Origin of the sequence: Gilvimarinus gilvus, assembly GCF_030518155.1 — a bacterium.
Lineage (GTDB): Bacteria > Pseudomonadota > Gammaproteobacteria > Pseudomonadales > Cellvibrionaceae > Gilvimarinus > Gilvimarinus gilvus.
This window is the reverse complement of the sequence record NZ_JAULRU010000783.1, coordinates 1-57,671: the sequence shown is the minus strand read 5'-3', so window position 1 is coordinate 57,671 and position 57,671 is coordinate 1. Positions and strand designations below refer to the sequence as shown.

Genomic DNA, 57,671 nt, shown 5'->3' with positions numbered 1-57,671 from the left:
AATGCTGGCCTGGCCGCCAGCTGTGTCGTCTGCAAATCGGGCAAACCAGGTAAGACCGTCTAAGGTTTGGGTCACCCGCTCAATGATCGCAACATGGTCCGTGCCCTCTGGCGGCATTTGAATGTGTATTTGATCGCCCACCAGAAGGCTTTCGAGTTTTAGGCGATTCAAATGCACGGGCCACTTTGACGGGGTGTGAGCACTGGGTACAACCAACGTCCACAGGCTCGGCTCGGCCAGCGCCGCCTGCACTTCATGTACCCGATAGCGCACGCCGGGGCGGCGAGCCTGCATTTGGCGAATACGCATATGTAACGGGTCTGCCGGGGCGGCTCTCAGCGCTTCTCCCAAATAGACTGAGTTGCTCTGCTTAGCTTTGCTATCGACCTGGTGACTGGGCATTAGCCACATGCACACCAATAAAATGGTTACGCCCGCCAACGGATACGCTAACTTCATTCACTCCACTCCAAAAGTCGTTACGCTTAACCGGTATCCCAACCGGCAGCGACGCGGGCACTGTAATGGTGTTAAGAGCGAAGGGCGTCCCACTTTGACCAAATGGCACCTGCATAAAAACGTGCCAGTTTTCATCGTTCAAAGTAAAAGTGCCACTTGTTGCGATTTATGGCCCAAGGGCCCGAAACATCAAAGCTGTTAGGCGTGCTACTGATCAGAAAATATGGATTCGATAGGCCGATCAAATAAGCGCGACAGCTTAAACGCTAAGGGTAGGCTCGGATCAAACTTGCCTTTTTCTATCGCATTAACGGTTTGACGGGAGACCCCGAGAGCCTGTGCGAGCTCTGCCTGTGTCCAATTGCGCTCTGCCCGCAAGGCCTTTAGATGATTATTCATCGATACTTCACCAACCCAAAGAGTACCGCGAATATGTAGCTTCCCGTCAGTAACAGGATTATGTCCTTAACTTCAGGCTCGGTAACAAAGCCCGTGGTGATGAACAGCGAATAAGCGAACGCGCCAACAAGGGTCAAGCCCAATGCAAAACCCATAGCCTGCAGCTGAATTTTTTGCTGCAGCTCATCCATATCCCGTAAATGGCGAATGTATACCACCACGGTAGCCAGCCCCAGCAAGGTATTTAAGCAGATTGCCAGCAGTGCGGGCACACCTTCGGAACCTAACCAGCCTATTAGATGGGCTTTATCGATCAGTACGAATGACCCGGCCCAAACAAATGTGCAGGCCACAAACGCCAGCGTCGACTGTTGTAATCGGCCCGCATATGAATCCTCGGACGCCTCTGACTTGACCTTGAACATAACAAACCTCCGCCATTAGCCATGTAAAGTAGACTTTACTTTAGTGAGCGCGCACCGCCATGTCAAGTATACTTTACACATAGCGACCTACCCAATAGAATTAAAAATACCAAAGTAGCGCAGGCACGAGGGGGTATAGTATTGAATTGTCGAGCGCAGCTTCGAACCATACAAGCCATGGCTCAGCGGCTGAGGAAGGGATAACAGATAACGAGCCTACCTGATCTGGCTCGCCCGGTATCACTGTAACGGTAAAAGTATTAGTATCAACGCCATCGCGGCATTGCGAGGGCGCTTAGCAAATTGATATTCACCGATTGGCGCTCATCGCAATGCTACCCTGGGTCAATATATCGGTTATTTTTAAATGCATAGCCCTGACAGTTAGGCGCGAACAAAAGCCCGATAAAACCTTGGCTTACCCAAAAATGTTGGCAACCCTCGCACAAGAGAAATAATTTATGGCCGGAACTAGCCTACTTGCTCTGCTGGATGACATAGCGACTTTACTGGATGACATATCCATCATGACTAAAGTTGCCGCCAAGAAAACGGCGGGCGTGCTCGGTGACGATCTGGCACTCAATGCGGAACAAGTCACGGGAGTGCGCGCCGAACGTGAATTACCGGTGGTTTGGGCCGTATTTAAAGGCTCTCTCATCAACAAGGTCATTCTGGTCCCTGCTGCAATGCTCATCAGCGTATTTTTGCCCTGGCTGATTATCCCCTTGCTGATGGTAGGTGGCTGCTTTTTATGTTTTGAAGGCTTCGAGAAAGTGGCTCACAAGTGGCTGCACTCAAAAACTGAAGATGACAATGAGCATAAGGCCCGCCTCCAGGCGATTGCGCAGACCGATGTAGATATGGTGGCGTTTGAAAAGCAAAAAATCAAAGGCGCCATACGAACTGATTTTATACTTTCGGCTGAAATTATTACGATCACGCTCGGCGCGGTAGCCAGTGCGGCGCTCACCAGCCAAGTCATCGTTCTTTGTATTATTGCTTTGGGAATGAGCGTGACGGTTTATGGCTTGGTCGCCGGCATTGTAAAAATCGACGATGCCGGGCTGCACTTAAGTCAAAGCAAGCAACCATTTAGCATCAAACTCGGCCAATTATTATTGGCCTTTGCACCTAAATTAATGAAATTTTTATCCATTGCAGGAACGGCCGCTATGTTTCTGGTCGGCGGCGGCATCATAGTGCACAGTTTGCCTTTTCTGCATCACTTGTCAGAGAGCCTAGGCCACAGCGCGGCGCATTATGGCTCTGTTGCCGCATTGCTCTTGTCTTCTGGATTTAATTTTGTGTTGGGCGTTGCCGCAGGAGGACTGCTAGTATTAGCCTTTACACTGATTAAACCAGTATTGCCTCAAAAAGCATAAAGCCAGGCAAACCACAGCAGCGCAGTCAGCAACGCAAGCGATACTGCGATTGCTGTCACAGGCCTGATATTTTTTGGTCGTTGACCTAAAGCCCCGTTATCGCTGAGAGTCTCTTCGCTGCGACGCAATACATCGGCAAACTCTGCAGCCTGCTTAGGTGTAAAATGTAAAGGATCAAAACTCGTTAAACCCGCTTGCTGCAACCACTGATTCACTTTTTTGTCCATCGCCGTGTATTTCATGGACCAGCGTTGGAACTCCCGTTCAACCACTTCTATCCGATGCAACACCGTCACGTCCTTGTGGCGCGCGTCTGTTTTCAGCCGGCGCAGCAATGACTCAACCTTTTGGTTTGGCCCCTCCAGCACCTGCAAGAAAGCGCCATCTCTAAAATAGAGAGCCCCCCCTATGCCTTGTTTACTATTGTTACGCTTAGAGACCTGAAGTATACGAGCGACGGTTGGCTCCACACCACCGACCGGTGCATCGGACGGAAAATTCGCCCTACTGGCATAAATAACCTGTACAAACATGGATACCCCCTTTGAATTACAAAGGAGTACGTACACACCGGCTATTTGGATGCCCTGGCAGCTGTGCCCGTTTTTTCCGTAATCAGCTGCTCGATCAATGCTCGGTTGGCGATAAACCACAGGCTCGCCGCACCAATTACCGGCAACATCAGATAGCCAAATTGATAGCACAATGCTGCGGCTTCTTTTTGCCACTGACTGACACTTAGCTGACCTGCCACTTCCGGCGCAGACTTAAACAAAATAGTCACGTAAAACTCAGCGGCTAAACCCCAGGCATGCAGAGGAAATAATGCTGCAACAGCGAGTATCACCCGAGCATTGGAAAATAATCTATCGCTAACGGCGAAACACAGGGCCAGAAGTACCGGTATGTTCCATGAATAGATCAGCGGGTTAAGTGTGATTATGACATTACCCTTGCGCTGCGAACCTTCAACGCTCGTCACAAAACGCGTTACATAATCAATCTTTCTTCCGACAGACTCCAAAGACAAAACTGCCCCGGAGTCAAAGACATTGATCAACCCCTGGCTCATTAGGCCCGGTACAATATTGAAAAAGCCGGCTAAGAAATACCACAAGACAAAAAATATCGGCAACCACAGCACAACGCGTAGAAAGTAACCAGCGGGGGAAAAGTTCGGCTCAACCTGCGGCAAGGCTCGCACCTCCGGCCGGTGGTTTTGAGTCGCCATCAGGTTTACGTGTTTTTGGAATATATCGAATCCAAAGCATCCAAACCAATAATGTGTCGAGCATGATTAGCGCTTGCCAAATATACAAATGCGCCCATTCGAACGAGGGTTTATGCCAAATACCCAGATAAAACAAGGAAACTATGCGAACAAGATTAAGGGCTTGCACCGAAACCAAACCAAAAACCAAGCCCACTAGCCGATAGCGCCAGGGCGCAGGAAAAGCGACTATGGCAGCCACCAGCAAAATCATCGCCTCAATACCGTTGCAACCTGCTGCGATTTGCACAGCAAAGCCGGTAAGCCTGTCTACCATCACAATACCCTGCACCGCCAGCTCTCGTCCAAATAATTGAATAAAAAACGCCGATGCCTGTGCCAGGCCAGATGTTAAAGGCTCAACGACATATTTTTGCCCCGGCGGTGTTAACTCTAAGACAAATAAAGCCACCATAACCAGAAAAAATTTTAGAAAAAAACGAAACACATTAGTACCTGACGCTGAAAGATTTATGATAATGATTAGCAGGCTGCTAGATAGTGCTAGCAACTTCGAAATTTGCAAAGTGTATGAGCTCTGTCTCTTCTACCTCGACGGTAACCACTTCGGCGTGTTCTGGCCCCTGCCAAAGCCATCCCTCCAACTGCTTAATCTGCTCCGACGTTGCTGTAGCGAGAACCTCTACCCGCCCATCCGTCAAATTTCTAACCCACCCCGTCACGCCAAGGTTAAAGGCTTGGCGCTGGGTACTTACACGGTATGAAACCCCCTGGACCCGGCCTTGCACAAAAAAGTGCCTGGTTATTAGCGGCATTGAAACCTCTTGTTCATCTAAAGCGACTACTATAAACGGTTATTGGAAGCTTTGTGTCTCACTATGTTTAACGCGTTCAAACCCTGGCGTTGGCACGCCCGACTTAAAAGGCACTATACCGCTCGTGCGGCCACAGTGTCACCCGCCTCGCAAATAACCGTCGCCACAGGATCAAGCATACATACGATCTCAGAGCGATATTTGTCCTTCTCAGTCGATATCTCGGTACTGGCGGGCGGCTATTGGTGGGAGGGCAGCGATCAATCCCGGCGGGGCTTGGGCTCTTTGAAGGTTCCACCTATCAACTTGCGCGGGCGTAAACTGGATGACCTGGTACAGGCACTCGGCCCCTCATACTTGCGTGTCGGCGGCTCCGAAGCGGACAAAATCCATTATTTTTCAGCTCCTAAAACGGAGCCAGATTCACTGGTACTCACCCGTAAACAGTGGGATCGACTGCATCTCTTTCTTGAACGCAATCAACTGCGCCTAATATTCACCCTAAAATATGGCCTGTTCAAACGTAGCCACCAGGGAAACTGGGGGGGTAAAGAAATTGAAGCGCTACTAAAATACAGCGTCGATAATGACTATAACATCGACGTTCTCGAACTCGGTAACGAACTCAATGCCTACTGGGCGTTCCATGGTTTACGAGCACAACCGCGCGCCGCCGACCTAGCGTTAGACTACAATACTTTTGCCACGGAAGTACGCCGTTACTACCCCAATGTTTTGATTTCAGGGCCAGGCAGCGCTTTTTGGCCTCGACTTGGGGAGACTATTAGGCCCTTTTCCAACATTACCCGACGCTTTCTAAAGGAGCTGCCGTGTTCTATCGATATCGTCAATTGGCACTACTACCCTTTTCAAAGTCACCGTTCGCCGATTCGTACCCGGGCGGCCAGTGTTCGGACCTTACTTAACCCAAAATCGTTTGCAGACTTTACCCGTTACAGTCGCACCCTCAACCTTTGGCGAGATCAGTTTCAGCCCAATGCAGCCATTTGGACCGGCGAAACAGGCTCGGCACAATGTGGCGGCCAGCCAAAATTATCCGATCGGTTTATTTCGTCGTTTTGGTGGGCAGATCAACTGGGTCAGGGGGCAATGCTGGGGCAACAGGTTATGGTGCGGCAAAGTCTCATCGGTGGTGACTATGGCTTAATCGACAGACTTACGCTCAAGCCCCGACCGGACTATTGGTTAAGTTGGTTGTGGGTGCGACTGATGGGCACACGTGTTTACAGCTGTCATCACTCGGACAAGCACTTGCGCGTGTATTGTCATGAGCACCCGAATGGTGAACTTTTGACACTTATGATTGTTAACCTAAAGCCTCAGGGCATGAAGGTGAAGACCTGCTTTGCCGAACCGCCGAAAGAAATGTATACACTAACCGCGAAAAAGCTGACAAGTCGTAAAGTCTTTATCAACGGGGTGCGGCCCAAACTCAACAATGAACTTAATGCACACAACTATCCGAACACTGCCGAGGCCAACAAGGTACCGGGCTACAGCATCAGTTTTTGGTGTTTTGCAACAACCTGCTAGTCTTCAATCATCTTCAGAAGTGACCGCGCACACTTGATTGCGACCGGAACTTTTTGCCTGGTAAAGGGCCTTATCCGCCAGTTGGCTGAGACACTTTTGACTGGTTTGTGCCGTGACCCGCTGGCTGGTAAGGCCTATCGACAAGGTCACCGAAATATCGTGCTCTGCTGCCCGGATTGGCTTGGCATCTATTGACTCCACAATTCGCTCTGCCATATTGCGAGCACTAGCTTCACTACAATTCGTCGCCAAAACCACAAATTCATCGCCACCAAAGCGGGAAACAATATCTTCCGGGCGCACAGCAGCCCTAATTCTGGCTACTATTTCTTTGAGCACCTGATCACCAACAATATGGCCATATTTGTCATTGACCTCCTTGAAACGATCAATATCAACTAACATCAGAGTCAGAGGTTGGCGACTGTGCTTGGCATAATTTATTTCTCGCCCAAATAAAACGTCTAGCCCCATTCTGTTCCAGGTTTTAGTCATTGGGTCTTGCATCGCATCGCGACGCGATTCGCCCAGCTCAGCAATCAGCTGCTTTTGCACATCCCCCATCGCAGTCACTTTAATTTCCGCCTCTACCCAGTGCGAGATCGATTCCAGCATATCAGTCTGGTCAGCGGTTAAGGCGCGCGGTTGGGTATCTATCAAGCACAGTGTTCCGATTGGATAACCGTCGTGGCGAATCGGGCAGCCAGCATAAAATCGGATATTCGGCTCACCTATTACCAGGGGGTTGTCGGCAAAATCCTCATGCTGACAAGCATTGGGCACAATTAGGATTTCATCGTTATACACCGCGTGGGCGCAGAATGAGACTTCGCGTGAGGTGCGGTCGGCAACCAGACCTTGGTTCGATTTAAACCACTGACAACTTTCGCCTACCAGTGACACCAGAACAATAGGCACGTCAAACACCTTTTTGGCCAATCTGGTTATGCGGTCAAAGCGCTCTTCGCTAGGGGTAAACAAGATATCGAGGCTGTACAGCTCCTTTAGGCGCTCTGCTTCATCTGAGCGTTCAGAAGGTTTCTTCATGCTTAACCACCTTAGACAGTTCACGTCAGTATAGGTGAGAATACCATTCACTGTTGGAACTAATAGTTGTTGGCACTGTTCGCTTACCACCGTGTACGCCACTTTGGTAGGATGTTGAATCAAACAACGAACTGAGTGTCCAATGCGGCCCCCGGCACAGCAATAACAGCGTCTGAGCTAACATTTTGGTCGCCTGTCTGTGTCGCCAATAGTCACGTTGCAGTCCAGCTACAAAGCGAGGATTTCTAACCATGAAAGCTCTATTAATCAGCTCACTGGCAATAATAAGTGCCGCCTGCTCAAATCACGTTGACGACCATTATTGGTGCAGCTATGAAACCGACCCCGAAGTGCACAAACAATGTTTAGAAGTGGGTAAAGATCTGGACGAACACACAGCCAAGTCTGCCGGGGGACAAGTCGAGTGAGCTCACCCGTCATGTGGTAGGGGTATGTGCTCTGCATCCCCCGGAACATGACCAAACTTTCCCGCACTCCAGGCTTGCTTAGCTTGTTCGATCAACGCTTTATCACTGGCGACAAAATTCCACCATAAGTGGCGCTCGCCATCCATAGGCTCACCCCCCACCGCGACAATAATTGCACCCTTTTCGCTGCTGACAGTTACATCGACTGCGGGCGCCAACACCAGCATTTGCCCTTCGCTGTAGGTCTTATTGGCCAGAGTTATCACGCCTTTAACAACGTAAACAGCTCGCTCTGTATAATCAATATCAATCTGCACTTGGCTACCGGCATCGAGCCGAATATCCACATAAAAAAGCGGTGAAACTGTCTCCAGCTTTGAGCTCATCCCAAAACATTCACCGGCAATCACTTTAATATAAACGCCAGACTCTTCACGCTCTGGCAAGCTCGAAGCGCTGAGGTGTACAAAATTTGGAGCCACTTGCTCCTGGGCTTTGGGCAAAGCCACCCAAACCTGCAAACCCATCAGCGGTTGTGGTTTGTCGATATCCTCTTCCGGCGAGCGCTCGGAATGAACAATGCCACTGCCCGCCGTCATCCAATTGACCGCCCCGGGTTTAATATCCTGACGGTAGCCGAGACTGTCGCGATGGCGAATAACACCATCGTATAAATAAGTGAGAGTTGCCAGTCCAATGTGAGGGTGCGGCCTTACCGTCAGTCCGGTACCCGGCTCGTACAGCGTCGGCCCCATATGATCAAAAAAAACAAACGGCCCAACACTGCGCACATCCGCTGAAGGCAGTACACGCCGAATCAACAAGCTACCTATATCGCGCTGTTTGGATACGATGACGGCCTGGACGGGGTCGAGATTATCACTGGGCTTTTGGCACTCTGGTGCCGGGCATGGCTGCATACTCATGGCTGCTCTCCTTTTGATTATTATGTAGAGCGATTTTGATCTGGCCGCGCTGGTGCACGGCCAGATGGCATTTACAGCTGATCAAAATGATCGGTTAACAGACAATCGAAACGGCGGGCATCATAGGCTTTTAACGGCTCGATATCAGCCTGTTGAATAATACCCTTGGCGACAGCATCATCGAGTCGCTCATCAATATTGGCTCCCGTCAGCTCACCTTTTGCTTGCGCCCGACTAAAGGACTGCCAAACGTCGCCCAGAGCGAGCAGCATTTGATAGGTGGTCTCTACCCGGCCCACGGCGTCTTCCGGATCGCGACTTACGTAAACATACTCAGACAGACGCTGGCGCACGACATTATCGTCCATGATCAGGTTACCCAACTCACGAACAGAGTTATCACTCGGGGCAGAGTAATGTGCACCCAGCGGGAAGGTAGCGGCTTTAATCGCCCAGGCGATAAAGCGCGACGGGAAATTCTGGTAAAAATCCAGCAGTGCCTGCTGCGCTTTGTGCAGCGCAAGCGTCAGGGCATACTCGGCGTGTGCATCTTCTTCTTGAGTGCGAGGATGCACGCTGTGATATTTCAACAGACTACAGGCGATAAACAACTGACTGTGAACATCACCCAAACGGGCCGACAACAACTCACGACGCTTTAAGTCGCCGCCAAGCACGCCTAAGGCGACATCCGCAGCCACCGCCAGCGCCGCACTCAAGTGATTAATGCGCTGATACCAAACTTTGGAAAAATCATCGGCATTGACGGGTACGGAGCTTAACTTGGCGCGAGTAAAGCTAAACAGCTTAAGCCGGGCAATATTGCCAAATACATGGCCTAAATGCTTCATAAAGAGGCCGTCAAATTCCACCAAAGCGGCCTCTTTATCGCTCGCCTGTAAAGTTTGCACCTCGTCAAACAGGTACGGGTGACAACGCATTGCGCCCTGCCCAAAAATCATCAGAGACCGCGTTAAGATATTGGCCCCTTCAACGGTAATGGCAACCGGCAGCGCTCGGTAGGCAAACACACAGAAGTTGCGCGGCCCCATTTGAATAGCGCGACCACTGACCACATCCATCGCGTGACCAACGGAGGTGCGCATCATTTCGGTGGCATGGTATTTGGCCATCGCCGTCATCACCGCCGGTGCGCCAAAATCCAGCCCGCGCGTAACCAGCTGGCGAAAAGCCTCTAGCGTGTAGCCATTGGCCGCAATCTCTGCGGTGGCTTCCTGCACACCTTCGAACTTGCCGATTTCCATATTGAACTGACGACGTATACGCGAGTAGGCGCCAACCGTTAAATAGCTCATTTCACCACTGGCCGTGGAGAGCGCGGGGAGTGATACACCGCGGCCTGCGCCCAGGCATTCGATCAACATGCGCCAGCCTTTACCGGCCATGGCCGCACCGCCAATAATCCAATCAACGGGAATAAAGACATCCGTACCCTTCACCGGACCATTCATAAACGGTGAGCCCGGGTTGTGGCGACGACCAATTTCCACGCCGGGGTGTGTCGCAGGCAGCAAGGCACAGGTAATACCGTAATCGATCTTATCACTATCGCCCAGTAACCCGTCCGGGTCACGCAACTTGAACGCTAAACCGACAACAGTTGCCACTGGCGCCAGGGTTATCCAGCGTTTGGAAAAACTTAGCCGAATACCGAGCACGTCTTTGCCTTCATGCTCGCCTTTACAGACGACACCAGTATCGGGAATAGAGCCAGCATCGGAACCGGCCTCTGGGCCTGTGAGGCCAAAACAGGGAATTTCGGTACCGTCTGCCAGACCCGGCAGCCAGTGCTGCTTTTGCTCCTCGGTGCCATACTTCATCAATAGCTCGCCGGGGCCGAGAGAGTTGGGCACCATGGCCGTTACCGCAGCGGTTACCGAGCGGCTAGCGATTTTGCTCATTATGCGACTTTGCGCGTAGGGACCAAAATCCTTGCCACCAAAAGCTTCGGGAATAATGAGCCCAAAAAAACCTTTGTCTTTCAGGAACTGCCAGGCTTCGGGTGAAAGATCCTGATCCTGAAATATTTGCCACTCATCAATCAGGCCGCAGAAGGTTTCCACTTCGTTATCGAGAAAACTTTGCTCTTTTTCACTCAGTTGTGGCAGCTCAATATTGACGAATTTTTTCCAGTCGGGCTTCCCGCTGAAGAGATCCTTCTCCCACCATGTGGTTCCCGCCTCCATGGCTTCACGCTCAGTGACACTCATGGGGGGCATAGCTTTTTGCAGGAACTGATAAGCCGGCTCAGTAATCAACTTACGACGCACGGGAGTGAGGTTCAGCAGCACCAATAAGGCAGCAACTGGTATCAAAATAAGCCACATAGCCCCGGAAAGATAGGTTAAGCCAAACAAGCCAACGATAAGGGCGACACTGCTGACTATCAGGCCGGGCTGATAGTAGAGCACTACTGTCAACAACGCGACAAAAAGTACCAATGACAACAAGAACATAGGTCAATCTCCAGCTACTCAATCCATTATAATAAACCCAATGTATCACCATCTGAGCCTATTGATAACAATAGTCGAGAATGCGGCATTTGGCACTCGCGCAAGCTTTCGGAGTCGCAACCTACGCCGAGCTGTCTACAGGTATATCTCGCCCTTAGAGAACACCTGGCACTTACCCGCTATCTTCACGCGCTCCCGCTCGCAAACGCACTCGATATAGCCCCCGCGTACCGAGAGCTGCCGAGCCTTGAAAGATGTTTTATCTAGCCGGCTGCGCCAGTAAGGCGCCAGCGTGGTATACGCTGATCCCGTCACTGGGTCTTCGTCAATTCCCATGTTGGGAGCGAAAAAGCGTGCCACAAAATCCTCCTGGTCGCCTGCTGCTGTGACCAGAAGGCCGATATCATTGAGCTCACTTAATCGCTTTAAATCCGGTTGAAGTGACCTAACGGCGGCTCTACTGCTGAGCTCTACCACCAGTAACTTGGCTGTGGCTGTAGCAACAATATCAGATTCATCGCACCCCAAGGCCCGGGCCACTCGCTGACAATTGATTGTCACGGCTGTCGCCGGTCGGGCCGGGAAATTCAGCTGCCACAGGTCTTGCTCTTGCGATACCGAGATCAAACCTGAAGCTGTGATGAACTCTTGGTAGCCTTGCATAAATCCCGCGTCGGTCAATGCCACGGCTGTCGCTAAGGTGGCGTGCCCACACAAATCCACCTCAACGGTCGGTGTAAACCAACGCAAGCGCATGGGGCTCTCAGCCAAAGTCACAAACGCAGTCTCGGCAAGGTTATTCTGACTGGCAATGGCCTGCATCTGCGCTTCTTGCATGCCAGGTTGGCACAGCACCACCGCTGCAGGATTACCGCTAAACGCTCCCTCGGTAAAAGCGTTGACGACATACATGGGTAACTTCATAAACTCTCCGCCGTACCAATATGACAGTCCCTATTAAAGCAAAACGCGACAGCGTCTGGCCGCTACAGATGCAACACACTTTTTAGGTACACGTCATAGGGGCGTTTTTACCGCAAATATGCACGCTGTAAAGAAATGTTGGCCGCAACGAACAGTGCCATCCGCGGTGCTAATATGAATAGAATACCTTCAATTATCACGACAATAATGCGAGTTATGCGATGAAATTTGCCTTATTTACACCGCTACTTTTAGCGGGCTTGATATCAGCCACATGTACGCAAGCCGGCACCGCTATCGAGGAGCACGGGGCACTGGCAGTGAGCGGCAATCGTATTGTCGATAAACACCAACAACCCGTCTCTTTTGCCGGCCCTAGTTTATTCTGGAGCAACACTGGGTGGAGCGCAGACCGGTACTACAACCCAGATGTCATTAACTACATTCAAGAGCAGTGGAATGCCCCCATTATTCGCACCGCGATTGGCGTAGACGGTAACGGCAGTGTCATTTCTCACCGCGAAGAAAACTACCGCAAAGCTGAAACCGTTGTTGACGCAGCCATTAAACAAGGGATGTACATTATTCTTGACTGGCATGCACATCACGCCGAAAAACATAGGGCAGAAGCCATTGCCTTCTTCGAGCACTTCGCCAAAAATTACGGCGAACACCCCAATATAATTTATGAAATCTACAACGAGCCTCTAGCCAACACCGACTGGAACGATGTTATCAAGCCCTACAGTGAAAGCTTGGTGAAAAGCATTCGCACGATTGACCCAGACAACTTAATCATTGTCGGCACCCAATCTTGGTCGCAAGACGTCGACAAAGCCGCGGACAACCCTATCACCGGCTACAACAATATAGCGTATACGCTACACTTCTACGCCGGCACCCATAAAGCGTCGCTGCGAGAAAAAGCGCAATACGCTCTAAACAAGGGCGTGGCACTGATGGTAACCGAATGGGGCACCGTCAATGCCAACGGCGACGGCGGCGTGAACCGCGATAGCACCGAGCAATGGCTGCAATTTATGCGCGAAAACCAACTCAGCCATGCTAACTGGGCATTAAATGATAAAGCAGAGGGTGCATCAATGTTAAAACCGGGCACTCCACCCGATGGCAACTGGAGCGATGACGACTTAACCGAGTCGGGCCTGTATGTAAAATCTATTATCAAAAATTGGCATGATATTGATTATAGTGGGGATGAAGATTAGGTCGGATGTCGGATGTCGGATGTCGGATGTCGGATGTCGGATGTCGGATGTCGGATGTCGGATGTCGGATGTCGGATGTCGGATTATTTAAAAAGGGGCGGGATCAAATTATCAAGCCTTTTTTAAATTCCGTATTCCGTTTCCCGTCATCCCGTCATCAGACATCCGTCGTCAGACGTCAGCCTTTTATTAGTCCCCCGTTTCTAACGCCTCTACCGCAAGCACTAAGAACATATAGTTTGTGGCGCCACCACCCATAACATATTCCGATTGCTGCCAGAAAAATGGCCACTCTTTCAGCTCTGGCAAATCTGGACGAATCAACGCGGTGCCAGAAATCACACCGCCCGGAATGTAGGACCAATCAGCGCGGTTAACGCCGTATGCAACCAATGCAGAATCGGAGCCTACTCCGGAGGCAAAGGATTCGGTATTTTGTCCGGGGTGGACACCCAATACGAAATTTAATGCGTTCGCATAAATATCTGCACTGGCAATTTCGGGCCAGGCTTTGTGGACAAAATACTGCTTTACACCAAACTCCTGAATACCCCAGCCCGCGCCCCAAATATGTGGCCTATACGGAACGCCATAAGGAGTTTCTGCCGCTTGCGCTTGTACATTTTTTTGCTGCTCAACCACAGCCGCCTCAATGGCTTTACTGAAGGCTACGTTATTAAGTTGGGGCACGGCTCGACCAATAGCCCAGGCGGTATCATCAATTTTATCGACAATGTCACCTTGCATAGCCAGAAGCTTGTCTTTATAACTTTGTTTATCGGTAGTGAGAATAAGCTCTGCTAAGGCAAAGGCTTTCACACCTATACGATCGGCCGAGACGAACGCTTTGGCAAATAAAGCTTCGGCCGCATCAATGGACTCCTGCGCAAGCTCAGGATTGTAGCTGCGCATTACCCTTGAGGCCGCAGCTAAACCCGCTACGACGTCAAGCTCACGATTTGGATTCTCCTCGGTAAAAACCCAGCGATCGTCGGCAACACCGGAGCGGCCATCCTTTACCTCGCCTTCGGCTAGAGACGCATCGTAAATAAGATTGTCCGTTTGTGCACCCGCATCACCCAACATAACGTATTGACGAACGGTGGGCACAATAATACCGCGATACAGTCTTCCCAGATTGCGGTACCCGCCAAGTACGGTTAACAACCCATGCTCGATTTGCTGCAAAGCATCATTTTTGCCATCGGCCTGATGAATCTCTACCAACTGCTTTGCCTGATCAATCATGGTGGTGTCGTAATCGAGATCAAACTCTTCGACCATCATGGCCAATAGCCAGGTGGTACCAATTTGCGACTCAACCCGTAAATCGTAATCGCCAGCGTCGTGCCAGCCGCCTTTGTTTAATCCGGGAACCGGCTGACCCGGCTGGTAGTCAGTCAGCGTAGATGCACCTGAAATATAGCCATCAATGTGATTGTAATTAACCGGAGACATCAACGCGTCATCGTGATGGCACTTGTCGTGCCACACACGATATTTTTCATTCACTCGCATATGGCACATTTGCACAGGCAAGTAATATTCAAGTGTGGGCTGCCAGGCGTGGCGGGAATACACATCTGGGCCGATTTTAAAGGGGCTTGATGTCACGCCTCGGTAGGCCACCTGATACATGCCCGGCTCTGTAACATCACTAAAATCAAACTGTAGATAGTGATACCGCAAAAAGCTGCCCCAAGGTTTAGGCGTCGCCTGTCGTACTTCTTTAGCGCCGGCAGATGTCATTCTTAATAGCGTCGCAGGACTGGCTTTGGTATCTCGACTGTCCTGCTCAATCACCGCTATTTTTTGTTGTTTAACGCCGTAACCCAACTGCGATATTTGTACAACAGGTTGATACTGCCAGCCCGCGACGGTATGCGGCGTCACGACCCACTCAATCGCATTCTTCGAGGCGCCCTGTGGCACGGTCGAACGCACGATATACCAACCATTGTTGTGATTGGTACGTCCATCCCACAACTCAAGCTCACCACCCTTACGAACTTCTATAAGCATACGCTGCATGTCACGTTCTGGCGCAACGACGAGTTTTCTTCCACGCGCCAAAGGCTCACCTAACCATTCACCGTGATGATTATGAATAGGTCCATTGGGCTGGGTGGTAAAATGTCCGGCTTGCTCATCCATAAGATACGAAGCGCCAAACAGCTCGCCTGGAAAAAGCTCAAAATTAAAACCGACTTTTCCGATCCATTGCTCCGGTAACGGCTTATCTAGATCCACACTAACTTTAAAGCTGTCACCGGTCAGTGCCTCCACATGAACCTGATAGGTAAACTCCAAATCGGGGTATTCAATAGGATTGAAACCTTTACGATTTTTACTTTCATCGGGGTAAGCTAGAGTTTGACTGATGCGTTGATTTTTAACATCCACCCGGGCATCACCCACGCCTTTAGGCACTGGTGACCACTGCCCCGGTGAGATCTCTAACCGCAGATCACCGTTGGCTGCCCTACGCACACCGTGCTGAATGACTGTTACACCGGTTTGGTGACCATCTGGGTAGATATCCGCAAACGAGGTCACATTGAGACCAGGTTTAGCAAAATAACCTTGCTCATTCAGCTCGAGGTCTTCGGCTAATGCTACGAGTGATAATGCCCAGATCAACCCACCTGTTAGCAGTGTTTTCATGGTCGTCTCCTTCTAATTGTTATTCTTTAATTATCAATGGCTATTGTTATGCAGTTGCCGGGTGAATGCAGTAAAGAGACCGAGATTGACGGTTAAATTTTGTAACGTTTCGTTACTGATAAACAACGTCACCATAGTCTTTTGCCAATTGGGCCAACAATTTGTTTTGAACCGCTGTGGGAACTCTCTGGTGGTCCATCGCGTGAATTAGATTTTCTACAATGGCATTGAATTCGGTATCGGTATAATTATGACCGGCATGTACTACCTGCATGGAATCACCCGTATAGATACAACCGCCATTACTAACGCTGCAAATATAGTGGACCAAGCCTGTACGGAACTTCTCAATATCCACACCTTTGAACCTATCAACGACTCGTTCATCGCGAGATATATTAACTATCAATTGATAGACAATATCATCAACACCCTCCTCACCACCGAGGCGTTCATACAAGCTGAGCGATGGCGCTTTGGCCGTACACGCGGTTATAAAAAACACAATCACTAGAATGACTACACGCATTAAAAACTCCCCTGCACGGACAGATACCAGCCATCCTGATTCGGCAAAGTCGCCACCTCGCCTAAATCGACATAAGCGGCAACCAAAGCCAATTTTTTATTCGGAAACCACGCGGCAAAAAGTGTTTGCCAATCATCTTCTCCGGCGAAAGAAAGATTATCGGGCTTTTGTTTGAACTCGGCGCCAAACAGCAAATGTTTGTTATAAAAAATACCTGCTGAAGCCTCTGCATACCAGCGCCGACTATCATTTTTGTCGCCACCAAAGCCGACGAGACCAATTTGATTCGCGCGGGTATAGCGGGCCACACCATTGACTAGCAGGTTATAGCCCATGGCGCCCCCCAAAAACACCTTAGATGCGGCTAAGTAAGCCTCGCTGTCGCTATCGCGTTTTGCACCCGCCGCTCCGGGTATGGTGAAATCATGGTTATGCTTATACATCACCCCTGCACTGAGCTGAGGCCACTTGCTGTAAAGTATATCCCCAAGCAGACGCACCTTAACACCTGCCACACTTTGCCGAATATCCTGTAACGGTACGCCAAGCGCTGCCGACAAAGTAGGGTGCTCCAGGCGCTGATCAGCCAGAGAAAACTCAACTCTATTGCGCCAACTCCAACTTCCCCCGACCGCCGACATCGTGTAGTCCGGCACATGAACATAACTTGCAAAGGCAACCCCACCAGACTCTTCCCGAGCGCCATAGCCGGATAAGGCGGCCATAGGCACTATGCCGCCGCCAGCACTTCCATCAATAGTCGTGGCTGCGCCAGTAGCGATAATTCTGCTCCGGTTCTCCGCCGCACTGACGAAGCCAGCCCCGAGTAGACAAATCATAACAAGCAGGTATTTTTTCACGATTCAGACCTTTGCAAATATTGCTCGAGCCAGTGATGAAAATCCCGCGCCGGCACTGGCTTGCTGTAAAAATAGCCCTGTAAGGTGTCGCAACCATTGGCGATTAACCAGTCGCGCGTCAGCTCTGTCTCTACCCCCTCTGCTGTCACCTTCAATCCCAGAGTGTGTCCCAGCTCGATAGTTGACTTAACAATTTGACGATCTTCTTCATTACTATCGAGATCCATAACAAACGATTTATCAATTTTTAACTCACCTACGGGCAACTGTTTCATCTGCGATAACGAGGAATAGCCGGTTCCATAATCATCGATTGACAACATCAAGCCAAGGTTGTGCAAACGATTTAGGTTAGCCAAACTACGCTCTGTTTCCTGCATAATCGCACTTTCGGTAATCTCTAAACACAGGGCTTCAGGCGGTAGTTCCAACTCCTGCAGTATTTTGCGTATAAAATCTGGCAAGTCATCTTCTAACAAATCAAGTGCAGATAGATTAACCGACATGCGTAGCTGGTGCCCTTGCGACCATAGTTGCTTAGCTTGCATAGACGCTGCGCGTATTACCCAGCGCGTCAACAAACTAATCTGTCCGGCGCTTTCTATTACCGCGATGAACTCTTCAGGGTTAACAAAGCCAAACGTAGGATGCATCCACCGAATCAAGGCTTCAGCACCAATTTTGGAGCCATCACTAGCACCTACTTTGGGCTGATAATGTAAACAGATTTCTTCATTGATTAGGGCCTCTTTAAAATCTGCAAAAAGCTGTAAACGACGCAAGTGGTCTTCATCCCAGCCGGCTTCGTATTGGACAATAAAAAGATGCGATTGCCTGGCCTTGTTCAAAGCAAGGTTAGCCCGGCGCAATAATAGCTCTGGACTACCTCCCTGATCCGGGTAAACGGTAAATCCAATATTGAGCTCCACCTTGATGTCGGTGGAAGCAAGCTCCAGGCTATGTTCGAACTGTGCCTCAATCTGTTCAGCAAAAGCTGTGGCGTGCTGCATACTAGCCACAGGATTGATCAATAGAAACTCATCACTACCCAGACGAATTGCCGTACCTTGAACACTGACCAGTGCCTGCAGCTTCGCCCCCACTTCACGCAGCACTTCATCACCCATTTCCGGGCTCAGCGTATCGTTGATTTGGGTAAACTTATAAATATCTACAATCATGACCACCAGCATTTTGTGATCTTCTTGACACAACTCCAGCGCCTTGCTCAAACATGGGAACACTTGCGAGCGATTGGCCAATGTCGTCAAGCTATCGTGTTCCGCCTGGTACCGGATTTCCTGTTCGCGCTCTGATATTGCGGTTTGCATACTATTAAAGGCATTGGCGAGTTCAGAAAATTCGTCGCGTCCTGATACCTGCACAGGAGAATCGTACTGGCCGCCAGCAATTTTACGCGCTACTTTTGCCAGCAACTGAACCGGCTTAGTGACGCTGCGCGCAAACACCAAAGCAATAAGCGTAGCTCCGATGAAAAACGACAAAGCCAGACTGAGCAGCTGAGTATCAAGCACAGCAAATGGTTTTAAGGCTGTCGCCAATGGCACTTGTAATACCGCCGTCACTTGGTCAGGGACCTTAGCGACACTAACACTACTGCTCAGCATATCCCCAGAGCGCCATACGTCAGTATTCAGCCAGTGCTCGCGCTCTTCGGCCTGAAGTAACCGTTGCTTTTCGTCTGTCAGCAATGTGCCGCTCAAATACTGAACTTCATTATTAGGCGTAGCTATAAATGAAACTTCCAGCCCAGTCATTGTTTTCAAATGAGCACTGAGCGCCTGATCAATTTCGAAACCTATCCCCGCTGTACCTATTTGCAGCGGTGCCCGAATGGGCGATAGAACAAACTGGTAGAGAGTGTTATTAATAATGATGGGGAAATAACGCACGCTGCCTGCACTGGCCGCCTCATCGATTTTTTCAAGGACAGCGAGCTGGTCTTCACTGATCTTTACGCTGCTCGCAACCAACCCTTTGTCGTTGTCTAGAACCAGGGCGATATCGGCCTGAACGCGGGCCGAGTGATTAATAAGAGCCGAGCGTATTGTTGCGCGGTCGGCGGTAGCGACGGCTTCTTTAAAGCCGAAATCATCCGTTAAAACGCTAACCGATTGCGATAGCTGTTGCGCGCGAGTTTGCATCAGCTGGCTAAACAGCTGGCTACCTTGCTCTAGCTTGCGATAGGCGTCTTGTAATACAGCGTCACGAATCACTATACGCGTCGCGACGTAGGAGCTGGCCTGCAGCAGCACCACCAATCCGAGTAATACCAACAGCAGTTTGGCCCGATAACTATTAATCATTATTGAAACAATGCTTCCAATTCACTTGTTGGTTGAGCGTTTTTTGGATCTGGAGCTAGATCATCCAGGGTTACAACTACTTTGCTTTGCTCTGGCATACGAACCAATGACTCATACACCTTGCCGCTGCGGTAATGTTGTACAGACAATGTGTATTCCCCGTCCGGCGCGCTAATATTAGCCACACCCGAAACGGAACTTAATGCGTAGTAAGGCGAGTCCACGACAAAAATGTAACCCAACATTGAATCGTGAATGTTACAGCCAAGCACAACCTTACCGGCCTGTTCAAACGTAACCGGCTTTGCTGTTGTACCGTGATACAAACGCAACTCAAATTTTTTGGCTGGAGAGAAGGAATAAACGTGATGCCGAATATCATCGCTATTGGGGAAAGTCACCTCTGTACCTTGCTGGACGACCAAAACTTCCGGAACAAATTGTCGGTCTTTCTGATCCATAATAGCGGTTCTATTGGCACTGACAGCTTGCACAGACTGCGCAGACAAAGATATAACAGCGTTCGCCACTGGCTGGCCATTTTTATCTTCAACATAAACAGCCATTGCCATGCCCACTAAAGGTAAATGCAAAAAAACCGCCAGTGTCACGCACTGCCAAACAGCTTTGCTTCTAGTATTGAACATAGCCTTGAACCCATTGTCTGTGTTTGTTATTCAGCGTCGGCGACCTTACACTGATTCCGCCCTGCCGCTTTGGCATCATACAAGGCCCGATCAGCCCTCTCAAACACCGACTCTAACGCTTCTTTGCCGGTAAACTGCGCAATACCAATTGATACGGTTAGCTCGACTGGCTGTTCGCGATAGTTAAAATCTGTACGCGCAATGGCGCCCCTGATTTTATCGAGGAATTCAAGAGCCTGAGCCGATGTAGTCTCGGGCATAAGTATCACAAACTCTTCGCCACCATAGCGGCCAATAAAGTCCACTTCACGCAAGCGCTTGGCAATAGCGCTGCTGAGAACTCTCAACACCCGGTCTCCGGCCTGATGCCCCAAGCTATCATTAATTCTTTTAAAATAATCTAAATCACAGATGGCAAGCGTGAGCGGATTGGAGTAGCGAAGATAGCGCTGCACTTCAAGCTCAGAGCGCTCTACAAACGCCTGACGATTAGGCAGGCCTGTAAGCGCATCGGTTAAAGCTTTGGCGCGCTGCTCTTCCAGCACTATCCGATTTTTCTCTGCCTCCGTCTCCATAGACTTCAACCGCTCCGCTAAGGCCGTTAGCTGCTCGGTGACAGGAGTGTCAGACGCTGAGCGTTGCCGGAACGAATCCAGAGCCGCACGAATATTACCGATTCGATTCTGTACTTCAGATTTGAGCTGACTTAGATCGGTTGCCTCAGATGTTTTGCTGCTTAGATGTTCAAATTCGGCCATCATGTCAGCCTGCATACTGGCCGATGCATTTTGTATGTTTGTGCTGGTGTCTGCTGCGATGCCCAGCGCTCCATAAATATCGGCAAGCTCACCATTAACGTCCTTCAAGTACACGGCAAAGGCTCGGGTCGCCTCTACATAGGCCGCCATAATCAGGTCGCGAACCTCCTCCAGCACAGGCAACAAATCTGCATTGGTAATGCCGGACTTCAAACGCTGCTGCAGAATTTGCACCCTCTCCGGAGCAACATTTTGTGCTTTTACACTCAGCAGCAACTCGGTAATAATCGAGCGCATGTTGTCTGATACGGTTGCGCTATCGCGCAAGCTGGCATTGGGATTAAGTTCAAACAGCGCCCTATCCACTTGGCCCGGATCGAGCCCGCGCTCCCCGGCCGGCATCGGCTCTGTGTCTTTAGCAGCTGTAGGCGCTTCGGTCTTGCCCAGCAAACGAGACAGCAAACCACCCGACGGCTCTTTCTCCGCAGTGCCATCTTCGTTTTCATCGGCAACTAGTACTTGCGCCTGCAACTTCGCCAGTTGCTGAAGTAACTCAGGGTAACCGTGCAGTAGATCCCGCTGCCGCGTGACCGCCTGAGCCAAGTCACGCAGCTTGCGTTTGAGTGGGCGCTCAGGCTCTTTCGCCAACAGCGGTACAATCAATGATTGCATGCTGCCTTTAAGGCTTGTCGTGGTCACCTCGCGCTGTTTATCGAATTGAATCAAAGCGTCATCAAGCAATGACATGGCGCTTTGCAACTGGCTAACCTCGTCATGGCTACGCAGAACAGAACGCAATTCTTCCAGCGCCCGGTCCAGCCCAGGTTGCTGTCCGTCAGCGGCGATACTAATGCGCAGTAAAGCTCGCTGTAAGATGCCAACGTCGTCCTTATAGCGGCGCTCTAGTGCCTCTTGCTGATCAAGTGCATCTAAGTATTTGTCGCGCCATTTATTCCCGCTATCTCCGCTCACAGGGCTTTTGCTCCACCTGAGTTCCTAGATCCTGAAACAGTCTGACTCATTATAGACTCTGGTGCCACAACCCATAGATTCTGCAGCCCCAATAAACAAAAAACCCCGCGGACTGCCTCTGCCCGCAGGGTTTTTCAATTCGCACGACATGATGCTAGCAGTTATTCGGCACGCAGCTGCTCAATCAGGTAGCTCGCGACTTCAAGCATTTCTTTGTGCCCACCAGCTCCGGTTGAGCTAATCCGGTACTGGCCTCCCACAACAAGCTCCGGCGTTGAGCTGATACCCGCAGCACGTGCTTTGGCATCGCCCTGGCGCAACTGACTGTCCACCCCAAAAGATTCAAACGTTTTAACGAATTTATCAGTATCGGCACCATATTGAGCATAAAATGCCGCGAAATCTTCAGCAGAGCCAAAGCGGGTACGCTTGAGGTGGATGGCGTTAAACAGGTCCATATGTGAATCTTCCAGCACTTTCATCGCATTGGCGGTGTAGTAAGCGCGAGCATAAGGCTCCATGGCTGCGGCCCAAACCATAGGGGTGCGCACCAAATACACATCGTCGGCTTGAGCTTCATACCAATCGTGCAGCACAGGATCAAAGCGGAAACAGTGACCACATGTGTAGGCAAACATCTCGCGCACTTCAATTTTGTCTGGGTTGTCAGTTCGAATAGGCTGCTCTATGGCAAAATAGTGTGTGCCTTCCTGATACTTTGCCGCCTCATCCGCACAGGCCACCAGGCTGAATAATATTCCAAAAAACGCTATCAATACTCGCATATACTGCTCCCCTTTGGGTTCACTTCAATTCATGGCACTGCGACTTTAGAGCACTTGCAGCCCGATAAAGTTCCGATTTTTCAGTTACATAGCGCCGCCGCCGGAAGACGGCCACAAAAAAGGCGACCGAAGTCGCCTTTTTACCTCAGCACGGATCAGTTTAGGCCGGCTATATAATTGGCTACCGCCTTAATTTCGGCGTCGCTCATATTCTTTGCCACCAGACGCATGATCATTTGTTCGCCATCGTTGATGCGCTCACCGCCACGGAAGGCTTTCAGCTGCTTCTCGACATATTCAGCGTATTGACCACCTAAACGCGGGTAACCAGCAGGGGCATTACCCAGGCCCGTTGGCGAGTGACAACCACTACAGGCGGCTACTCCCGTCTCCATATTGCCGCCCCGGTACAGGCTTTCGCCCAAGCTCAGCGCGTCAACGTCCTGACCGCTGTTTACTTTCACCGTAAACTCTTTTGAGCCCGACAACTGCATGCTCTGCGCAGCATAGTGGGCGGCGATATCCTGGAGGTCCTGATCGTCTAATGAGCTCAACATGCCAGTCATTTCTACCACAGCTCGGCCTGTTTTGGCCTTGTCATCGCCTGAAGCTTGATCCCAAGCCTGGATATCCTGCAATTGTTTGTATAGGTAAGCTTCGCCCAACCCGGCTATTTTCGGGAAAGTCGGTGCCGGGCTGTTGCCATCGGGACCGTGGCAAGCCGCGCAAACGGCGACCTTGTCAGCACCAGCAGCGGCATCACCAGCGGCGCTGGCCATTTGCGACAGAGCCGGTGCTCCGAGTGCGATAAGCAGAGGTAAAACAAGTTTTTTCATTGGCTAACCTGTGACATCGTCAATTATAGTGTTGGCTGTACTGCCTCGACGTAAGGGCCAGGCATACTTTCCCGCCTACAGTTAATACTGGTGCGGGCCGGTTGCAGCGGGCATTATATACTAATTGACCAATCACAAAAGGCCCGCAGTCTGTTAGGCTTGCGCCCTCAGCCAACCACAGCGCTAAAACTCCATGACCGAGATCCTAAATTTCCAGTGTGCCAGCTTTACCCAAAGCGCCCCTAGTATCCGTGAATGCCCGCCAGAGCAGGGCCTTGAAGTCGCTTTTGCCGGCCGCTCTAACGCCGGGAAATCGAGCGCCATCAACACACTGACCAACAATAAAAAGCTTGCCCGCACCAGTAAAACCCCAGGGCGAACTCAGTTAATTAACTTTTTCGACCTCTCGGACACGACCCGGCTGGTAGACCTACCCGGGTATGGCTTCGCAAAAGTGTCGCGACAGCTAAAAGAGCAGTGGCAAGAAAATTTGTCAGAGTATTTGCACGAACGCAAGTGTTTGGCAGGCTTAGTGGTGGTAATGGACATCCGCCACCCCATGCAAGAATACGACACCCTAGTCATAAACTGGGCGATCGAAGTGGCAATGCCCGTTCACGTACTCCTCACCAAGGCCGATAAGCTCAAAAAGGGCCCGGCGCAAGCCACCCTGCTTCAGGTGCGCAAGTCGTTCAAAGAGGCGGGGGTAAACGACCTGGTGACGGTCCAAACCTTTTCTTCGCTCAAGAACGCCGGGCTCGATCAACTGAAACAAACGCTGTCGGGCTGGCTCACGGGCAAACCCCAAAGCGCAGAGTGAGGCCGGCTCGCCCCTCCAATCGCAGCCAAAAAAAAGGCCGATAACGTGAGTTACCGGCCACAATACTGACACCCTTGGGGGATGATGCCAGTTACGGATCGCATGCTATGCAATGACTACTGTAATTTAAGACACAGCTTAGCGGGTTTAGTTCACGTGCATCTGTAAAAGTTTGTATGGCAAATGTAATGAAAGGTCGTAGCGAATATTTTTGTGACAACCCGAGCGCGGGACATGACCTGCCGCATAAAAAAAGCCCCCGATCCAGAGTGGCGGGGGCTACTGTCAGAAGTTATTCTGCCAAAGTGACCTTTCGGTCAAACGAGGAGGAGCTCATGAAAAAAAACGTCTTACGATTCAGTGTGCTGTAACTTTGAACAATTCGCCAATCGAAAGTTCAATAAAAAGTCGATTTTTTCACACTTTTTGATCGTTTTTTTAAATTTACGCTAAAAACAAAGAAATGAGCGCCAACTAGTGCGCCTCATCCCAGCTTTCGCCAACCCCCACTTCTACCAGTAGCGGCACTTTAAGTTCAGCAGCTTGCTCCATCCGCTCTTCCAGCCCCTGGCAAACAGCGTCCACATCCGCCTCGGCCACCTCCAGCACAAGCTCATCGTGAACCTGCATCACCAACTTAGCATCGAGCTTTGACTCGGCAAGCCAATTCGCCACCGACACCATGGCCATTTTAATAATATCCGCTGCCGTACCCTGCATAGGCGCATTAATAGCCGTGCGCTCAGCGGCCTGCTGCAACATTTTATTGCGGGCATTAATTTCGGGCAGGTACAAACGCCGCCCCATTAACGTCTCAACATAGCCTTTATCGTGAGCCAATGCCCTTGTGTTTTCCATATAGCGAGCGACGCCCGGATAACGCTCAAAATAGCGATCAATATAGCCCTGCGCCTCATTTCGCCCCAGCGCCAACTGCTTGCCCAAGCCAAACGCGGACATACCGTATATAAGGCCAAAGTTAATCGCTTTGGCGCGGCGGCGCATCTCATCGGTAACTTTATCGAGCTCGGTACCAAATACCTCAGCCGCCGTTGCGCGATGAACATCTAGCCCTTGCGCAAAGGCACTTAACAACCCTTCATCGTCCGACAGGTGGGCCATGATACGCAACTCAATCTGAGAGTAATCCGCAGCAACGATCTTATAACCGGCAGGCGCCACAAATGCTTTGCGAATACGGCGACCTTCCTCGGTGCGAATTGGAATGTTCTGTAGATTGGGGTCACTCGATGAAAGACGGCCCGTCGCTGTGCCTGCCTGATGATAGGACGTATGAATACGGCCTGTTGCCGGATTGATCATCTTCGGCAGCTTGTCGGTGTAGGTCGATTTCAGTTTCGCTAAACCGCGGTACTCCAGCAGCAACTTGGGTAGCGGATAGTCGAGCGCGAGTTCCTGCAACACATCTTCTGCGGTCGAAGGGGCACCGGTTTTGGTTTTCTTAACCACCGGCAACTCCAGCTCCTCGAATAAAATTACGCCTAGCTGCTTGGGCGAGCTGAGGTTAAACTCGCGCCCCGCTATATCGTAAGCCTCTCGCTCTAATTCCGTCAGGCGCGCCTGCAACTCATGACTCTGACGGCCCAATTGATTGGCATCCACTAGGGCGCCATTGCGCTCTATGTCCGCCAGCACCGGAACCAGGGGCATTTCAATATCCAGCAACACCCGGCGCAAGGTGTCGACCTGCTCCAACTGCGGCCATATGGCCTGATGTAAGCGCAGCGTTATATCGGCGTCTTCAGCCGCGTATGGCGCAGCATCCTCAACTTTAATCTGATTAAAGCTCAATTGCTTAGCGCCCTTACCGGCAATATCTTCGTAGTGAATGGTCGATGTGCCCAGAAAACGCTCGGCCAGTGAATCCATATCGTGACGCCCCGCCACAGAGTTAAACACGCAGGACTCAAGCATCGTATCCCAGGCGATGCCGCGCAGCGCAATACCGTGGTTGGCCAGCACATTGCGATCGTATTTTAAGTTTTGCCCAACTTTGGCACGCTTAGCGTCTTCCAATAAAGGCTTAAGCTCAGCCAATACAAAGTCGCGATCCAGCTGATCCGGCGCCTCTAAATAATCGTGCGCCACGGGCACATAGGCCGCCTTGCCCGCCTCAATCGCGAAAGAGACACCGACAATCTCAGCCTGCATGGCGTGCAAGCTAGTCGTTTCGGTATCAAACGCGAATACCTCGGCATCTTCGAGCTGTCGAATCCATTGCGCCAGCGCTGCTTTATCCAACACTGTGTCGTACGCAACGGCCACGGCTTGGGCCACCGCAACTGGGCTATCGCCTTCGACCTCGGCCAACTCGTCAACCCAGCTCCTAAACTCCATTCTCTCAAACAAGCTTTTTAACGCTGCCTTATCGACATCGCCTACCGCAATATCACCGACGCCAACATGTAAAGGAACATCGAGCTTAATCGTTGCCAGCTGGTACGATAGATACGCCAGATCTTTGTGCTCCAGCAGCTTCTCCGGCATTTTCTTGGCACCGCGAAATTCCAGCTGCCGAATGGCCTCCAGATTTTGGTACAGAGCATCCAAGCCACCGACGCCCTGCAACAATGCCTTGGCTGACTTCTCGCCAACGCCTGGCACACCGGGAATATTGTCAACTTTGTCCCCCATCAACGCTAAATAGTCGATCATTAGCTCGGGGCCAAAGCCATATTTTTCCCGCACGCCGGCAACATCCATTAACGTACTGGTCATGGTGTTTACAAGCGTGACCTGAGGGTTCACCAATTGCGCCATGTCTTTGTCGCCGGTAGAAATCACCACCGGGCAACCCCTCTCCTCGGCTTGCGCCGCCAGGGTGCCAATGACGTCGTCGGCTTCAACGCCCTCTTCGACCAACAGGGGTAACCCCATAGCGCGCACGATATCGAAGATTGGCTCAACCTGTGGGCGCAAGTCATCAGGCATTGGAGGGCGCTGCGCCTTGTATTGGGCGTACAGGTCATCGCGAAAGGTCTTCCCCTTGGCATCGAACACTACCGCAATGGGACTTTGTGGATAGTCTTTGATCAGACGCCGGATCATATTAATGACGCCTTTCACCGCCCCGGTTGGCTCACCGCGCGAATTGGTTAGAGGTGGCAACGCATGATAAGCGCGATAGAGGTAGGAAGATCCATCCACAAGTACGACGGGAGCCTGATCGGACATAGCAATTAAGGCCTGCTGAGAGTAATCGAAAAGCGCAAGGATACACCAATCTTGCCATCGAGGCCTGAACCAACTCCACCCGACTAAGTGTTACCAACGCCACAAAAAACAACAAGCATGCTTCACTCCAACCAAAAATAACTAAATAACAATCAGTTAGATCGAAGTCTTCTTAAAGAATCTTCACTTTTCTGCTTTTTTATTTGGACTTTCCGTTACTATTTGTTACCATACGTAACAGAAGGGTAACAGTTGCCAAAAGCATCTGATTAGCCTCTAACGCTCAGGTGGCACACCAGCATCTTGAGTATCACCAACCAACGGAGGGCATCTTATGAAGACCTATGGTGTATTACTGGCAGGGTTGTTACTGGCGAGCACAGCAGTGGCAAATGAAGCCGAAGAAAATGTTAGCGAAAGCCTTACCCTGGCAGCCGCTAAAACCTCGCAGGCAATCAGCTTCAAAACTGAAGAATCATTGAATGCAGAAAATGACGTGAAAGTTGTCGATCTCGACATTGTACAAACTTCCGACGATCTGGCTGACAAAATCAGTGCGAAGCTCGACGAACAGTTTGAAGAGGATATGAAGCGCCGTCTGGGGCTGTAAAAAGCTTTAGATTAATTGTGAGTAAGTAAAACACTGTTTGCGACCGAAGGAGTTTAAGAATTGAAGAAACGGCCGATCTTGCCGCTTTTTTCAACGCTTTATAACTTCCAGGGTGCTGTCGTTCACGGCTTATACACGGATAAGTTCACACTTCAGCTACGTGGCCTTCCAACCTAAGCCGATTTGCCTACACTTTTAGTAGGAACCAAATTTTACGACTTTGACCTGGTCAATCGCCAGAAGGAATCGATGTGAACAGCAAGATTATTTTTTCGCAGGCAGGGATCTACCGCTTACAACAACTGGCGAGCCTTATTTACCGACATACTGGCGACCGCTACCGGCTCTCCAGTATTGACGGTCAATTACAGCTGCTAAAAGCGGCGGTCACATCGCCCCATCCGGATGTCCGCACCTGCTGTATTCACCTAGCCGACGAACTGCACCCCCAGCAGCTCAGAGTGTTAGCCACTAACGGCATAACCTTAACGTCGTCATCAGTTCTGGCTGACAAGGCAGGCTGACAGACTGGCGCTTATGTGGCGCAGCAATTGTTCGTAACTGGCCAACGAGCTCGCACTGGCCAGCGGATCAAGTTCGCCGACGCCGAGGCCAAGGGTTTTCGCCAATCGCGTTGCCTCAGTAACATCGCTGTAGGGTTCTACAAACAAACATTTGGCGTCACTTCGCAATCGCTCCTGCAGCGCCACTAAATGCTTGGCGCCTGGCTTTTGCTCAGGGGTAACGGTGACGTAATCCACTTGGCGCATGCCGTAGTGTTCAACCCAGTGACGATAACCGTCGTGATAGACGGCAAATCCAGTATCGGCGAGAGGTGACATTTGCGCCCGCAGCTCTGTGTCTAAAGCCACTAGAGAACTTTTATACGACTGTGCTCGCGCAGCGTAGGCTTCTGCAGCTGCTGGATTCAATTGCGCCAAATGCCGCGCAAGGGCGTCGACCACCACCAGTGTGTTTTCAGGGTTCAACCACAGGTGCGGATCGTGTTCATGGGAGTGATCGGCGTGATGCCCGGCCGCACCATCATCCTCAGGCCACTGCAATCCCACCAGCTGCACCAGGGTCATGACACGGCCTTCAGGTAATGCGGCCAGCGGCTTTTGCAAAAATGTTTCCAGCTCCGGACCGACCCAGAGCACCAGATCTGCCGCGTGTAGCTGACGCATTTGCGATACGCGCAATGAATAGGCGTGAGGTGATACGCCGGCGGGCAATAGGTAATTGACTTGATCGGACTCCAGCGCCAACTCTTGAGCAATCAACGCTATCGGCTTGATGCTGGTTATGACATCAACCGAATTTGCCTGCTGGCACCAAAGCAATGCCGACAACAAACATGCAGTGAGCCAATTCAGGCCGCTGCCATTACTTCTTACCACCATGAAATCGCCTGAGAAGAGAACTAACAATAGTTATACTATAACATATCAGTTACAATCGACGCATGAGTAAAACACCCCTCGCCTTCAGCCAACACGACCACCAGCACTGTGTTAACGATGCACTGCAGGCCGCCATTACTCTGTGCCAAGAGCGCGGGGTTCGCCTCACCCCGCTGCGCAAGCAAGTATTAGAGCTTATTTGGCAGAGTCACAAACCTCTCGGTGCTTACGCACTGCTCGACTTGTTGTCGGCCGGGTCTCCCAAACAGGTCGCACCGCCCACGGTTTACCGAGCTCTGGATTTTTTGCTAGAACAAAAATTGATACACCGCATTGGCGCACTCAATGCTTTTATCGGTTGCCCCCACCCCGACCATCAACACGCCTCGCACTTTTTATTGTGTGACGACTGCGGCCGTGCCGAAGAAATACAGTCCCGGCAAGTTGGCGAAAGCATTAATGGGGCGGCGCACAATGCCGGTTTTACGGTGCATTCCCAATCGCTGGAAGTATTTGGACTGTGCCCGGACTGCCAGTCGCAAGGCAACAGCAATGGCTGAAGCCGACCATATTCTGGTAAAGACTCACCACCTCAGTGTTATGCGTGGTGACAAAACCCTGGTGGATAATGCCTCCCTGTCCGTTGAGGCCGGCAAAATTGTCACCTTGATTGGCCCCAATGGCGCCGGCAAAACCACTTTGGTGCGGACTATTCTCGGCCTGTCCAGGGCCACAAGCGGTGAGCTCTATCGTCGGCCCAAGCTTCGCACTGGCTATATGCCACAAAAGCTACAACTAGACCCCAGTCTGCCGATAACAGTAAAGCGGTTTCTAACACTCGCGGGCTGCAAACCCGCACAAGCCAGCCTGGCACTGGGGCGCACAGGCGCCATACATTTACTCAATCAACCCATGCAGGCACTTTCGGGCGGGGAAATGCAACGTGTATTGTTAGCGCGGGCATTACTGCAACAACCCGAACTACTGGTACTCGACGAACCGGTACAGGGTGTGGATGTAGCGGGTCAAGCCGCTCTGTACGCATTAATCAACGACATTCGCAAAGAGCTTAATTGTGGTGTCCTCCTGATATCGCATGATTTGCACCTGGTGATGGCCACCACAGATACCGTCATTTGCTTAAACGGCCACGTGTGTTGTCACGGCCACCCGGAACAGGTTACCAGCGACCCCGCGTACTTAGAGTTATTCGGGCACCGAGCCGAAGCCCAAATTGCGCTTTACACTCATCACCACGATCACGCCCACGACCCCTGTGGCGAAATCGATCAGGATCATTCGCACCATGCCTGAATTTTTACTTCTGGCCCTGGCCGCCGGGCTCGGTGTGGCGCTGGCAACGGGCCCTTTGGGTTGTTTTGCGGTATGGCGGCGTATGGCCTACTTCGGCGACACCATGGCACACTCCGCACTGCTGGGCATCACTGTGGGTTTGCTGTTGGATATTAACCTCAATCTTGCCGTGGCCTTCGGCTGCCTGGCAATCGCCCTACTGCTGGTCGCGTTACAACGCAGCCGCCAATTAGCCAGCGACACCCTGCTCGGCATCCTGTCGCACTCGACACTTGCGCTGGGGCTGGTAACCATTAGTGTCGTGGGCCCCGCCCGTATCAACCTCACCGGCTACCTATTCGGCGATATTCTCGCCACAACCTACACTGATTTAATCGCCATATGGCTCGTGGGTGCACTGGTTATCGCGACTTTAATCTGGCTTTGGCGACCGCTGCTGGCCATTACCGTGCACGAAGATTTGGCCCACGTAGAAGGCGTTAACGTAACCTTAGTGCGCACCGCACTGATGCTATTAATGGCTTTGGTCATTGCCATTGCCATGAAAGTCGTTGGGGTTTTATTGATTACCGCTCTGCTTATTATTCCCGCCGCGGCCGCGCGCAGAGTAGCTCATACACCAGAACAAATGGCCGTAATAGCCAGCCTTATTGGCGCACTGGCCGTACTTGCCGGCCTTAGCGCCTCATATTTTTGGGACTGGCCGGCCGGGCCCGCCATCGTGCTCGGCGCAACTTCAGTCTTTATTTTGTCTTTACTGAAATCGAGTAAGCTTTAGTTGTTTGCAGTGGGTGACGGCTTACGGGTCACGGTAGACGAATAGCAGACTTCCCCGTTCCCCGTTCCCCGTTCCCCGTTCCCCGCGAATTATGTAACCAAACTTTCACCTATTTGTTTTCTGACTGTCACAGAGAAATACCAGACTTTGCCTCAACAAAACACTGAGGCCGTACCGATGACGAAGATGACTGCCAGTGACCAGTCTGCCAATAATCGCCCCCCTTCATCGCCCGACAGCAATCCCCCCGCTTCGCTCATTAAAGGCCGCACCATTTGGATTTCCGATATTCATTTGGGCTATCGCGACTGCAAAGCCGAATACTTGCTCGAGTTTCTCGACAACATAAATTGTGACACGCTGTATCTAGTGGGCGACATTATTGATATGTGGGCACTAAAGCGGAAATTTCGCTGGCCGCAACAACACTATCAGGTCATGCTCAAATTGTATGAGCTTGCCAATAGTGGCACACGCGTTATTTACGTTCCGGGCAACCACGACGAACCCATGCGCCGCTTTTGCGGTAATTTTTTTGGGCCCATCGAGATCATTGAAGAACATGTCTACACCTGCGCCAACGGTAAGCGCTACCTAATAATGCATGGCGACGCCATGGATGCCTACATCAACTTGTCGCACCTAACACGCTTTTTTGGTGATATCGGTTACAACCTGTTGCTGTTCATTAACCGCTGGGCCAATCGCTGGCGCAAGTGGATGGGCCAGCCTTACTTTTCCCTGGCCCGGCTAATCAAAGAGAATATCAAAGGCGCGAAAGATGCTATCGAGACCTACCAAAATGAGGCGATGGACGAAGCGCGCCGGCGCGGTTTCGACGGTGTGATCTGCGGCCACATTCACTACCCCGCCATGTTAGAACAAGAGGGCATTCGCTACTGCAATACCGGCGACTGGATAGAAAGCTGTACCGCTATCGTGGAAGACTTTTCGGGCGAAATGCGCCTGCTGCACTACAGCGATCAGGTTGAATGGCAGCGTCAACAGGTAGCGTCGAAAGATACCGCGCAGGCTGCATAGTCAACGCGGCTATACATTCTCTCAACTCAACTGCGCCGAGCACATTGGCCGCGTATACACGACTCTCATGTTCAATGCGCGAGTCCCACTTTTTATTCTGGCACCTAAGCAAACCGCACGTCACACAGCCAGCTTATTGACAATGATTTAATCGGGTTCCACTTAAAAGTGACAAGCGTCACTATTTTGTCGAACGAACAGTCACCCTCACCATGTTCAAACACACCATCAAAGTGGGACGACGCCCCGCCTGACAATTTACAGAATGCCTCGCTGATTAAAAAAACGGGCCCCCTCCACGCCAACATGTCGCTTTTGCGCTGTGCGTTGAGGCTGTATCAGCCCACAAAAACAATAACGACATCGAGGTCATCATGAACAAACCTATCCGCCTGCCATTGGTGGTATGCATCATGGCAGTCTCACTATCGGCCTGTTTTGGCCAGAGCGATGATTCAACCTCCACCGCAAGCTCTTCGAGCACGGTGGCAAGCAGCAGCTCTAGTGTCATAAGCCAGTCCAGTGAGAGCAGTGAAAGTAGCTCCGAAAGCTCCAGTGAATCAAGCAGCAGTATTTCCAGCCTGTCGAGCAGCAGCGAGGAAAGCTCAAGCAGTAGCGAAGAGAGTTCTAGCAGCTCTGTTGCCAGTAGCTCATCAAGTGAGGCGAGCTCGACCGAGTCGTCATCGAGCAGTAGTAGCTCATCCAGCACGATTAGCTCTGTGAGTTCGAGCAGTAGCTCAGTAAGCTCAAGCAGTAGCTCCGTGAGTTCGAGCAGTAGCTCGGTAAGCTCAAGCAGTAGCTCCGTGAGTTCGAGCAGTAGCTCGGTTGCAGCAGCGCCACCACCACAATGGACCATGGTATGGGAAGATGAATTCAACGGCTCCGCCATCGACACCAGCAAGTGGGAGCACGAGGTCAACTGCTGGGGTGGCGGCAACGACGAACTGCAGTGCTATACCGATCGCGCCGACAACAGTTACGTAGACGACGGCAAACTATTAATTGTCGCTCGCCAGGAATCCTTTAGTGGTCCAGGCGTTAACCAGGAAGACCCCAGCTACGACCCAACGGATACCTCCAAAACTCTGCCTTACACATCAGCGCGACTGCGCACCCGGGGCAAGGCCGATTGGACTTACGGTCGCATGGAAGTTCGCGCCAAGTTACCGGAGGGTAAAGGCCTTTGGCCAGCGATTTGGATGCTGCCAACGGATACAAAGTATGGAGGCTGGCCACTCAGTGGTGAAATTGACATCATGGAGGCGGTCAACCCCAACGTTTCTGGCAACAACGAAATTCACGGCACCTTGCATTATGGTCGTGTTTGGCCCGGCAATTTAAATTCTGGTACCGCCTACACTCCTGAGGATAACGTTTGGGACACCTTCCACACCTACGCCATCGAATGGGAGCAAGGTGAAATTCGTTGGTTCGTGGACGACGTACATTTCGCGACCCAAACCCAGGACGGCTGGTTTACTTTTTACTGGAACGAGCAAGAAAAAAGCACAGCTCTCGGTAAACCAGACGGGCAATCCGCGGCGCAAAAAGGCTATCAGCTAGGCAGCGCCGCAGCACCCTTCGACGAGCCCTTCCACATGCTGTTGAACCTGGCCGTTGGTGGTAACTGGCCGGGCGCACCGGATGGCTCCACGACCTTTCCGCAAACCATGGAAGTAGATTTTGTTCGCGTCTATGAGTGCTCTTCCAACTCAAGCGCAGGCACCGGTTGCGGAACTTCCGACCCGGGAGCAACTCAGGTAACAGGTCATACCTCTCCGGAAACCGAAAGCTTTGACCTATACCAGCAAGGGCCAGCAAGCTTCACCTTCAATACCCCAGACGGCGAAGTAACCAACACGCTGGTTCCAGGCCTGTACGACGGCGGCAGTGGCAATGTGCTCAGCGATCCCGCCGCTATTACCGGCGAGGGAGAAACCGTATGGGATATCACCTTTAACGGTCCAGGTAATGCGTTCCTGTCTACCAGTGACATGAGTGCCTACCCCGAAGTGAACGACGGGCTTAAATTCACCAACATGGCCGACTACGGACAACTGCGCTTTAAAATACGGGTTGAATCCATAGAGCCCGCTACCGAGCTGGCGGTTAAGCTCGATAGTGGCTGGCCCAATGTTAGCTATGCGGTTATCGACGCCCCAGCGACGGGTGAGTGGACTGAGATGGTCGTCGCTATCAATCAGTTGCTGCCCAATAATATCGAAACGGGACAAGTCAACCTTGGTCAGCTGATCAATGCCTTTGTAATTGAGTCATCCGGTATCGCCCGCATTCAATTGGCCGATATTGCTGTCGATTGTATGGTGCCATGCGACATCGATCCGGTACTGGCTGCCGTGAAAGATACTCTCACCGATAGCTTCGTTGTTTTCGACGAAGGTGAACCTGGCCCCAACTGGGATTTCGGTGTCGGCACCTGGAGCAACTCCGGTGATCACGTTACCGCGAATACAGTGAATGATGTCGATCGCGGCGACGTGCTGAATATCACGTTTAGCGATAGTGGCGAGAGCGGCCTGGCGTTTGTCCAATCCACCACAAAGAAAAATGCGCGTGCTTTTGCCACCAATGGCCAACTTACCTTTGACATTAAGGTCCTCGATTACGGCAGCAACACCAGTGGACTGGTGGTCAAGGCCGAGAGCGCTCCGGGCACGGGTACCGGCAACTACACCATTAATCCCGCGCAAGGAGAGTGGACCAGCATCACGGTTAACATTGCCGATATGCTCGACGCGCCCGATAGCACGGGCTTCAACATTGATGCGATGAACACACCATTTGTGATTTTCCCCACGTGGGATGATCAGGCAGGTGTGCACATTCAGGTGGACAATGTGCATTGGGTAGGCGGCACAGGGACTACAGAACCGACCATAGAAGCCATTGTCGACAGTTTCGATGTTTACGTTGACGGCGCTCCCGGCGCAGCCCAAGGCCTAAACATAGGCACTTGGGATAACGGCACCGGTCACATTACGGTTAACACCGTAACAGACGCCGATCGCGGCGATATCTTGCAGCTCGATTTCAGCGACAGCGTCAACAATGGTGTGGCCTTTTTCCACTTCACGGATGCTAAAAACCTTAGCGCCTTTGCCAGTGAAGGACAGCTGGTGTTCGATCTCAAGGTACTCGATTTTGGCACTCAAGGCCCCGACTTTATTGTCAAAGCCGAAAGTGGCCCCAGCATGGGGTCGGGTGATTACCAAATTTCGACACCGCTGTTGGACGTTTGGACCACCTACACCATTGACATTGCAGATCTCATAACAGCTGGCCCCGAGCCGGGTTTCACCCTTGACTCAATCGGTACACCCTTTGTATTTCTGCCGACCTGGGGTAAGCAAGCAGGCGCTAGCGTACAATTGGACAGCGTTCGCTGGGTGCAACCGGGTGGCTCATCCAGCTCATCATCAAGCTCTACATCGAGCTCGTCCAGTTCCGTGGTGGTTTCAAGTAGCTCATCTTCTAGTTCGAGCAGTAGCTCATCGAGCAGCTCGTCATCAACATCCACCAGCTCAAGCAGCAGCTCATCATCGAGTACTTCAAGCTCAAGTAGCAGCTCATCAATAGCGTCGTCTATTGGCAACGGCTGGACACTGGTGTGGAACGATGAATTCGAAGGCAGCGACATAGATACCAGTAAATGGGAGCACGAGGTAAACTGCTGGGGCGGTGGCAATAACGAAGCCCAGTGTTATACCGACAGTGCCGACAACAGCTATGTCGAGGACAGCCTGCTGCACATTTCGGCCATTTACGGCGAGTCATGTGGCCCTTCGCTGAATCAGGAAGATCCGGGATACCCTGGCGCCAATACCTGTAAGGACTACTCTTCTGCTCGTCTACGCACACGAGGCAAAGCTGACTGGACTTACGGCCGCATGGAAATCCGTGCGCGGGTACCGCAAGGTGTTGGCGTATGGCCAGCCATATGGATGTTGCCAACTGATACCGCCTATGGCGACTGGCCACACAGTGGCGAGTTGGATATTTTTGAAGCTTTCCAACCCGGCGTTGCTGGCCCACAACCCACGGGAGCTGCCAACGAAATGCACGGTACCCTGCACTATGGCTTCTCCTGGCCCTGGAACCAGTACAGCGGGGCGCCCTACGAACCGCCAACCAATATCTGGGATGATTTCTACACCTATATTGTCGAGTGGGAAGAGGGTGAAATCCGTTGGTATGTAAACGATGTCTTGTTCGCGCTTAACAGCGGTAACTGGTTTATTTATTACTGGGGCGGCCAGGAAGTGGGCTATCAAGTGGGCACCGGTGCACAGCCATTTGATCAGCCTTTCCATATGATTTTGAACCTCGCCCTGGGTAATGGTCAGTATATCGATTTGCCAACCTTTACCGACACCAGAACCATGGAAGTGGACTATGTGCGCGTATACGAATGCTCAAACGACCCAACCACCGGTAAGGGCTGTGAAACGCCTACAGCCGATGCAAGCACAGATCCAACGAATATTACTGGCCACGTTCCACCGGCCGATGTTCGCGATAACGTCTGGCTTTACCGCGGCGCCGAAGACGGGATTCAAACCCTGACATTCGATGTCAACGCGACAGAAGTGAACAACACATTGCAACACGCGGTGTGGAACGACAGCGGAGCACTCGCTTCCAACCCCAGTGCGTCACCGATTGATAGTGGCTCTGGCGGTACGGTAGTGTGGGACTTGCAATTCAATAACGCCGGCCCCGCCGTTGCCTGGCTTGCCTCGGATGATATGAGCAGCTACCCGGAAGTGGATGACGGCTTTAGCTTTGGTGGCGATCCACTGAATACCCGCGCGCGCAACCTTGGCGAGTTCAAGTTTGACATGTGGGTTGAGGCAGCCGATGTAGGCACCCAGCTGAGCGTTAAGCTGGGTTCGGGGTTTCCTGATATCAGCGTCGAGGAGGTCGATATCACGGCAGATATGGTTGGGCAATGGACGCCTGTATCCGTGCGACTCTACTCTCTACAACAGGCCGCAGGCTCTTGGTCGCAGGTGGACTGGTCGTCCGTCTTGCGACCCTTCGAGGTCGAACTACTGGGCGGGGCAGCTCACATACAGCTGGATAATATTCGCATCAGCTGCCTGGAAGATTGCGATATGCAACCGAAAGTGGCGCCGGTAAGTTTTACCGAAGACTTCGACATCTTCACAGACACTGTCGACGCGCTTTGGGGCAACATCGGCCAGTGGAGTGCCAGCGGCAGCCACGTGCAAGTGAACATTGTGGATGCTGACGACTCTGCTCGCGGGCAAGTGTTTCAGGGGCAATTTAGCGAAGCTGGTGGCAACGGGCTGATGTTTATTCAAACCGAGCCAGGTACCGTGCGCGACCTCAGCGCTTTTGCCAGCGGATTCCTGGTGTTTGATGTTTTCCTGCCTGCCGTCGACGCTGGCACAACGGGCCTGGTTGTAAAGACCGACTGTGTTTACCCCTGCACCTCGGGCGATCAACCCATTGGCCTGGTTGGAACCAGCGATTGGGAAACGGTCGTGGTACCCGTCAACGATATGGTGTCAGGCGGGCTGGACTTAACCTCGGTAAACACCCCGTTTGCCATTTTGCCTAGCGGAGAGCAGGGCGGCGTCACCATTCAGGTTGATAACGTGCGTTGGGTTCTGAACGACCCGCGTTAATAACCCACACTCCCCTGCAGAGGTTTCCTATCTGCAGGGGTAAACTTCACACAGCTCTCGATGCCTCCCGCAACCTCAAAAAGTAATTAGCGCGCTTTTCTATTCCCGTTATTTAGCATAAGATTGCGCCCGCAAGACGCTTTAGCCTCATGGAGAGACCAATGGAATCTATTACAAAAAAACTCGGAACTCTGCTCTTAGTCGTTACCTTTTCCTTCAACGCATTCGCAGAAGACAGCAGCTCAATCATTACCCCGGAAAGCGGCTGGTGGTGGAACCCTGATGAAAGCGGCACCGGTTACGCCATTGAAATTCAGGACAACATCGCATTTCTCGCCACTTATACCTATGACCCAATTGAAAAAGACGGCGTGCGACGCCCCATCTGGTTTACCGCCTCGGGCGTGCTTATTGATGATGACGTCTACGAAGGTGAACTATTGCTCGTAGAAGACGGCCAATGCATCGGCTGTGCACATCAGGCACCTACAATTAGCTCCACCGAAGGTCATGATATTCGTATCGAGTTTCTGAGCCGCACTACCGCTGAAGTCACCATCGACGGTGAGGTGACACCCATACAGCGATTTGAATTTGGTTGGGGTGGAGATATAAACAAGAAGTTGTTGGGCGAATGGAGCTTAACAATTAATGCCTCTTCCAACTTTGACTTTTACGAAAGAAATCGACTCACCGCTGACATGCTCGTGTTTGATGAGCTCGTCGAAGATGATGGTGACATCCTCATCTACGGATGCCGTATTGACAACATTAACCAAGGCTATTGTACCGATGAAGACACTGAGAATAGCTTAGCCATCGCGCTTTATTACCCAGAAAGTGATGCGTTCTACATTGTTGTCGATGAATCCTCACTTGAATGGCGAGCCTATTGGATGAGCTTAGATACATCTCGCGCCAGTGGTTTGGCCGATCAGTTCAATAAAAGCGGAGGCTCATTCGATTTCGACGAAGCTGCGGGTTTCCTAGCTTATCGCTCAGCGAGCGGGTCTTTTGCCCAAACTCAAACAGGGCCAGCAAAACCACAGATTTCGGGCGTACAAGAGTTGACTAAAATGGCTCGGGCAACAGCACCACCTGCCCCCAGAGCTAACCTAACCGAATATGAAAAACAACAATTAGCTCAAGAAGCTTTTACCAAGCTGCAAGCAAAACTCCTGGAAAATAGGTAAGTAACCCATGCAGACCTCAGCTCACCAGAGCTGAGGTCTGCATTGCCAATAATTAACGTTAGTAGCTAAAGAAACGACATTTCTCATATTTTTGTTTTATTCCTGGTTTACGCGGTCGACGACCAACTGTCCTGCCGAGTTCAACACCCATTTTTGCTCGTAATCAATTTCAAATAAGTTGCCATCCGGGTCTTTGAAAAACGCATTGATCCCCCACGGGGTTCGCGTCACCGGCTTCACTAAGGTGCCACCGGCGGCCAGGGCCCGAGCCAACATTTCCGGTACCTGTTCTGCACTCTCAGCTAAATAAGCAAACGCCACACCTCGATAGGTCGCCGCACCCGGCCCGCGCTCGCCGGCATAAATATCCTCGCCAAAGACCTCCTCGGCAAAGGCTTCGCCCGACAATAGCGCCAGTGCATAACCGCCGAGATCAACCATCACAAAGCCGTCACTCGAAACCGGAGATACCGTCCACCCAAGCGCTTCAAAAAAGCGCTGGGATCGTTCCACATCGGCCACACCCAATAAAAAAAGATGCAAGCGCTGTTTAAATGGCCGGGGTTGCGCACCGGCAAAACGCTCGTAGGTATGGCCCGTGGGCTGCTCTAACATCTGGGTGGTCATAGTCGTTGCACCTTGCACTGCTGCCATGGGCAATATGCCCAAGGCGATCAATAACCGTCGCAGCATAATCTGTCTCCTTCCTATTGCTTTTAGTTGAAAAAACCAGATTACCACCCAACCCTTGATTAATAATTAGCATAGGAATAACTTCACTATTAACCACCCAATTAATAATCAACGAAACAATATGCATATCAATCAGATCAGCCTTAGCCAGTTACGTCAGTTTATTGTAGTCGCCCAAAGGGGAAGTTTTAGCCGGGCGGCGGATGAGCTGGCCATGAGCGCCCCGGCGGTCACCAACGCCATCAAAAAACTCGAAACTGAGTTAGGTGCGCGCCTGCTTGAGCGCACCACCCGCACCGTCAGGCTCACGGAGGCGGGCGAAGACTTTTATCAACACTGCCTGCAGGCAACGCTTCAACTGCAAACCGGTTTGGATAATTTACAACTTTGCCAAAACACGTTGGGCGGCAATATACGCATCAGCGCTCCGGCCGACCTCGCTCGCACTTTGCTTAGCCAGTGGCTGCAGGAATTTGTGCAAACTCACCCCAACATCCGTTTCGACCTGACCGTCACCGATACTGTCACCAACCTGTATCAAGCGCCTGTTGACTTAGCCATTCGCTACACCACACCGCAAGACTCCGGGCTGATTGCCCGCGAGCTGTTTCCGGCACGCCGAGTCGCCTGCGCCTCGCCCGCGTATATCGAGCAATTTGGCAGCCCTAAGACGCCGGACGAATTAACCCAGCACCGCTGTCTGACCTACAAAGTGAGCAACCAGCCAGACTGTCACTGGAGCTTCTCCCAAAATGGCCAGGAGCATGGCGTTAGTATTCAACCTTTTGCAGTTTTCGACGACAGTAGTCTGGCGAGGCAGTGGGCCATTGATGGTTTGGGAATTGTGTATAAGTCAGAACTGGATGTCCGCAATGATATCCAATCGGGGTTACTTCGACCCATTCTGGGCGACTTTACGGGTCAGGCCTCGCCGCTTTTTCTCGTCCACCCGAGCCGCTTGCATACGCGACGGCTAACGACTCTAGCCGAGTTTTTACAGGCACGTTTTTCGACTCTTAAATAATATTCCTCGCAGCAAGGCAAGGGCCCTGCCACACCGTCAATATTATTTGGCCCAGCGCATAAATATCTCTTGCTGAGATGGAAAATAGCGCGTATAAGCCAGCTAAATATGGGGGAGCCCAAACCGTCAGTTCCCAAAACTTCGATGCGCCCAAGCACCGCCCCCGCCCAACCAGTCTTACATGTATTAAGGCAGGAGAACTGACCCATGATTCACACTTTATTTGTGGTTGAAGATCCAAGCATTTTTGCCGGCACAGCCATTCAAGCTATAGGCTTTGACAGCTATTTGCATGACTATCCCAAGCGCAACGAACCGCGCACAAGGGTGATTAACTTATGCGATACCTTCCGCTACTTGAGCCAGGGCTACTACTGCTCCTTATTAGCCGAGGCCCGCAATCACCAGGTCGTACCCAGCGTAAAAACCATCAATGAGTTGCGCGGCGATGCAGTACAGGTTTTGGTAAGCTCAGGTTTGTTTGCCAAGGGCACCCGTATCTGTGAGCTACCCGAATCTATTCTGGTGTGCATGGGCGACGTCGCCGACGCACGCCTGCAAAAACTCGCCCACTGGATTTATCAGCGCTTTGCAGCGCCGGTATTGTCCCTCACTCTGAAAGAGAGTGAGATGGGCATTCACGTTGCCGTCAAGCGTGCGGCTCTGAATACGCTGAGCGTTGACGCGCGCGAACTGTGCCTACAAACACTGGAAAACTATTCACAGAAAAGCTGGCGCTCCAAGGCCGACGAAAAAAAATACCGCTGGGAACTGGCGCTCCTAACCAATGCCAACGAACAAGTGCCGCCCAGTAACAAGGGTGCTATTGCCCGCTTTATTAAGGCTGGGGAAAAACACGGCATTCGCACTAAGCTGATTACCGAAGCTGACTACAGTTCGCTGAGTCAGTACGACGCACTGTTTATCCGAGAAACCACGGCCATCGATCACCACACTTATCGTTTTGCTCGCGAGGCAGAACGCTTAGGGCTAGTGGTAATGGATGACCCGGATTCAATTTTGCGTTGCTGCAACAAAGTCTTTCTACACGATGCCTTTAGCTATAAGAAAGTGCCAAGTTTGCATACCGTCATCGTCTCAGACATAGGGGGCGAGAGTGTGGATTGCCTGGAGCAATCCCTTAGCTACCCAATGATTCTGAAAATGCCGGAGGGTTCATTCTCTAAAGGCGTGTTCAAAGTCAAAGATCGCGACCAACTATTGAAGGTTGGCCAAGATTTGTTGAATGAATCTGCGCTGATGATTGCGCAAGAGTACTTGTTTACCGACTACGACTGGCGCATTGGTGTTCTGAATGGCCGCGCACTTTATGCGTGCCGCTACTATATGGCCAAAAATCATTGGCAAATATACAACCACGGCTCCCAACGTAACTTTAGCGGCGGTTTTGATGCGTTACCGACTTTTGAGGTACCCACTCACGTACTGAAAGCCGCCATGAAAGCCGCCGAGGTAGTGGGCGATGGACTGTACGGTATTGACATCAAGGAAGTCGGCGGCAAGGCATTTGTGTTAGAGGTCAATGACAACCCCAGTATCGAACATGGCGTAGAAGATAAATATTTAGGCGAAGAGCTGTACATGCAGGTAATGGCGGAATTTCTGCGCCGGTTAGAAGCGCGAGGCCGCTAGCGGTGAGCCGCTCCGATTTTTCTCGCGAACCTGCTAAACCCACGCCAAACAACGTCAACATCCGGCAGGCCCGTGTCGACGACATTAATACTCTGTGTGAATTGGAGCAAAGATGCTTTGCCAGCGACCGCCTCAGTAAGCGCAGCTTTAAACACCATGTGCAATCTGAACACAGTGTGTTGCTGTTGGCTGAGTGCAATGACGATCACGGATCGCCCCAACTGCTCGGCTATGGCTTGTGCTTACTCAATCGAGGCACCCGTCTGGCCCGGCTCTATTCTCTCGCCGTTGCCGCCGAGGCGCGCGGGCAATCTATAGGTAAGAAATTGATCTCTCGTCTGGAGCAAACCGCCGCACATCAGGGCCGTTTGTATATGCGGCTGGAAGTCGCCAAGAGTAATCGCACTGCCATTGCGCTATACGAGGCTTGTGGTTATCGACGCTTTGGTGAGTACATTAATTATTACCAAGATCACTCCGACGCCGACCGAATGCAAAAAACCATACGTCAGGGCAGCGACGCCAGCCGCTGTTTATCGGCCGTATGGTACCCGCAAACCACAGAATTTACCTGTGGCCCTGCCGCCTTGATGATGGCCATGGCAAGTCTGAATCAAGCCCTCCAGTGCACACAAACACTGGAGCTCGCGCTGTGGCGGGAATCCACCACTGTATTTATGACCTCAGGGTTAGGAGGAACACACCCATTCGGTTTGGGCTTGGCCGCTAACCGCCGAGGCTTTTGTAGCCATGTGTTCGTCAATACCGATCAACCATTATTTATCGACGGTGTTCGTAGTGACACCAAAAAGCAGGTGATGCGCCTGGTACACAATGAATTTCTAAACCAGTGCGAACAGCAGGGTGTTGAGGTTCACTATACCGAAGTCACTCAAGCCCTGATCGACGAATGGTTGGCTCGTGAGGTTGCCGTCGTTATGTTAATCAGCACTTATCGTTTGGACGGCAAAAAAGCCCCCCACTGGGTACTCATTACCGGCTCGGACGAGCAGTGTTTTTATGTACACGACCCAGATGTTGACGAGAAATATCAGCGTCCGATCGACTGTCAACATATTCCAATTGCCCGCACTGACTTCGATAAAATGTCCAGCTTTGGCGGCAACCGGTTGCGTACCGCCATTACGCTTTCGCTGCACTGCCCCGCAGAACTACCTTTTACTGAGTGTTGCACTTAAATGACTGGAGCACGATAAACCATGAATACTATCAATACAGCTTGTGCCATAAAGCGCATTACCATTGCCAACATTGCTCAGGCCATAAATGCCGACAGCCTCAACGAGTATTTAGTCGACCAGCGTGGCGCCACGCGTTACCGTGATGCCTACTGTATGCGCATGAACAGCGGTGAGGCCTGGCTGTTTGATTACGGAGTACTGATCGGTTGGAACCTGTCCGAGGAAGAACGTCAACAACTGTGCGTTGATCTGCAACCGATGTTAATCGACAAATACCAGCGGCCATTGATTGAGCAGTACAGTTTCTCCTTCAGTGCAGAACAGGTCTTTAATATTCATCACGACATGCTGGAGCTGCCCGAAGACAATCAAATGATTCGCCTGGCGCTCAGTCATGCCTTTGCTCAATCGGCCAAGCTGGGTGCCTTTGAAGACAAAGCCCAAGATGTTATTCACAACAATGCCTACATCTCGAAAGAGCTGGCAGCCACAGGAAAGCTCCCGCTCAACCGAAAACAATTGGCCAAGCTACGCGGTGTTCTTTTTGACACCAGCAGCGATATTGCCTTGCATTATAATTTGCTGGATACGCCAGAGTTTTTTTGGGATTATCCAGAGCTGGAAGAGTACTATCAACGCCTGGCAAAGTATCTCGATCTTGCGCCAAGGGTGAGCATTCTTAATAAAAAGCTTGAGACCATTCAGAACCTACTGGAAATGCTTGCCACAGAACACAACCACAAACACTCTGCATTTTTGGAGATTGTTATTATTGTACTTATTGCCGTGGATATTGTTATTTACTTTTTTGAGCCCTAGCCGAAAAAACAATAGGCGATTAGCATTGGGCAAACAAGCCTGCGCCGTCCGCCATCAAACCACACGCCAGTGCATAGCGGGTGCGGGTAATACTGACCGCACCGCAGCAAACGCTTAATTAGACTCACCGGTTTTCGTTAAACACGAAGTATACTCAATTGTCCTAAACATCAGGCCAGGTGGGTAGAGGTTCCCCGCTTTCCATACAAAATCTAAACGGCTGCACGCTATAAGCAGTAGAATTATTTGATACCCTCACCTAAAAATCAACTCTATATCTTTAACCCGACTTCTGCTCACTGGCACACATTCACCCGACTTGAGTTCAAGTTGATTTACACCCCCACCGAGCTTTTTTAATGCGTTTACGCAGTTAATATTGGCAATATATGACCTGTGAATGCGCACAAAGTTACCCGGCAATAGACTTTGCAGTGCTTCAATGGATTTATCGTGCAGTGATGTTTTACCGTCGTAATGCAGTTCACTGTAATGCCCGTCTGCGCGAATGTATTCGATACTTTCAATATCGACCAAGGAGCGCACACTGCCCAAACGCAGACTCAGGTATTTCAGGCCAGGCGCCTCCCGGCCTTGAACGCGATTTAGCCGCCCCAACGCTTTTTCCAGGCGCTTCTGGTTAAATGGTTTAACAATAAAATCCAGCACTTCGTACTCAAAGGCTTGCGCGGCTTTCTCAGCGTAGGCAGAGACGATAATAGTATGAAACGAACCGGCAATTTTCTGGCAAAGCAACTCGAAACCATCGCGCCCGAATAAGTTTAAGTCAAGAAACAGTAAATCAACGGCTTGCTCAGACAAATAGTCTTCGGCCTCATCAATTCTGGCAATATGGTGTATTCTTTGAATACGCGACCCCAGAATTTTCTCGATCAGCCGCAGCAATCGCTTGGCAACCACAGGCTCGTCTTCAACAATTAGGATGTGCAAGGGATTTTGAACTCCGTGCGCCAGGAATTATTGCTACTCTTCTCGCTGATAAAATCATACTTGTTGCCAAATTCGGCCGCCAGCCGCGCTTTTATGTACCGCTCGCCCACCCCAAAACCGACAGCTGGCTCTTGCGACTGTTGTGCCATGGGGCAAAGCAGATTTAGTCGTATTTGGCCATTATCAGCTTGGGTCACCTCAAGCGTAAAATCTGTGTGCCCTAGCAGCTCACCATGTGAGAAGCTGTTTTCTATTTGGATATGCAGGATGGCAGGCGGTATATCTATAGAGTTCGTATCGCCTTTTACAGACAAGCGGAAGTCTCGCTCATAGCGCAGGCTCATAATTCGCAAGTGGTGTTTACACAGCGACAGCTCGTCGTCCAATAATATTAGCGACTGCTGAGAAAACTTCATCAGCAACCGGAACTCTTGCGCCAACTCTTCTATAAAATCCACCGCCAACTTGGGTTGAGTTTCTACCCACTCCATTAATAGCGTGAGGCTGTTCATCAGAAAGTGCGGCTGTAGGCTGCGCTTTAGAAGCTCAAGCTCCAACTGTAAAGCATTGATGGCGCGACGCCGCTCTGACTTCATATCCCGAATAAGTAGCGCCGTCATCACCAAGGCGATGAGCAACGCCACATTAGAAAACATCACATCCAGGAATTGATACATATCCATTAACAATAAGCCCAGTGCCAGTAAAGGAACACCGAGATAGGCATAACCCACGGGAGCATTGATACGCAGTGAGGTGATGGAAACAAGAATGCAAAACTGCAAGCCTACCAAAAAAATGAACACACTTATGGCATCAAAACTTAACGGCAATAATGCAACAATAGCAAACAGTACATGGACCACAATAAGTGGCTTAATATTTGACGTAAACCGACTGTTCAACCAACAAAATGTGGTCAGACTGCTGTTAACGCATAGAGTAAGCCCCAGCACCCACCACAACCGATCGGTGTGGTAATTATAGGTATAATTGAAGAGCTCCCGCCAATTTTCAACCAGCAGCAGTAAGCTGCTGGAGAAGCTAAGAACGGAAAACACCAGATACTGAATGTTCGGCTGATACAGAAAATACAAAAGCAAAAAAAGCACACCAAACACCAACAGTGCCGCCATGGTGGCAACGGCAACCAGATGTTCATTGACTGTTGCATTCTCTATAGGCTCAAGCCCTAAGTAGTAGAAAATTGTGTGAAGATCGGCGCCCACATGGTGAGTTGACAGTTCAATACGAAGCTCGTGACTACCGACGCGCAATTGCTCAGAGGTAAGGTAAGTCCGAAATTCGACTAAGCCCGGAATTTCATTCTCAGCAAGCTGCGCCGGCCGGCCGTTTTCTGACAGCAGAATGCCATCCCAGTAAATGCGACTGCTGGCAAGGGCCGACATATGCAACCAAGCGCCTTTTTGCGAGTGGGACAAAGCGATGTTTGCCCGCAAGCAGCTGTAGGTATTTTCTTCAATTGTGTATATAGGGTGCTCTTGCCACTGCGCGCTTTGATCGAGAGTTGCGCACAGCTGCGGATGAGTGGAATTGACAAAAACGGTATCGACAGCTTGTGCGCTTGCACCCCCGACCCACACAATTAAAGCCACTATTAAGATGCTGCAAAACCGATACACAATATCCGCTCCTTCTTTTTTTCATAGTATCGGCTTATTTTGCCGAGGGCTATGCCATTCAAGCGCTCTAGGTGCAATTCGTGCAAAACCCGCACTGCAATATTGATGCAATCGTTAAGGTAGCCAAACACTTAATGAGGAGCACCGCACTATGTCTATACGATTTGTCTGTTTTATTATATTGATCAACCTGATTCCCCACGCCAACGCCGAGCCCAATTGGCAGCCCCACACCCTAACAGGCCCCAACGGTGAACAAGTACCTGCCGAGCTCGGCTATATAGAAACACCCCAAATAAGAGGCAAGGCGGATTCTGGCACTCTTGAGCTGGGCTTTGTGCGCCTAAAAAGCCAGGCTCAAAACCCCGGCAATCCGATTGTCTATCTCGCGGGCGGCCCCGGCGGATCAGCCACCTGGACGGCCAGCCATCAGCGCCACCCGATGTTCGTTGCGCTTACCGAATTTGCCGATGTGATTATTTTTGATCAGCGCGGCACTGGCTTATCGCGCAATGGTCTGGAGGACTGCCGCTATGACCCTAAGATTCCCTTAACCCAAGCCATCACCTTAGAGGGATACATCAATGCGATGAGCGATGCCGCCCGCTATTGTCGCAAGCAATGGTCACAAACCGGCGTTGATTTGAACGCTTACAACACCATGGAGAGCGTCCATGACCTTGAAGCCCTGCGCGTTGCACTGGGCGCGGAGCAGATCGACTTATGGGGCATTTCTTACGGCACCCATCTGGCATTTGCTATGAACAAAACCTACCCGCAATCCGTGGGTAAGATGATTCTGGCAAGCAGCGAAGGGCTCGATCACACCATAAAAAGTCCAGCCAATGTGGACGCTGTATTGGCGCGGGTTGCGACAGCCTTTAAAGCGCACCCCGCCTCTGCCCAATACCCTGAGCTGGTGCCAATGATGCAGGGGATACACGAAAAATATGCCGCAGAACCGGCCACTATAAAGGTACCAACGCGCGACGGTGCTACCGTTGAGCTGGCCGTAAGCAAAGCCAACATTCAGCTGATGACAGCGGGCGCTCTGCTTCGCGACCCCAGCAGCATTGCTAATTTGCCCGGGTTTTACGGTCTGCTGGCAATGGGCGACTTTTCTCTGATTGGGCCGCACTTTTTAGGCATGCGCATGGAAATGTTCACCCTTAACCCCATGAGTGTTGCCATGGATGCCGCCTCTGGCGTAAGCCAAGAGCGCTGGCAGCAAGTGCAAGGCGAAGCAGAACGCAGCGTACTTTGGCGCAGCAGTAACTTGCCCTTTCCAGATATTAGCGCGGCACTGGGCGTAAAAGATTTGGGCGACGACTTCCGCAGCCTCAACAAAAACGCTACGCCAACGTTATTTTTCGCCGGCACCCTTGACGGACGAACCCCACTGGAAGGCCAGCGCGATGTGGCCAATTACTTTAGCAATAAGAGCTTTGTCACCATTGAAAACGGCGGCCACAATCTTTACATGAGCTCGCCCAAAGTATTGGCAACCATGCAACAATTTTTGCGGGGCGAAACACTTGCTGAGGAGATTACTATCGAGTTACCCATTCCGGAGTTTCGCTAACAGTGGGCGGCAGGTAAGGTGCCGCTATAGCACTACCCCCATTCTAGAATCAAATATGGGCCTCTGCGTAATGCGGGGCCTATTTGAGTTTTAGCACCTCACCCTCAAATTCAACGCCCTGCCAACCGTGCTGAATAAAATTGCGGATATTAGCGTGGTCGTCGCCCTCTGGGTTTTGCAGTACATCCTCGCGATAAAAATGGCCAAAGCAGGCCAGAGTTTGCGCCTCGGTTAAACCGTTGATCGCGCCAAACGCAAAAATCTTGCAGGACCCTTCGTTTGTGCCCGCGGCGTTGTCGGCCTCACCATTTTTAAACGCGGCCGGCGTATAGTCGTAACAGGCGTCGATGACCGCCATGGTTTCTTTGAATTCCACATTCAGTGGCTCTGAGGTCAGCTTGGTAAGAAAAATATCCAGTGTCATAGTTCTGCCTTTCTTTGTTTGCGGGCGCTGGGGCCAATATCATGTTGCGTATTCTACAACGTATCCGCCACAGCTTGCGCCTACCGACCCATAAATGCGCTGGCGACAGAGGCTAAAAGAGCGTAAAATGCGCCGTTATAAATCGCAAGATTGATCCTCGGGGGGGCCTGGCAGGCTGTTGAAATACCCCATACATGCTCAGCGCAGAATGACGCGTGCAGATGTTGTGTTTTGTCTCGACGGACAGGGTGGCCCCCTTTCCTAGAGACAAGGCGCAGCAGGTGTGCACTTCAGGCTACGCTGAGTACGTATGGAGTCTATTAATAGCCTGCTAGGCCTGAGACGCAGACGCGGACCCGTTGAACCTGATCCGGTTAATGCCGGCGTAGGGATAGGATGATCACCTCTTTTTATCTACGCTTTTTGCATGCCGGGTCTCCTTAGATGTTATTGGAGACTCTATGAAACGCTCACCCGTTATCGGGCTATCTGCCCTTAGCCTTGCCATCAGCGCACACGCTCTGGCCGCCCCGCAAACCATTGAAGAAGTACTGGTCACCGCCGACTTTCGCGAGACCACGCTCACCGAGCTTGCCGCCAGTGCCACCGTGATTGACGCGGATACCATCAATGACCGAGGCGCTAAGCACCTGGCAGAGATTTTAAACACAGCGCCCAACGTTAACTTTTCCGCCGGCGCCTCGCGCGGCCGCTTTTTCCAAATTCGCGGCATTGGCGAGCGCAGTCAATTTGTTGAGCCGGTGAACCCTTCTGTGGGCCTGTTGGTGGACGGCATTGATTTAACCGGTTTGGGTGGCGCCGCTACCACGCTTGACATCAACCAAGTTGAAATCTTGCGCGGCCCGCAGGGCACCACCTATGGCGCCAACGCCCTGGCCGGCCTGATCAATATGGTCTCGGCTGCCCCTACCGAAGAATTCAGTGGCGAAGTTGCCGCCACCATCGGCAACTACAACAGCTATAACAGCTCAGTCGTACTGAGCGGCCCCATGACCGACACTTTGGGCTGGCGTGTGGCGCTGGAGCAGAACACCTCAGACGGCTATCAAGACAACGCCTACCTCGGGGTGGACGACAACGCCAACATCGACGAGCAAACCGCGCGCGCCAAGCTGCGCTGGCAACCGGCAGACGCTACCACGCTGGATATTACCGGCCTATACGTCAATGTCGACAATGGCTATGACGGCTTTTCTCTGGACAACACTCGCACCACATTATCGGATCAACCCGGTCACGACCGCATAGAAACGCTAGCCGGCTCCGCCCGCCTGCAAACTGGGCTGAGTGACAAGGTTAACCTCGTTGCCCTGCTGAGCCACGCGCAGTCGGACACCGAATACGGCTATGACGAGGACTGGGCCTACACCGATATCTGTGTCGATTTTACCTGCATCTACGATGGCTATAACTCGTTTGATAACTATCAGCGCGATATCGACAACACCACTGCCGACCTGCGCCTTGTCTCCAGCACGCAAGCCGGTGAGTTGGGCTGGGTGGCGGGGGTTTACTACCGCGACCAAAACGAAGATTTAGCCCGCCAGTACACCTACCTAGCCAGTGACTTCGGCAGTAACTTCAGTGCCGAAAGCACGGCGGTATACGGTGAGCTGGATATTCCTCTGGCCACACAGCTGACCTTAGTCACCGGTCTGCGCTATGAAGAGCGCAGCGCCAGCTACAGCGACTCCGATGGCGTGAGCTTTGAGCCCAGCGACGATATGCTGGGCGGAAAAGTTGCGCTGGAATACCGCCTGCAAGAAGGGCAGCTTCTTTATGCACTCGCCTCGCGCGGCTACAAAGCCGGCGGCTTCAACAGCAACAGTGACATCCCGGCCAACGACCGTGAATACCAACCCGAGTTTCTCTGGAATTACGAGCTTGGCGGCAAGTTCACCTCCCAAGACGGCACCTACAGCAGCCGCGTTGCGTTCTTTTATCAGGACCGCGACGAAGTGCAAACCAAGCAGTCTCTGGTACAGAATATTGAAGGCGAAAACTGCCCCTGCCGTTTTGTCGATTACACCACTAACGCCGCCGCCGGCACCGCCTATGGCTTAGAGGCGGAAATTAATTGGCAGCTCAGTGACGCATTGAGTGTGTTTACCAGCCTGGGGTTGTTGCGCTCAGAGTTTAATGACTTTGCGAGCTACGCCCATAGCGGGGCCAACGATGAAACGGGCGAGCCCTATGACTTGTCGGGCCACGATTTACCGCACGCGCCGCGCTACCAGTTTACTGTCGGCGGCGAGTATTTCTTTACCGACCACCTCTATGCGCGCCTGGAAGTTGAGGGCAAAGACAGCTTTTACTTCTCCAGCCGCCACGAGGCACAATCCGAGGCCTATGAGTTAATCAATGCGCGCATTGGTTACACCGCCGAGCGCTGGGAAGTGGCACTTTGGGGCCGCAATTTATCCGATGAAGATACTCTGGTGCGCGGTTTTGGCAGCTTCGGCAACGACCCGCGCAAGGGTTACGCAACAGAGCCCTACAGCCAATACGGCGAGCCACGCGTACTGGGCGTTAGCGCTAAAGTACGCTTCTAAGCTCACATTCAATACCCGGCAAGTGATCTTGCCGGGCACTCCACCACGGAGCACCGTTATGAAATTGTCCGCCGAAATCAGTATGTACCCGTTCAATGAGGCCTACATTCCGCCCATTCAGGGGTTTATCGACTGGCTCAATCAACAGGAGGGGCTGCTGGTCAGCACCAAGCCTACCTGTACCATCGTGACCGGTGACTACGAGCGCGTCATGCAGGTCCTCGGTGAAGGTATGCGTTACAGCGTCGAAACCTGGGGCAAAGCCGTGTTCGTCACCAAGTTCTTGCCAGGCTTTGCAGCCCTGCCCGAGGCCAATGCATGAGCAGTGTCAGCGAGCAGGTGCAAACGGCCTTGGCGACAATGTCCGGATGGGAATTTGTTGCCGTAACATTAGCCATTGCTTACTTACTGCTGGCGGTACGTCAAAACAGCTTGTGCTGGTACTGCGCCTTTGCCAGTACCGCCATTTATACGGTGTTGTTCTGGGATGTGCAGCTGCTGATGGAATCGGCACTGAACGTCTATTACATGTTGATGGCCGTGTACGGCTGGTGGCAGTGGCGCCATGGAGGCAAAGCTGACACCAAGCTGCCGGTGCGCCGCTGGCAAGTGCAACAGCACATCTTCACCATTGCAGGCATTGTGACAATTACGTTACTGTCTGGCACACTACTCCACCTGTATACCGAGGCTGCCTGGCCCTATCTGGACTCCTTCACCACCTGGGCCAGCGTTATCACCACCTATATGGTGGCCCGAAAAATCTTGGAAAACTGGCTTTATTGGATGGTCATTAACAGCACATCGATCTTTTTGTTTATCGATCGCGGCCTGTACCTAACAGCGCTGCTGCTGGTGTCGTATTTGATTATCTCGATATTTGGCCTGATGAATTGGCGCAGGGATTACCGCCAGCACCTGACCGCACATGCCTGAGCAAAATGTTCTGCAAGCCATATTAGCCGGCTGGCGCGAGTGGCCCCTGCCCATTAACGCGCCGCCAAAGTTGCTTGGGCCTATTCCGGGCGGGCGCACCAATCGCAATTTCAAAGTGATTGCCCCGGGCTTTGAGCAACCTCTGGTGTTGCGCATTAACAATCAACGCGGACGCTATCTCGGTATAGACCGCAAAGAAGAAGCGCAAATCGCACACACCGTTGCCCAAGCCGGCATTGCGCCAGAGCCTATATTTAGGGATCCAAGTCAGCGCTTTGCACTGCTACCTTTTATTGAGGCACGCACCTGGAACGGTGCCGACTTTGCCAATCCCATACAACGCAAGCGCCTGCTCCAGGCTCTAAAGAAGGTACAAGCGCTGAATCCAGCCACTACGCGTCGCAGCTACCTGGCGTACTTAAACCACTACTGGACATTTCTAAACCAGGCACAGATGGTCGATGCAGAGCTAACCGATCAATGGCTCGACTTTTTACCCAAGCTGCAGGCCTTTGACCAAGCGGGCTGGTACCCTAAACTCACCCACCACGATATGATTCCGGAAAATGTTCTCGACACTGGCAGCCGCCTGTACTTGATTGACTGGGAATACGCCGCCATAGGCCACCCGGATATCGACTTGTGGAGCATTAGCCCTTCGCTGGTTACAGAGCCCTTTATTCACGAGCTGGCGAGCTGGACCAACGACCTGTGGGAACGCGTGCAAATAACCCTGCGCCACCACCGTATTCCCACCGAATAGCTATACTTCGCTGCAAAATAACCGACCTTTACACACTAGTATACTGACGGATTTGAGCCAGATGCTACAATGGTCACATTGACCATAACAAAATAAGCAGGACACCCTATATGCTTCGTTTACTCACTTTACTGGGGCTTATGGCCTCTTTGCTCATACCCGGCGTTAGCTTCGCCGAAGACGGCTACCGTATGTGGTTGCGTTATGAACCCGTCGCCGACCAATCCCTGCAACAACAATATCGCAAGTCACTGCAGCAGTTGGTTATCAACACCGACGACGCAACCTTAGCGATTGCCAAACAAGAGCTGCAAGCGGGCATTAGCGGCTTAACTGGGCAGGCAATACCTCACTCCAGGCAGGTTAGCGAGCACGGCGCCTTGCTGGTGGGTACACCGCAATCCTCTCAGGATATCGCCAATCTCAAGCTCGACCTCAGCGCTTTGGGTCCCGAGGGCTTTCGAATTGTCAGCGCCGACATTGCCGGTAAACGAGCAACCATTGTTGCCGCCAACTCCAACAAAGGCGCGCTGTATGGCAGCTTTCATTTTTTGCGCTTACTGCAAACCGAACAAAGCATCAACTCGCTGGAAATCTCGTCAGCGCCATCGGTACAGCATCGGGTGGTCAATCACTGGGACAATCTCAATCGTTTGGTCGAGCGCGGTTACGCCGGTTTGTCTCTGTGGGACTGGGGCACCTTGCCCGCATACAAAGACAACCCACGCTATCGCGATTACGCGCGCATTAACGCCTCGCTCGGTATTAACGGTACCGTGATTAACAACGTCAACGCCGATGCGCGTATCCTGACCGATCAGTTTTTGGAAAAAGCCGCGGCACTTGCCGATGTTTTTCGCCCTTACGGCATCAAACTGTATCTATCGGTAAAGTTTAATTCACCCATGTTGTTAGACGGGTTTGAAACCGCCGACCCTCTCGATGCCGACGTGCAAAAATGGTGGCAGGCTCGGGTTAAAAAAGTATACGAATACATTCCCGACTTTGGCGGCTTTTTGGTAAAAGCCAACTCGGAAGGACAACCCGGCCCGCAAGACTTTAACCGCAACCACGCCGATGGTGCCAACATGTTGGCCGAAGCGTTGGAGCCCTTTGGTGGTATCGTTTTCTGGCGCGCCTTTGTGTACGCGCCAGAACAAGGTGACCGCTTCCGCGAAGCCTATGACGAATTTATGCCACTTGATGGTACGTTTAAAGACAATGTCATTGTGCAAATTAAAAATGGCCCCATCGACTTTCAACCACGCGAACCCTTCTCACCTCTGTTTGGCAGCTTAGAGAAAACCAACATCGCGCTAGAACTACAGGTTACTCAGGAATACTTCGGTTTTTCTTACCACCTGGCTTATCAGGGCCCACTGTTCACCGAAGCTTTGAACGCGGACACCTACGCCAAAGGTGAAGGCAGCACCGTCGGTAAAATTTTGGCGGGTGAGGTTTTCGACTACAAGCAAACAGGTATGGCGGCGGTTATCAATCCCGGCAACTCCCGCAACTGGACCAGTCACCCGTTTGTACAGTCAAGCTGGTACGCCTTTGGTCGTTTGGCGTGGGACGTTAACCTTACCTCCGCAGCCATTGGTGAAGAATGGCTGCGCCAAACCTTCAATAACGATACCGGTTTTATAGAATCGATGCAGGAAATTATGGCCATCTCACGTGAAGCGGGCGTCAACTACCGTATGCCACTTGGGCTTACGCACCTGTATGCACAAGGCCACCACTACGGCCCCGCACCTTGGCATGACAAATCGGGCCGGGCGGATTGGACTGCATATTATTACCATCAGGCGACAAAAGACGGGGTAGGGTTTGATCGCACCGCAAGTGGCTCCAACGCCATTGAACAATATCACTCACCGCTTGATCAGATGTATGCCAAGCCAGAGTCCACACCGGAAGACATTTTGCTGTGGTTCCACCATTTAGGTTGGGATTACAAGATGGGTTCCGGCCGTACCTTGTGGCATGAGCTAGTTTACAAATACGACACGGGTGTTGCTCAGGTAGAGAAAATGCAAGCCACCTGGGAAAGCGTCAAAGATTTTGTCGATACCGAACGCTACCAGCGTGTTAAGGCTTTGCTCAAAGTGCAACTGCGCGACGCCAAGCACTGGCGCGATGCCTGTATTAGTTATTTCCAAAGTGTCAACGGCTTGCCACTGCCCAAGGGCTCGCCCAAACCCGCACACGAGCTGGACTATTACAAACGAATGGAAAAGTCGCTGTACCTACCAGACCCGTGGTATCCAGTACCCAGCGGTCACTGATTCGCTGAGGGAATACTTAACGCATACGCAGAGGGGGACTTTTAGTCCCCCTCCTCACCTAGCCGCAACTGGTTCAACCTCCGACGATTATCAATTCGCAGTGACATAATTCTCAACAATATTGGGGTGCTCGCTACTGAATGTACCCAAACCTTTTTCCAACCTCAAAGACTCGTAATAATCATGTAGTTCTTGGGCTCTTTCAGTGATTGCGGCCTCATCAATTAGTGAAAATTCTGATGACTCTTCATATTCTTGATTGAATTTTCGTATCATTGATTTTTTCATTGAATCTAGCGGAAATATTACGCCGGGGTCTCGGTCATTCAATAGTTCCATATAGGCGAGACTTTCAATTAGGTTAACTTTTGCCGTACTGTAATTTTTCCCTGAATTAGAAAATGCTGAGATTCTGTAGAAGTTTGCAGCCGTCATTAGAATATAGCTAGAACCTTCAACAATACCTTTCTCTATCATTGATAATTTTTTCGCTCGCTGATAGTCTCCGAATGTGTACATTCCCACTAATGCGTTGATTGCGTTCAAATCTCCGCTATCGGCCATTGCCAGCAGCTGCTCCTCGGAATAATACTGGCGATATTCTTTCGCCACACTGACCGACTCTTTCTCTTGCCACCGGTCAAATATTGCCCACCTTCCTTCACTGCTATCCTTGCTAATTTCTCGTTGGCCATCTGGAAGAATGTGTGCCTCTTTCTGTGCATTTTTTCTAGCCTGACTTTTGTTTATTTCGTCTGCATACTTCGGCGCCTCATTAAACTCCAATGAACCCGCTGGCCTATTATCATTTCGGTCTATAACAAATAAATAGCCAACCATAAATATTGGGAAAGTAAATATAGCAACCATCCCAAATTTTATTTTTCTACTGTTACGGAACATAACTCGCCCTCCTGTTTACTCCGGAGAAATAGAAACACAATGCTCCTCGGATTTTTCTTTGGCATAATCAGGGCACACCCTATCCACATTCCTTTCGTAAGCCCATTCTAAATCTTGAGTGCAATGTTGAGCGCTAACATACTGACCCGCACCGCGCATTCCTACGCCGACACCTGTGATCCCATAAAGTATCAATACAACACCTCCGCTCCCGCCACGGAGCATCGGGGTCAGGCCTTACATTTTACACTTTGATGTGGAATGTAAGGCCTGACCCTCAGGGCGTTGATGTCGGTAAAACCTTTTTGGATATTTGCATCCTAGAAATTGATCGCCACTGGCAGATTTATAACACCACTGAGGATATCGTGGCGCTCATCAAGTCTCTCAAGCGCTTCAAACTAAGCCGGATTCTGGTGGAGGCTACGGGTGGCTACGAACGGAAAGTCGTTGAGGCACTGGCAGAATCTGGGTTACCCGTTGTCGTTGTACAACCCATGAATGTTCGTCA

Annotated in this window: 51 protein-coding genes (1 of these 51 running past the window's edge); 24 read left to right on the top strand and 27 right to left on the bottom strand. The window is 51.4% G+C overall.

Annotated elements, in window-relative coordinates; genetic code table 11:
- The 3 genes from QWI17_RS19850 to QWI17_RS19840 form a co-directional block, all read right to left on the bottom strand.
- Positions 1–459, bottom strand: partial view of a protease inhibitor BamI-like protein gene (locus QWI17_RS19850; protein ID WP_302724268.1) — the 5' portion only. Its footprint begins 111 nt before the window's first position; 459 of the gene's 570 nt are visible here — the first part of the coding sequence; its start codon is at positions 457–459; its stop codon lies off the left edge, out of view.
- 207 nt (positions 460–666) lie between these two features.
- Positions 667–858: a helix-turn-helix transcriptional regulator gene (locus QWI17_RS19845; RefSeq protein ID WP_302724267.1), complete on the bottom strand. Its 192-nt coding sequence runs from the start codon at positions 856–858 to the stop codon at positions 667–669.
- Positions 855–1,283 carry a hypothetical protein gene (locus QWI17_RS19840; RefSeq protein WP_302724266.1) on the bottom strand — a complete coding sequence of 143 codons (429 nt, stop codon included), beginning with the start codon at positions 1,281–1,283 and terminating at the stop codon, positions 855–857. Before QWI17_RS19840 ends, QWI17_RS19845 begins: the two co-directional genes overlap by 4 nt.
- Positions 1,284–1,744: 461 nt before the next feature.
- Between QWI17_RS19840 and QWI17_RS19835 the strand changes: the two genes are divergently transcribed.
- Positions 1,745–2,668, top strand: a complete 924-nt coding sequence (locus QWI17_RS19835) for a DUF808 domain-containing protein (RefSeq protein WP_302724265.1) — start codon at positions 1,745–1,747, stop codon at positions 2,666–2,668.
- Here the strand turns inward: QWI17_RS19835 and QWI17_RS19830 are convergent.
- The 4 genes from QWI17_RS19830 to QWI17_RS19815 are packed head-to-tail and all read right to left on the bottom strand — an operon-like array spanning position 2,656 to position 4,714.
- The gene (locus QWI17_RS19830; RefSeq protein WP_302724264.1) at positions 2,656–3,201 is read right to left on the bottom strand and encodes a BLUF domain-containing protein; all 546 of its coding nucleotides are present in this window, start codon (positions 3,199–3,201) and stop codon (positions 2,656–2,658) included. The two genes, QWI17_RS19835 and QWI17_RS19830, sit on opposite strands and share 13 nt — an antisense overlap.
- Positions 3,202–3,242: 41 nt before the next feature.
- Positions 3,243–3,899, bottom strand: coding sequence for an exosortase H-associated membrane protein (locus QWI17_RS19825; RefSeq protein WP_302724263.1), 657 nt, complete (start codon positions 3,897–3,899; stop codon positions 3,243–3,245).
- Complete coding sequence (xrtH, locus tag QWI17_RS19820) at positions 3,850–4,449, bottom strand: exosortase H (RefSeq protein ID WP_302724262.1); 600 nt, start codon at positions 4,447–4,449, stop codon at positions 3,850–3,852. Before xrtH ends, QWI17_RS19825 begins: the two co-directional genes overlap by 50 nt.
- Positions 4,433–4,714, bottom strand: coding sequence for an acylphosphatase (locus QWI17_RS19815; protein WP_302724261.1), 282 nt, complete (start codon positions 4,712–4,714; stop codon positions 4,433–4,435). Before QWI17_RS19815 ends, xrtH begins: the two co-directional genes overlap by 17 nt.
- A 201-nt stretch (positions 4,715–4,915) precedes the next feature.
- On the opposite strand from QWI17_RS19815, the gene QWI17_RS19810 reads away from it, so the two are divergent.
- Entirely contained in the window at positions 4,916–6,268 is a 1,353-nt protein-coding gene (locus QWI17_RS19810; protein WP_302724260.1) for a glycosyl hydrolase family 79 N-terminal domain-containing protein, read from the top strand.
- Between the two features lie 3 nt (positions 6,269–6,271).
- Here the strand turns inward: QWI17_RS19810 and QWI17_RS19805 are convergent, their stop codons facing one another.
- A complete protein-coding gene (locus QWI17_RS19805; RefSeq protein ID WP_302724259.1) occupies positions 6,272–7,315 on the bottom strand; it encodes a sensor domain-containing diguanylate cyclase in 1,044 nt (347 codons plus the stop codon).
- Between the two features lie 251 nt (positions 7,316–7,566).
- Here QWI17_RS19805 and QWI17_RS19800 point away from each other — a divergent pair, with 251 nt between their 5' ends.
- Entirely contained in the window at positions 7,567–7,743 is a 177-nt protein-coding gene (locus tag QWI17_RS19800; RefSeq protein WP_302724258.1) for a hypothetical protein, read from the top strand.
- A gap of 2 nt (positions 7,744–7,745) precedes the next feature.
- Here the strand turns inward: QWI17_RS19800 and QWI17_RS19795 are convergent, their stop codons facing one another.
- The 3 genes from QWI17_RS19795 to QWI17_RS19785 form a co-directional block, all read right to left on the bottom strand.
- Entirely contained in the window at positions 7,746–8,669 is a 924-nt protein-coding gene (locus QWI17_RS19795) for a pirin family protein (protein WP_302724257.1), read from the bottom strand.
- A 71-nt stretch (positions 8,670–8,740) separates the two neighbouring features.
- The gene (locus QWI17_RS19790) at positions 8,741–11,146 is read right to left on the bottom strand and encodes an acyl-CoA dehydrogenase (protein WP_302724256.1); all 2,406 of its coding nucleotides are present in this window, start codon (positions 11,144–11,146) and stop codon (positions 8,741–8,743) included.
- A 135-nt stretch (positions 11,147–11,281) separates the two neighbouring features.
- The gene (locus QWI17_RS19785) at positions 11,282–12,070 is read right to left on the bottom strand and encodes a PhzF family phenazine biosynthesis protein (protein WP_302724255.1); all 789 of its coding nucleotides are present in this window, start codon (positions 12,068–12,070) and stop codon (positions 11,282–11,284) included.
- Positions 12,071–12,291: 221 nt separating this feature from the next.
- Between QWI17_RS19785 and QWI17_RS19780 the strand changes: the two genes are divergently transcribed.
- On the top strand, positions 12,292–13,299 hold the full coding sequence (locus QWI17_RS19780; RefSeq protein ID WP_302724254.1) for a glycoside hydrolase family 5 protein: 1,008 nt from the start codon (positions 12,292–12,294) through the stop codon (positions 13,297–13,299).
- A 189-nt stretch (positions 13,300–13,488) separates the two neighbouring features.
- Here QWI17_RS19780 and QWI17_RS19775 read toward each other — a convergent pair whose 3' ends face one another.
- The 8 genes from QWI17_RS19775 to QWI17_RS19740 all read right to left on the bottom strand — a co-directional run bounded on the left by QWI17_RS19775 (position 13,489) and on the right by QWI17_RS19740 (position 23,677).
- The gene (locus tag QWI17_RS19775) at positions 13,489–15,963 is read right to left on the bottom strand and encodes a glycoside hydrolase family 9 protein (RefSeq protein WP_302724253.1); all 2,475 of its coding nucleotides are present in this window, start codon (positions 15,961–15,963) and stop codon (positions 13,489–13,491) included.
- Between the two features lie 112 nt (positions 15,964–16,075).
- Positions 16,076–16,492: a group I truncated hemoglobin gene (locus QWI17_RS19770; protein ID WP_302724252.1), complete on the bottom strand. Its 417-nt coding sequence runs from the start codon at positions 16,490–16,492 to the stop codon at positions 16,076–16,078.
- Complete coding sequence (locus tag QWI17_RS19765) at positions 16,492–17,352, bottom strand: DUF3034 family protein (RefSeq protein ID WP_302724251.1); 861 nt, start codon at positions 17,350–17,352, stop codon at positions 16,492–16,494. Before QWI17_RS19765 ends, QWI17_RS19770 begins: the two co-directional genes overlap by 1 nt.
- Positions 17,349–19,679: a putative bifunctional diguanylate cyclase/phosphodiesterase gene (locus QWI17_RS19760; protein ID WP_302724250.1), complete on the bottom strand. Its 2,331-nt coding sequence runs from the start codon at positions 19,677–19,679 to the stop codon at positions 17,349–17,351. The genes QWI17_RS19765 and QWI17_RS19760 overlap by 4 nt, the downstream gene beginning before the upstream one ends.
- On the bottom strand, positions 19,679–20,326 hold the full coding sequence (locus QWI17_RS19755) for a methylamine utilization protein (RefSeq protein WP_302724249.1): 648 nt from the start codon (positions 20,324–20,326) through the stop codon (positions 19,679–19,681). Before QWI17_RS19755 ends, QWI17_RS19760 begins: the two co-directional genes overlap by 1 nt.
- A gap of 26 nt (positions 20,327–20,352) precedes the next feature.
- Positions 20,353–22,056 (bottom strand): GGDEF domain-containing protein, encoded by a 1,704-nt coding sequence (locus tag QWI17_RS19750; protein ID WP_302724248.1) that lies wholly within the window; start codon positions 22,054–22,056, stop codon positions 20,353–20,355.
- Between the two features lie 161 nt (positions 22,057–22,217).
- Positions 22,218–22,841, bottom strand: a complete 624-nt coding sequence (locus QWI17_RS19745; protein WP_302724247.1) for a thiol:disulfide interchange protein DsbA/DsbL — start codon at positions 22,839–22,841, stop codon at positions 22,218–22,220.
- A 155-nt stretch (positions 22,842–22,996) separates the two neighbouring features.
- Positions 22,997–23,677 carry a c-type cytochrome gene (locus tag QWI17_RS19740; RefSeq protein WP_302724246.1) on the bottom strand — a complete coding sequence of 227 codons (681 nt, stop codon included), beginning with the start codon at positions 23,675–23,677 and terminating at the stop codon, positions 22,997–22,999.
- A 193-nt stretch (positions 23,678–23,870) separates the two neighbouring features.
- Here QWI17_RS19740 and yihA point away from each other — a divergent pair, with 193 nt between their 5' ends.
- Positions 23,871–24,497: a ribosome biogenesis GTP-binding protein YihA/YsxC gene (yihA, locus tag QWI17_RS19735; RefSeq protein ID WP_302724245.1), complete on the top strand. Its 627-nt coding sequence runs from the start codon at positions 23,871–23,873 to the stop codon at positions 24,495–24,497.
- A 474-nt stretch (positions 24,498–24,971) separates the two neighbouring features.
- On the opposite strand, the gene polA is transcribed toward yihA, so the two are convergent.
- Positions 24,972–27,692: a DNA polymerase I gene (gene polA, locus QWI17_RS19730; RefSeq protein WP_302724244.1), complete on the bottom strand. Its 2,721-nt coding sequence runs from the start codon at positions 27,690–27,692 to the stop codon at positions 24,972–24,974.
- Positions 27,693–28,026: 334 nt separating this feature from the next.
- Between polA and QWI17_RS19725 the strand changes: the two genes are divergently transcribed.
- Both QWI17_RS19725 and QWI17_RS19720 read left to right on the top strand, forming a co-directional pair.
- A complete protein-coding gene (locus tag QWI17_RS19725; RefSeq protein WP_302724243.1) occupies positions 28,027–28,302 on the top strand; it encodes a hypothetical protein in 276 nt (91 codons plus the stop codon).
- A gap of 251 nt (positions 28,303–28,553) precedes the next feature.
- Positions 28,554–28,826, top strand: coding sequence for a hypothetical protein (locus tag QWI17_RS19720; protein ID WP_302724242.1), 273 nt, complete (start codon positions 28,554–28,556; stop codon positions 28,824–28,826).
- Here the strand turns inward: QWI17_RS19720 and QWI17_RS19715 are convergent.
- Positions 28,800–29,705, bottom strand: a complete 906-nt coding sequence (locus tag QWI17_RS19715) for a zinc ABC transporter substrate-binding protein (RefSeq protein ID WP_302724241.1) — start codon at positions 29,703–29,705, stop codon at positions 28,800–28,802. The two genes, QWI17_RS19720 and QWI17_RS19715, sit on opposite strands and share 27 nt — an antisense overlap.
- A 62-nt stretch (positions 29,706–29,767) precedes the next feature.
- Here QWI17_RS19715 and QWI17_RS19710 point away from each other — a divergent pair, with 62 nt between their 5' ends.
- From QWI17_RS19710 to QWI17_RS19695, 4 genes are all read left to right on the top strand, one after another.
- Positions 29,768–30,265, top strand: coding sequence for a Fur family transcriptional regulator (locus tag QWI17_RS19710; RefSeq protein WP_302724240.1), 498 nt, complete (start codon positions 29,768–29,770; stop codon positions 30,263–30,265).
- Positions 30,258–31,019 carry a zinc ABC transporter ATP-binding protein ZnuC gene (znuC, locus tag QWI17_RS19705; protein WP_302724239.1) on the top strand — a complete coding sequence of 254 codons (762 nt, stop codon included), beginning with the start codon at positions 30,258–30,260 and terminating at the stop codon, positions 31,017–31,019. The genes QWI17_RS19710 and znuC overlap by 8 nt, the downstream gene beginning before the upstream one ends.
- Positions 31,012–31,797: a zinc ABC transporter permease subunit ZnuB gene (znuB, locus tag QWI17_RS19700; protein ID WP_302724238.1), complete on the top strand. Its 786-nt coding sequence runs from the start codon at positions 31,012–31,014 to the stop codon at positions 31,795–31,797. The genes znuC and znuB overlap by 8 nt, the downstream gene beginning before the upstream one ends.
- A 177-nt stretch (positions 31,798–31,974) precedes the next feature.
- Positions 31,975–32,838 (top strand): UDP-2,3-diacylglucosamine diphosphatase, encoded by an 864-nt coding sequence (locus QWI17_RS19695; RefSeq protein ID WP_302724237.1) that lies wholly within the window; start codon positions 31,975–31,977, stop codon positions 32,836–32,838.
- Between the two features lie 277 nt (positions 32,839–33,115).
- Here the strand turns inward: QWI17_RS19695 and QWI17_RS19690 are convergent, their stop codons facing one another.
- Complete coding sequence (locus tag QWI17_RS19690; protein ID WP_302724236.1) at positions 33,116–33,715, bottom strand: hypothetical protein; 600 nt, start codon at positions 33,713–33,715, stop codon at positions 33,116–33,118.
- Here QWI17_RS19690 and QWI17_RS19685 point away from each other — a divergent pair.
- Complete coding sequence (locus tag QWI17_RS19685) at positions 33,693–38,510, top strand: glycoside hydrolase family 16 protein (protein ID WP_302724235.1); 4,818 nt, start codon at positions 33,693–33,695, stop codon at positions 38,508–38,510. The genes QWI17_RS19690 and QWI17_RS19685 overlap by 23 nt on opposite strands.
- A 161-nt stretch (positions 38,511–38,671) precedes the next feature.
- Positions 38,672–39,703, top strand: coding sequence for a hypothetical protein (locus QWI17_RS19680; protein WP_302724234.1), 1,032 nt, complete (start codon positions 38,672–38,674; stop codon positions 39,701–39,703).
- 96 nt (positions 39,704–39,799) lie between these two features.
- On the opposite strand, the gene QWI17_RS19675 is transcribed toward QWI17_RS19680, so the two are convergent.
- Positions 39,800–40,396, bottom strand: a complete 597-nt coding sequence (locus tag QWI17_RS19675) for a VOC family protein (RefSeq protein WP_302724233.1) — start codon at positions 40,394–40,396, stop codon at positions 39,800–39,802.
- A 121-nt stretch (positions 40,397–40,517) separates the two neighbouring features.
- Between QWI17_RS19675 and QWI17_RS19670 the strand changes: the two genes are divergently transcribed.
- From QWI17_RS19670 to QWI17_RS19655, 4 genes are all read left to right on the top strand, one after another.
- The gene (locus tag QWI17_RS19670; protein ID WP_302724232.1) at positions 40,518–41,420 is read left to right on the top strand and encodes a LysR family transcriptional regulator; all 903 of its coding nucleotides are present in this window, start codon (positions 40,518–40,520) and stop codon (positions 41,418–41,420) included.
- A gap of 207 nt (positions 41,421–41,627) precedes the next feature.
- On the top strand, positions 41,628–43,073 hold the full coding sequence (locus tag QWI17_RS19665) for a RimK family ATP-grasp domain-containing protein (protein ID WP_302724231.1): 1,446 nt from the start codon (positions 41,628–41,630) through the stop codon (positions 43,071–43,073).
- Between the two features lie 2 nt (positions 43,074–43,075).
- Positions 43,076–44,272 (top strand): GNAT family N-acetyltransferase/peptidase C39 family protein, encoded by a 1,197-nt coding sequence (locus QWI17_RS19660; protein ID WP_302724230.1) that lies wholly within the window; start codon positions 43,076–43,078, stop codon positions 44,270–44,272.
- A 21-nt stretch (positions 44,273–44,293) separates the two neighbouring features.
- Positions 44,294–45,094 carry an RMD1 family protein gene (locus QWI17_RS19655; protein WP_302724229.1) on the top strand — a complete coding sequence of 267 codons (801 nt, stop codon included), beginning with the start codon at positions 44,294–44,296 and terminating at the stop codon, positions 45,092–45,094.
- A 255-nt stretch (positions 45,095–45,349) separates the two neighbouring features.
- On the opposite strand, the gene QWI17_RS19650 is transcribed toward QWI17_RS19655, so the two are convergent.
- A complete protein-coding gene (locus QWI17_RS19650; protein WP_302724228.1) occupies positions 45,350–46,045 on the bottom strand; it encodes a LytR/AlgR family response regulator transcription factor in 696 nt (231 codons plus the stop codon).
- Complete coding sequence (locus QWI17_RS19645; RefSeq protein WP_302724227.1) at positions 46,033–47,661, bottom strand: sensor histidine kinase; 1,629 nt, start codon at positions 47,659–47,661, stop codon at positions 46,033–46,035. Before QWI17_RS19645 ends, QWI17_RS19650 begins: the two co-directional genes overlap by 13 nt.
- 178 nt (positions 47,662–47,839) lie before the next feature.
- Between QWI17_RS19645 and QWI17_RS19640 the strand changes: the two genes are divergently transcribed.
- Positions 47,840–49,270 carry an alpha/beta hydrolase gene (locus tag QWI17_RS19640; protein ID WP_302724226.1) on the top strand — a complete coding sequence of 477 codons (1,431 nt, stop codon included), beginning with the start codon at positions 47,840–47,842 and terminating at the stop codon, positions 49,268–49,270.
- A gap of 79 nt (positions 49,271–49,349) precedes the next feature.
- On the opposite strand, the gene QWI17_RS19635 is transcribed toward QWI17_RS19640, so the two are convergent.
- Positions 49,350–49,694 carry a HopJ type III effector protein gene (locus tag QWI17_RS19635; RefSeq protein WP_302724225.1) on the bottom strand — a complete coding sequence of 115 codons (345 nt, stop codon included), beginning with the start codon at positions 49,692–49,694 and terminating at the stop codon, positions 49,350–49,352.
- A 461-nt stretch (positions 49,695–50,155) separates the two neighbouring features.
- Here QWI17_RS19635 and QWI17_RS19630 point away from each other — a divergent pair, with 461 nt between their 5' ends.
- From QWI17_RS19630 to QWI17_RS19610, 5 genes are all read left to right on the top strand, one after another.
- Positions 50,156–52,267, top strand: coding sequence for a TonB-dependent receptor (locus tag QWI17_RS19630; protein ID WP_302724224.1), 2,112 nt, complete (start codon positions 50,156–50,158; stop codon positions 52,265–52,267).
- Between the two features lie 58 nt (positions 52,268–52,325).
- A complete protein-coding gene (locus tag QWI17_RS19625; protein ID WP_302724223.1) occupies positions 52,326–52,589 on the top strand; it encodes a hypothetical protein in 264 nt (87 codons plus the stop codon).
- A complete protein-coding gene (pnuC, locus tag QWI17_RS19620; RefSeq protein ID WP_302724222.1) occupies positions 52,586–53,203 on the top strand; it encodes a nicotinamide riboside transporter PnuC in 618 nt (205 codons plus the stop codon). Before QWI17_RS19625 ends, pnuC begins: the two co-directional genes overlap by 4 nt.
- On the top strand, positions 53,196–53,966 hold the full coding sequence (locus tag QWI17_RS19615; RefSeq protein ID WP_302724221.1) for a choline/ethanolamine kinase family protein: 771 nt from the start codon (positions 53,196–53,198) through the stop codon (positions 53,964–53,966). The genes pnuC and QWI17_RS19615 overlap by 8 nt, the downstream gene beginning before the upstream one ends.
- A 110-nt stretch (positions 53,967–54,076) precedes the next feature.
- Positions 54,077–56,257: an alpha-glucuronidase family glycosyl hydrolase gene (locus tag QWI17_RS19610; RefSeq protein ID WP_302724220.1), complete on the top strand. Its 2,181-nt coding sequence runs from the start codon at positions 54,077–54,079 to the stop codon at positions 56,255–56,257.
- Positions 56,258–56,347: 90 nt separating this feature from the next.
- Here the strand turns inward: QWI17_RS19610 and QWI17_RS19605 are convergent, their stop codons facing one another.
- Entirely contained in the window at positions 56,348–57,160 is an 813-nt protein-coding gene (locus tag QWI17_RS19605; RefSeq protein WP_302724219.1) for a hypothetical protein, read from the bottom strand.
- A 254-nt stretch (positions 57,161–57,414) separates the two neighbouring features.
- On the opposite strand from QWI17_RS19605, the gene QWI17_RS19600 reads away from it, so the two are divergent.
- Positions 57,415–57,671 (top strand): IS110 family transposase (locus tag QWI17_RS19600; RefSeq protein WP_302724218.1); only part of this gene is annotated, 257 nt, incomplete at its 3' end.

Bases quoted from the DNA above. Each gene is read 5' to 3' on its own strand.
- QWI17_RS19800 (WP_302724258.1), top strand. From the start codon at position 7,567: ATGAAAGCTCTATTAATCAGCTCACTGGCAATAATAAGTGCCGCCTGC.
- QWI17_RS19605 (WP_302724219.1), bottom strand. From the start codon at position 57,160: ATGTTCCGTAACAGTAGAAAAATAAAATTTGGGATGGTTGCTATATTT.
- QWI17_RS19715 (WP_302724241.1), bottom strand. From the start codon at position 29,705: ATGGTGGTAAGAAGTAATGGCAGCGGCCTGAATTGGCTCACTGCATGT.
- QWI17_RS19675 (WP_302724233.1), bottom strand. From the start codon at position 40,396: ATGCTGCGACGGTTATTGATCGCCTTGGGCATATTGCCCATGGCAGCA.
- QWI17_RS19710 (WP_302724240.1), top strand. From the start codon at position 29,768: ATGAGTAAAACACCCCTCGCCTTCAGCCAACACGACCACCAGCACTGT.
- znuB (WP_302724238.1), top strand. From the start codon at position 31,012: ATGCCTGAATTTTTACTTCTGGCCCTGGCCGCCGGGCTCGGTGTGGCG.
- QWI17_RS19670 (WP_302724232.1), top strand. From the start codon at position 40,518: ATGCATATCAATCAGATCAGCCTTAGCCAGTTACGTCAGTTTATTGTA.
- QWI17_RS19790 (WP_302724256.1), bottom strand. From the start codon at position 11,146: ATGTTCTTGTTGTCATTGGTACTTTTTGTCGCGTTGTTGACAGTAGTG.
- QWI17_RS19725 (WP_302724243.1), top strand. From the start codon at position 28,027: ATGAAGACCTATGGTGTATTACTGGCAGGGTTGTTACTGGCGAGCACA.
- yihA (WP_302724245.1), top strand. From the start codon at position 23,871: ATGACCGAGATCCTAAATTTCCAGTGTGCCAGCTTTACCCAAAGCGCC.
- pnuC (WP_302724222.1), top strand. From the start codon at position 52,586: ATGAGCAGTGTCAGCGAGCAGGTGCAAACGGCCTTGGCGACAATGTCC.
- QWI17_RS19680 (WP_302724234.1), top strand. From the start codon at position 38,672: ATGGAATCTATTACAAAAAAACTCGGAACTCTGCTCTTAGTCGTTACC.
- QWI17_RS19665 (WP_302724231.1), top strand. From the start codon at position 41,628: ATGATTCACACTTTATTTGTGGTTGAAGATCCAAGCATTTTTGCCGGC.
- QWI17_RS19830 (WP_302724264.1), bottom strand. From the start codon at position 3,201: ATGTTTGTACAGGTTATTTATGCCAGTAGGGCGAATTTTCCGTCCGAT.
- QWI17_RS19795 (WP_302724257.1), bottom strand. From the start codon at position 8,669: ATGAGTATGCAGCCATGCCCGGCACCAGAGTGCCAAAAGCCCAGTGAT.
- QWI17_RS19780 (WP_302724254.1), top strand. From the start codon at position 12,292: ATGAAATTTGCCTTATTTACACCGCTACTTTTAGCGGGCTTGATATCA.
- QWI17_RS19760 (WP_302724250.1), bottom strand. From the start codon at position 19,679: ATGATTAATAGTTATCGGGCCAAACTGCTGTTGGTATTACTCGGATTG.
- QWI17_RS19825 (WP_302724263.1), bottom strand. From the start codon at position 3,899: ATGGCGACTCAAAACCACCGGCCGGAGGTGCGAGCCTTGCCGCAGGTT.
- polA (WP_302724244.1), bottom strand. From the start codon at position 27,692: ATGTCCGATCAGGCTCCCGTCGTACTTGTGGATGGATCTTCCTACCTC.
- QWI17_RS19685 (WP_302724235.1), top strand. From the start codon at position 33,693: ATGGTATGGGAAGATGAATTCAACGGCTCCGCCATCGACACCAGCAAG.
- QWI17_RS19805 (WP_302724259.1), bottom strand. From the start codon at position 7,315: ATGAAGAAACCTTCTGAACGCTCAGATGAAGCAGAGCGCCTAAAGGAG.
- QWI17_RS19635 (WP_302724225.1), bottom strand. From the start codon at position 49,694: ATGACACTGGATATTTTTCTTACCAAGCTGACCTCAGAGCCACTGAAT.
- QWI17_RS19615 (WP_302724221.1), top strand. From the start codon at position 53,196: ATGCCTGAGCAAAATGTTCTGCAAGCCATATTAGCCGGCTGGCGCGAG.
- QWI17_RS19840 (WP_302724266.1), bottom strand. From the start codon at position 1,283: ATGTTCAAGGTCAAGTCAGAGGCGTCCGAGGATTCATATGCGGGCCGA.
- QWI17_RS19755 (WP_302724249.1), bottom strand. From the start codon at position 20,326: ATGTTCAATACTAGAAGCAAAGCTGTTTGGCAGTGCGTGACACTGGCG.
- QWI17_RS19770 (WP_302724252.1), bottom strand. From the start codon at position 16,492: ATGCGTGTAGTCATTCTAGTGATTGTGTTTTTTATAACCGCGTGTACG.
- QWI17_RS19695 (WP_302724237.1), top strand. From the start codon at position 31,975: ATGACGAAGATGACTGCCAGTGACCAGTCTGCCAATAATCGCCCCCCT.
- QWI17_RS19655 (WP_302724229.1), top strand. From the start codon at position 44,294: ATGAATACTATCAATACAGCTTGTGCCATAAAGCGCATTACCATTGCC.
- QWI17_RS19630 (WP_302724224.1), top strand. From the start codon at position 50,156: ATGAAACGCTCACCCGTTATCGGGCTATCTGCCCTTAGCCTTGCCATC.
- QWI17_RS19740 (WP_302724246.1), bottom strand. From the start codon at position 23,677: ATGAAAAAACTTGTTTTACCTCTGCTTATCGCACTCGGAGCACCGGCT.
- QWI17_RS19835 (WP_302724265.1), top strand. From the start codon at position 1,745: ATGGCCGGAACTAGCCTACTTGCTCTGCTGGATGACATAGCGACTTTA.
- QWI17_RS19640 (WP_302724226.1), top strand. From the start codon at position 47,840: ATGTCTATACGATTTGTCTGTTTTATTATATTGATCAACCTGATTCCC.
- QWI17_RS19845 (WP_302724267.1), bottom strand. From the start codon at position 858: ATGAATAATCATCTAAAGGCCTTGCGGGCAGAGCGCAATTGGACACAG.
- QWI17_RS19745 (WP_302724247.1), bottom strand. From the start codon at position 22,841: ATGCGAGTATTGATAGCGTTTTTTGGAATATTATTCAGCCTGGTGGCC.
- znuC (WP_302724239.1), top strand. From the start codon at position 30,258: ATGGCTGAAGCCGACCATATTCTGGTAAAGACTCACCACCTCAGTGTT.
- QWI17_RS19775 (WP_302724253.1), bottom strand. From the start codon at position 15,963: ATGAAAACACTGCTAACAGGTGGGTTGATCTGGGCATTATCACTCGTA.
- QWI17_RS19815 (WP_302724261.1), bottom strand. From the start codon at position 4,714: ATGCCGCTAATAACCAGGCACTTTTTTGTGCAAGGCCGGGTCCAGGGG.
- QWI17_RS19625 (WP_302724223.1), top strand. From the start codon at position 52,326: ATGAAATTGTCCGCCGAAATCAGTATGTACCCGTTCAATGAGGCCTAC.
- QWI17_RS19610 (WP_302724220.1), top strand. From the start codon at position 54,077: ATGCTTCGTTTACTCACTTTACTGGGGCTTATGGCCTCTTTGCTCATA.
- QWI17_RS19785 (WP_302724255.1), bottom strand. From the start codon at position 12,070: ATGAAGTTACCCATGTATGTCGTCAACGCTTTTACCGAGGGAGCGTTT.